Source organism: Prevotella koreensis (assembly GCF_003977605.1).
In the GTDB taxonomy this organism is placed as follows: domain Bacteria; phylum Bacteroidota; class Bacteroidia; order Bacteroidales; family Bacteroidaceae; genus Prevotella; species Prevotella koreensis.
In genome coordinates this window covers 880,205-937,875 of the sequence record NZ_RYYU01000001.1, presented here as the reverse complement: position 1 = coordinate 937,875, position 57,671 = coordinate 880,205, and the positions used below count along the sequence as shown (strand labels likewise).

Sequence of the window (57,671 nt, the reverse complement as noted above, 5' to 3'; positions counted from 1 at the left end):
TCTTTTCCGGAATGGAGATAGCATTTGTTTCAAGTAATCGAATGCTTGCCGAAATGGAAAAAGACAAGTTCGGTATAGCGCGCTTGCCACTACAAGTGTTCTATAAACATCCGAACAATTTTGTCAGCACCATGCTCGTAGGAAATAATATCGTACTTGTTATTTATGGTATTCTTGTTGCAAAGTTATTCGACAACACAATCTTTTCCGGATTAGAACCGGGTATCACAGTTCCTGCCGATACGATACTTTCTACTATCATAGTACTTTTTACCGGAGAATTTCTTCCAAAGTCGATATTCAAAAGCAATGCGAATAGATTACTTACAGTATTTGCATTCCCTGCTTTCATATTCTATATTGTGTTATGGCCTATTTCAAGATTTTCAACAATGTTGTCGCATCTGTTAATGAGATTAGCAGGTATAAAGATTGAAAAAGAGAATGGGGATGAGGAGTTTTCAAAATTAGATCTTGACCACTTGGTCAATTCGAGTATTGCAAAGGCAAAAGACGAATCGGAGATAGATGAAGATGTCAGAATCTTCCAAAATGCTCTTGAATTTTCAGACACAAAGGTTCGTGATTGCATGATACCGCGTACAGAGATTTGTGCCGTGGAATATAATTCTTCTGTAGATGAATTAAAAAATATTTTTATAGAGAGCGGCAAGTCAAAAATCATTGTCTATAATGAAGATATAGATCATATCATAGGATATATACACTCGTCGGAAATGTTCCGAGATGCGAAGAATTGGCATAAAGGAATTCAGAATATGCCTTATGTGCCAGAGACGATGCCCGCACAGAAACTGATGCAGACCTTTATGCAACAGAAGAAGACCCTTGGAGTTGTAATTGATGAATTTGGCGGCACGAGTGGCATAGTGAGTCTTGAAGATATCGTAGAAGAAATTTTTGGTGACATAGAGGACGAACATGATAATTCAAATTATGTTGCGAAACAAATATCAGAAGACGAATATGTATTATCAGCACGTCTTGAAATAGACAAAGTCAACGATATGTTTGCTCTCAGCCTCCCGGAGAGTGAAGACTATATGACGATAGGTGGACTTATCTTGAATTATTATCAGAGTTTTCCAAAACTCAATGAAATTGTGACAGTGGGAGATTTTGAGTTTAAAATTATTAAGAATACAATGACAAAAATAGAGTTGGTAAGGATGAAAGTGTTGAAATAAATATTTTTTTCGCTTTTATATGCCGATAATTATCATATTTTTTGTAATTTTGCACCTTGAAATTTCTTTTTGCGGAAATTATGCTTGCACACTGTAAGATAGAAAACCCGCATAGATATTGACACCTAAATAATGAATAATAAAAACAATAAAATAAAATAAAAACAAAATGGCAGCAATTGGAAAAATCAGAAGCTGGGGACCTGCTCTTATCGTAGTGATTGGTTTGGGTCTTTTCGCATTCATTGCTGAAGATTGGAGCAAAATTGTTGATGCTCTCTTTGGCAAAAGGAATGAGGTTGGTACCGTGCTTGGAAAGACGGTGAATATCAACGATTTCAATGAAAAGGTTAACGAATTTACCGAGTATGTAAAGATTGCTCGCGGAATGGAAAACCTTACAGAGGAGCAAACATCCGCTATTCGTGATCAGGTTTGGCAAACAATGGTACAGAACAGCATCATTGAGAAAGAAGCAGGAGAACTTGGTCTTACGGTTACAGACGAAGAGTTGCAGAACATTATGAAAGAAGGTACTAACCCGATGCTTCTTCAGACTCCGTTCGTAAATCAACAGACAGGACGATTTGATTATACAATGGTTCAGAAATTCCTAAATGACAAATCGGCATTGAATAATCCTCAGTTGGCAGAACAGTATGAGGCCATTAGCAAATTCTGGTCATTTACAGAGAAAAATCTTCGCACCCAGCTTCTTGCACAAAAATACCAGACCCTCTTTGCCCGTTGTATGATGGTAACAAACAATATTTCGGCAAAGTCGGCATTTACTGCGGAGAATGAGGAAAGCACAATCGAACTTGCTGCAATTCCTTATTCTTCAATTAATGATAATAAAGTAAGTGTTACAGATGCAGATTTGAAGGCGAAATATGACGAACTCAAACCAATATTCCGTCAGTATCAAGAAACTCGCGACATAAAGTTTGTTAGTGTTAAGGTCACTGCTTCTAATGCTGATCGCAACACCCTAACAACTCAGATGAAGAAGTTTGCAGAAGAACTTCAAAGTGCTGAGAATCCCGGTAATGTCGTAGGTAGAAGTTCTTCTCTTGTACCTTTCAATGGAATCCCTGTAGGTAAGGATGCTTTCCCATTGACAATAGCCTCTAAACTTGACTCAATGTCTGTTGGCCAGACATTAGGTCCTGTGACAGGCGAAGATAACACAATGAATGTTATTCGTCTTATTGCAAAAGAACAAATACCAGACTCTGTTCAAATTCGTGTCATTCAGGTTTCTGATCCAAAAACAGACATTGCTTCAAAGCGTGCAGATAGCATTTACAATGCGCTGCAAGGTGGTGGAGACTTTGAGGCTATTGCAAAGAAATACGGACAGACAGGTGAGAAAACATGGGTGACAACACGCCAATACCAGAATGCTTCAGGCATTGATGCCGATTTCAGAACATACATCAAGTCTATAAATAATATGGCAGTTAATGAGACAAAGAATATCCAACTCACTGCCGGAAATATGATTGTTCAACTCACCGACCGCCGTTCAATCGTTACAAAGTACACGGCAGCAGTTATTTCCAAGTCTATAGATTTCTCAAAAGATACTTATAATGCAGCATATAATAAGTTTAGCCAGTATGTAAGCGAAAGCCAAAGTGTTGATGCATTGGAGAAGAATGCTGCTAAGTATGGATATAAAGTTGAAGAACGTAAGAATTTGTCAAATACAGAGCATTATGTTGCAAATGTTAGCAACACTCGTGATGTGATGAAATGGATTTATGGAGCAAAGAATAATGAAGTTTCCCCATTATACGAATGTGGTAATAATGATAACCTCCTCGTTGTGGCTTTGACAGGAGTTCATGAAGAAGGTTTCCGTTCTCTTGAAGATGCTGATATTAAAGAGTATGTAAAGAGTGCCGTACTCCGTGATAAGAAAGCAGAACAGATTATTGCCAATATAAAGGACGTAAAGTCGGTTGCTGCTGCAAAATCTAAGGGAGCACAAATAAGCGAAATTGCTCAGGTGACTTTTGCCGCTCCTGTATTTGTTCAAGCAACAGGTGCGAGTGAGCCCGCTCTTAGTGGTGCAGTTGCTGCTACAGGAAAAGGAAAGTTCTCTGCAACACCTGTAAAGGGTAATGCCGGAGTGTATCTTTTTTCTGTAAAAGACAAAGTAACACGTCCTGGAAAATATGATGAGTCAATATACGTTGCACGCGTTGCCCAGAAAGCATCACAAGCAGCCCAGCAAGCATTGCAAGAATATTTTATAAAAGCTGACGTAAAAGACAATAGATACCTTTTCTTCTAAGCCTGAAGACATATAATAAATACTTAAAATCAATGAGGGTTTGTCAAAATGTGATATGAACCCCGAAAGTTAGACAAAAAACTTTCGGGGTTTTATTATGAGTATTAAGAATAGAAAGAAACACGATTTGGAAGATTTGCAAAAGTATATGTATCTTCTTGATGACGGTCATTCATTTGAGAGTATCCATACTACATATGGTATAAATACGGAACATCTAAAAGTCTTACGTTCAAGATACCTCCAACAGGGTCCATGCGGATTGCAAAAAGGTAAAAATATCAAGGCTGATTTTGCATTAAAGAAACAAATTGTCCTTGAAATTGAGAAAAAGCACTTAACTTTGCACGCAGCCTCGTTAAAGTTTGGAGCGGCCCCTCAAACCATAAGTAGATGGTTAAAAGCATATCGTGAGGAAGGTTTGTCAGCTCTTTGCAAATTTAAAAGGCGAGGCAGACCACCAGGCATGGGCAGACCGAAAAAGAACAGCAAGCCTCTCAGCGAGTTGGAGAAACTTCAGAAAGAAAACCAGGAACTCAAGACAGAGAACGCTTTGCTAAAAAAAGTGAGAGCCTTAGTAGAGGAAAGGAATGCCCTTCTAAGAGAGATTGGGCACGTGCCATCGAAGAACTAAGACAAGAAGGACATTCTCTTGAGTATATGCTTGAGAGGATTGGAATGGCACGTTCTGTATTCTATTACCATCTAAAGCGTCTCAACAATACAGATGGATATGATGTTGTCAGAAGGAGGATAACCTCCGTGTATGACGAAAATAAGGGAAGATATGGCTACAGAAGAATCTGTTACGTATTGCGCAGTGAAGGAATGTTGATAAACCACAAGACTGTACAGAAACTTATGCGGCAACTGGATATGAAAGCAAAACGTAAAAAGCGTCACTATCACTCCTATAAAGGCGAAGTGGGTAAAATAGCTCCAAATGTGATTGTCGGAAACTTTAAGGCATCAGCTCCAAACCGGAAATGGACAACAGATGTCACCCAAGTATGCATACATGGGGTCAAGACGTATCTGTCTCCTATAATGGATATGTTTAACGGTGAAATCATTGCATACACCATATCAAGAAGTCCCAACTTGAAAATGACCATAGATATGCTGAAATCTGCATTTGGGAAACAGGCAAAATTTAATGGGCTAATTATGCACTCTGATCAGGGATGGCACTATCAGCACGGAATGTACCAGAAGATGCTTAAAGATAAAGGGATAGTACAGAGCATGTCTCGAAAGGGAAATTGCTTGGATAACTCCATGATGGAAAATTTCTTCGGATTAATGAAAAATGAACTTCTGTATGTGAATCATTTCGATTCTATTGAGGATTTTGAAAATGAACTAAAGAAATATATCTGGTGGTACAACAATAAAAGAATAAAACTTAGGTTAAAAGGAATGAGCCCGGCACAATACCGAGCTCACTACTATAAAAATTTTAATAATTAACGTTTAATTTAATGTCCAACTTTCGGGGGGCACTTCAAATGTAGACATGCCCTCTTTTTTTGCACAAAGCCTCTACTTTTTCTCAAGCCGTAGTTTGGGGCGTAATGGACATTTGATAGATTGAAACATCTATAATGTACTATTGCATCGGAAAAGTGTTATGTTGGCCATGAGAGTTAATATGAATTTAGCCATTTATGGCTAAGATTGTATTTTATACCTTAAATCTATTCTCGTTTTTATTTATTATTTCAAAATATTTTGAACACTATAGATTCTATAATAGTATTATGAATAAATAGTTTGTATTTTTATTGCGAACTTAAAAAAAATATATTAAATTTGCAAGCAAATCCTTAATTACAATAAACTTGAAATTATGAAAAGAATAATACTCCCGGTAGTTGTTATGACTCTTATGGTACTTTTCGGCAGTTGCGGAAGTACAAAAAATATTGTTTATTTCCAAGGTGCAGATACTACAGATTTATCAGGTTCACGTTGGTTATATGAGGCTCGTATCATGCCTAAGGACTTGATTAATATTCGTGTTAATACATCAGATCCTGATGCAGCAAAACCATTCAATCGTGATTCTGAAAATGGTAATGTATATGGAGTACCTAACGAGGCTCGCATTTATGGATATTTGGTAGATAACCAAGGAAACATAAATTTCCCAATGGTTGGCACTATACATGTAGAAGGCCTTACGACAAAAGAATGTGAGGATCTTATTCTTAGTCTTATCCGGCCATATATGGCAGTTAAAGAGAAACCTATCGTTACAGTACGAATGACGAGTTATCATGTAACAATTATTGGTGAAACTGGCTCACGGATTGTTCCTGTTACAACAGAGAAAATGAGTATAGTAGAGGCAATAGCATCCGCTGGTGACCTAACCCTTTATGGAAGGCGTGATAATATTCTGCTTGTAAGAGAAGATAAAAACGGACAGAAGAGCACTCACCGTCTTGATATTAGTAAGGCAGATATATTCAATTCTCCTTATTATTATCTTCAGCAGAATGACATTATTTACATTGAACCTAACAAGTCAAAGATTAATCGTCAAGCAATTAATAACAATAGTATTTGGCTTACTACTGCTACCATGCTTGTTTCTTTAAGTTCTGTGATTATTACTTTGATAAAAAAATAAAGATTAGCGAAAACATTCAAGAATATTAGGGGCGTGTATCTATTTACATGTCCCTTTTTTAATAACATAATAATATATATTCCATGCTTGTAAAGACATATTCTGCCGAACTGATGGGATTAGGTGTAGTTACCGTTACCATTGAGACCAATATAAATCCCGGTGTATTATTACGTGTTTCAGGACTTGCAGATGCGGCAGTAAAAGAAAGTTTCGACCGAATAAAGGCAGCATTTATAAATATCGGTAAGAAGATGCCTGTGGCAGAAATTACAGTCAATCTTTCTCCTGCAGACATGAAGAAAGAGGGTAGTGGATACGACCTTTCCATGGCTATCGGCATATTAGGAGCAAGTGGTAAGATCAAGACCGATATGCTCGGTGAATATATGATGATTGGCGAGTTGGGGCTTGATGGTATGTTACGTCCGGTAAGAGGTGTTTTGCCATTGTCCATAAAGGCACGTTCAGATAAGTTCAAAGGACTTATCGTACCAAAAGAAAATGCACGTGAGGCAGCAGTGGTAAATAATCTTGATGTCTATGGCATGGAATCACTTGGTGATGTTATTAGGTTTTTTAATGGTGAAAAATTTGAACCCACTATTGTTGATACGCGCAAGGAGTTTTATGAGAACCAATCACACTTCGATCTTGACTTTGCCGATGTTCGTGGTCAGGAAAATGTAAAACGTGCGCTTGAAGTGGCTGCTGCGGGTGGTCATAACCTGATAATGGTAGGTCCTCCCGGTTCCGGTAAATCTATGATGGCTAAACGCCTACCTTCTATATTGCCACCTCTTACGTTGGCAGAAAGTTTGGAGACGACCCAGGTGTATTCTGTAGCAGGAAAAATGCAGCGTAATTCTTCACTGATATGTCAACGTCCTTTCCGCAGCCCTCACCATAGTATATCACAAGTTGCCCTCGTTGGCGGTGGAACTACTCCCAAACCGGGCGAAATATCACTTGCACATAATGGAGTCTTGTTCTGTGACGAACTTCCCGAATTCTCGAGAGTTGCACTTGAGGTTATGCGTCAACCTCTTGAAGATCGTACCATCACAATCAGTCGTGCAAAATACACTATAGAGTTCCCATGCTCATTTATGTTCGTGGCTTCCATGAATCCATGTCCATGTGGTTATTATGGAGATACTACTCATAATTGTGTTTGTACTCCGGGACAGATACAAAGGTATATGAATAAGATTTCAGGCCCTTTGCTTGACCGTATTGATATTCAATGCGAAATAACTCCCGTACCATTTAAAGATATTTCTATGGTACAACAAGGAGAAGCAAGCGAGAAAATACGCGAGAGAGTGATAAGAGCAAGAGATATTCAAGAAGCAAGGTATAAGGATATAAAAGGTATGCATTGCAATGCGCAGATGAATGAGCGAATGATTTACCAATATGCAGAACCTGATACTGCAGGCCTTAACATGCTTCGCTATGCTATGGAAAAACTTAACTTGTCTGCTCGTGCATATAGTCGAATTTTAAAGGTTGCGCGAACAATAGCCGATCTTGAAGCTTCGGAAAACATCACTACATCACATCTTGCGGAAGCAATTTCCTATCGTAGTCTTGATCGTGGAGACTGGGCGGAAAGAGGATTATGAATCAATTATTTTTTATACGTTTTCTCTTTCAAGTAACGAGACAATCGTTTGCATCTGCTTTTTGTTAAATTATGATAATTGTGTAGGTGCACGGAAGTTTTTCATATAAAAATAAGTGGAAATAATTTGGCGTGTTAAAAGAAAATAATTACCTTTGCAACCGTTATCCTGAAAACAATCTTTTTACCTTAAAAAAACTAATACCTATTGGAGATATGGAGCGATCAGCTGTGAAGCCTATCGCTTTTTTTATGTTTTATTTTTTACTATTACCGTCACTTGGCAAATAATTTTGTTTGCATAGAACGATAATCAAAAATAAAAAATGCGTTAATCAAAGGTTTTGTTTCGCAGCATTTTCTCCTGCAACATATCCCATTGTCCATGCTGCTTGTAGATTGAAACCGCCAGTGACGGCATCTACATCTGTTACCTCTCCGGCGAAATATAATCCGGGTACATATTTGCTTTCGAGCGTATTTGGGTTTATTGATGACAGGGATACACCACCGCAGGTTACAAATTCATCCCTCCATTTGCTTTTCCCATCAACATGATAAACATCATTTGTAAGTATCTCAACAATCTTGTTTTGCCATTTCTTACCGGTTTCATCCCATCTTTTTTCAGTTGCGATACCGATTTTCTCAATAAGATAATCCCATAGTCGGGTAGGGAGGTCGTATGGCCTTGCATTGCTTATCTTTTTTGCGGCATTATCTTTTGCCGTTTTCGCAATATTTTCTGCGACAACAGATGTGTTGCTTTGTCCAATCCAGTTCACTGATATATCAAAACTATATTTCCGTTCGTATGCAAGGCGTGCAGCATATGACGAGAGTCTTAACACTGCCGGACCACTAATACCCCAATGAGTGATTAGAAGAGGGCCTTCTCCACGCATTTTCTCACCAACAATTCCTATCGAAGCATTTTTCATTACTGTGCCCATAAGAGTGCGTAGAGACTTGTCTGTTATATTGAATGTGAATAGTGATGGCATGGGTTCTACTATTGAATGTCCTAAACTTGCTATATAATTAAATGAAGGAAGATTAGAATGTCCGCCGGTAGTTATTATAATCTTTTCTGTTACAATATATTTTTCTTCGTTATTGAAGAACATGAACAACATATCATCTTTCCTTTCAATACGTGAAAGTGCATGCTTCGTTTTTATTCTTACTCCAAGTCTGTGTGCCTCATCTATAAGACATCTGACAATTGATTGGGCATCTTGTGAACGTGGGAATACACATTCATCGTCTTGCGTAACTAATGGAACACCACGCTTCTCAAACCAACGAAATGTGTCTTGGTTGTTGAATGTCTTGAATAGGCGTTTCATCAGTTTGTCACCTCGTGGATAAACCTTTTTCAAATCGCTCACACAAGCAAAACTGTTAGTCAGATTACATCTCCCACCTCCTGTTATAGCAACCTTTGCCAAAGGCATATTACCTCTTTCAAAGATTGTAACAATAGCATCAGAAATAGTCTCCTTTGCCTTTATTGCGGCAAAGAAACCTGCCGCTCCACCACCGATGACTGCTATTCTTATAGACATAATTGCTTATTATTTTATCAAAAAGAGTTTAGGAGTTGGGGAGTATCTGGAGTTTGGACAACACCTTTGTTTACAAATGTTATTTTATGGAATCCATAAAATATAGTGTTGCCTAAACTCCAGATACTCCCCAACTCCTAAATTCTTTTAATATTTCTCCTCCTCGCCAATGTTTTTTACTTCAAATAATCTTCGAAATACTGCGTGATGCGTTCGTGAAGATGCACGCTCTGGTGTCCTCTCATATTGTGAGGTTCACCCGGATATACGAAGAAATCAGGTTGTGTACCAACCTTTATACATTCCTTTATGAATGACAAGCAGTGCTGGGGGACCACGGTCGGATCGTTGTATCCTGTTATGATTTGCAACTTTCCTTTCAAGTCTTTTGCTCTTGGTAGTAGCGATGTTTTAGCATATCCTTCCGGATTGGTCTGTGGAGTATCCATATAACGTTCACCATACATCACCTCATACCATTTCCAGTCTATTACAGGACCACCGGCAACACCCACTTTGAACACATCAGGATAGTTTACCATTAGAGAAATGGTCATATAACCACCATAACTCCAACCATGAACACCAATCCTATCCTGATCAACATAAGGCAAAGATTTTAGGAACTCAATGCCTTTCATCTGGTCTGCCATTTCCACTTGTCCTAATTGACGGAATGTAGCCTGCTCGAAGTCACGTCCTCTGTTCTCGCTGCCTCGATTGTCAACAATTAAAAGAACATAACCTTTCTGTGCCATATATGTCTCCCAAGAACGACTGCTCCAGTGCCAGCGTGCGTCAACGTTGTGCGCATGTGGTCCGCCATATACATATATAACGGTTGGGTATTTCTTTGATTCATCGAAGTTGGTGGGGCGAACCATGCGGTAATAAAGATCTGTTTTACCATCAGCAGCCTTAATTTTACCGGTAGAAAATTCAGGTATCTGATAACCTTTCCAAGGATCTGCTGCTTTAAGATACGGTTTCTCGGCAGCCGCCATTGCACGTTTAGCATCGGTAGGTGCTATCGTTATAACGCGTGGAACGTCCGGCTCCGAATAGTTATCGTAGAACCAGGCACCTGATTCCGATATGTTTGCGTAGTGCCATCCACGTCCATTATCAAGACGTGCCAACTTACCGGTGTTTACATTCACAGTGTATGTGTTCTGCTGAATGTCGTTTGCTTCGTTTGCAGCAATTATAACAGACTTGTTTTTACTATCAAATCCATATACGTCCATTACAATCCATTTCCCTTTTGTCAGTTGTCGGAGTTCTTTTCCAGATTTGTCAAAGAGATAAAGGTGATTGTATCCATCTTTCTGACTTTGTAAAATGAATTTTGAATTGTCCCAAGGCAGGAAATGTATCGGGTGCAATGGCTCAACATATTTGTCTGATGTCTCGCGGTAAAGTTCGGCAATGCGTTCGCCGGTAGATGCGTTGTAACTTACAAGTTTACAATCGTTTTGGTCGCGATTCAATTCAAACATATATATAGTTTTGTTGTCCGGCGACCATGCAATGTTTGTGAAATAACGGTCTGTTGGGTCTCCTGCTTGTAGATATACAATGTTTTTTGTTTTAATATCATACACGCCAACCGTAACCTTATGCGATGTCTCTCCCGCCATTGGGTATTTGTCGGGCTCGCATTCCGCGATGCGTGGGTCGATGTTCACTTGCGGGTAGTCAGCAACCATAGATTGATCCATGCGATAGAACGCCAGTTTCATGCCGTCGTTGCTCCAGTAAGTTCCTTTTGTTATACCGAACTCGTCACGATGCACGGTGCTTCCATACACTATTTCGCGGCAGCCATCGGTTGTCAGTCTGTGTTCGTTATTATCAGCATCTCTCACGAATAACTGATGATTTTTTAAGTATGCGATAGCGCGACTGTTCTTGTTCCAGTCTTCTTTTTCCTCATCACGGCACGACTGTCGCCACACCACCTTATGTGCTTTGAAGTCAATGAGCATACGCTCGTTGATATTCTGCATCATGATGTACGGTTTGTCTGCGTAAGGAAAACTTGCATGGTAAAAATGTCTAAACATCAGAGAGTCTGTTGTTCCTGCCCATGCGTTTATCTCATCAATGCCAATGAGCATTTTTTCCTTGTTTGTTCTCTTGTCAACAATGTGGCATCCCTCTACGTCAAGCCTTACAAGTTCGTCTCCCCACCATGCAAACCACCTGTTTTCAGGTACCATGTTGCGATAGTTATTACCACCATAGTTGATGTCTTCAAGTGTGAATAGTTTGTCCTGAGCCATTCCTGTCATCGGTGTTATTGCAATTACGATAAGCAATAAAGCATTTTTAATCTTCATATCTACGCCTTTCTTTATTTTTAAAATCACGTTTATTATCACTTTTAAATTGTCTTTCTCCTCCACGATTTGGTCGCTCTCCTCTTTTGTGGTCGTCTCTGCCACGGCGGAAATCGTCTCCTTTGCGTTTGAAATCATTGCCATCACGTCGTTTCTCACGGTCTTCGCGACGGAAATCCCAATCACGTCTGCCTTCACGCCTCTGTCCTTCACGTTGACTATCGTCTCTTCTCGGTCGGCGTTCTCGTCCATCACGACCATTTTCTTTGTCATCATATTGACGCAATCTCTTTCTTCTCTCAATTCGCTGCTGTGCAATTTCGTATGAGGGATGATGCTTGAATGTGAACGAACGTATGTCTCCGGCTGCCATTTCCGCATCTTCATCGAGTCTCTTTTTGAACTCACGATGTTCTTTGAAACGTCGTTTCTCGGCCATTGCCGCTTTCTCTTCGTCAGTCTTTATTTCGTTTCCTTCGCTGCGGAAGTCGCGGAACTTACCTTCAAACATCTGATATTTGCGGAGTTCACATTCCAAAGAACCGTTGAACACGGGAATCTTTATTGATGGTTTCAGTCCTATCTGATCGAAACATTCCTCACGATATGACAGTACCCATGCCGTGTTCCCTTTAAACTCATTCTTCAGTCGTTCGCCAATCATTTTATATGTCGCGAGCAAGTTTGGCGTGCTGATGCGTTCTCCATAAGGTGGGTTTGTCACTATTATTGCTTTCTCTTTCGGTTGTGAGAAGTCTTTGAAATCTTGTGGCTCAATCGTTATGTCCTTTATAAGTCCTGCCGCCTTTACGTTCAGGCGTGCTTTCCCAACGGCTTTCGGGTCAACGTCGTAGCCATAGATGTGATGCTTGAATTCACGTTCTTCCGAATCATCATTATAGATACTATCGAATAGTTCCTTGTCAAAGTCTGCCCATTTCTCGAAAGCATATTCCTTGCGGAACACGCCCGGAGATATGTTGCGTGCTATGAGTGCCGCTTCGATAAGCAGAGTACCCGAGCCGCACATCGGGTCGATGAAATCAGTATCTCCGTTCCAGCCCGTCATAAGTATCATTCCGGCAGCAAGCACTTCATTTAGCGGTGCTTCTACGGAATCTTGACGATAGCCGCGACGATGCAGGCTTTCGCCTGATGAGTCGAGACATAGCGTGGCATCTTCGTCTGCAATGTGAATGTGAAGACGCAGATCTGGATTTGTCACTGACACATTAGGACGTTCGCCCGTGTTCTCACGAAATCTGTCAACGATTGCATCTTTAACCTTATAGGCAACAAACTTTGAGTGTCGGAACTCCTCAGAGAAAACAACAGAATCTACGGCGAATGTTGTTTTGTTGTCCATGTATTTATTCCAATCAATCTCTTTAATCTGCTCGTAAACATCTTCGGCACTGCATGCCTTGAATTTTTTGATTGGTTTGAGAATACGTATTGCGGTATGTAACTGGAAATTCGCGCGGTACATCAGTTCCTTATCACCGGTGAATGATACCATGCGGCGACCGATTTTCACATTGTTTGCCCCCAATTTAGAGAGTTCTTCTGCCAAAACAGGCTCTAAACCCATAAAGGTCTTGGCAATGAGTTCAAATTCTTCGTTCATTAAATTTGCTGTATGTTGTTATTTTTGTTTTTCCCATTTGACATATATCCGGCAAAGTTTTCTGCGGCAGTTCGTTTGCCGACATTTCTTTCCTTGCCTGCTTTAGAGTCTGATAAAGATTTTCAGTGCTCATTTCTTTGGTGTGTCAATAAAAATAAAAAAACCGCTGCAAAGATACCTTTTTTATTCTACATTGCAAAGAAAAAGTAATTAAATTCCACCTTGTTTCATTTTTACTGCATTTCAATTTCGCCTGTTTTGGTCAACAATTTCGCCCATTTTGATTTTCAATTTCGCCTAAATTGCCTACCAAAACAGGCGAAATTGCTGTTACAATCATCTATGAACATATTGCTATTATTGCTTTAGTGGAAATAAAACCCTGTCCCTTTGCAATTTATGTTTATTCCGCTTGTCGTAATAAAAATGACGAAAAATAAAAATATATTAAATAGTTTTATCCTTAAACATATTATTAATAACTTTGCAATTCTTAAATTGTAGATAGGAAACAATAGGTTATGAGATATGCGATAATTGCTGCCGGCGAAGGTTCCAGGCTTGCAGAGGAAGGCGTGAAAGAACCTAAACCGCTTGTCAGAATAGGCGCAGAACGGCTTATCGACCGCCTTATAAGGATTTTCATGGATAATAATGCCAAAGAGATTGTCGTTATCTGTAATGATAAAAACAGTTTGGTAAGCATGCATCTTGACGAGATTTGTATGTCCGGACTTTACGGACGAGAAGTGCCTTTGAAATATATAGTGAAATCAACACCGAGCAGTCTTCATAGTTTTCATGAACTTTGTTCGATTTTGGGAGATGGAAAATTTGTGCTGACTACGGTAGATACCATTTTCCGTGAGGTGGAATTTGCACAATTCATCAGTGCTTTCGAACAAAGCAATGCCGATGGCTGTTTCCCTGTCACTGACTATATTGATGACGAGACACCACTTTACGTAGGTGTTGATGACACAATGTGTATCAATGGGTTTTATGATGAAAATAACGGTTGCAAATTTGTCAGTGCCGGCATATACGGTCTTGACAGCAAGGCCAAGACCGTTGCGCAGGATTGTATTGAACGTGGCATAAGTCGTATGCGTAATTTTCAACGTGCTCTTATTGCCGAAGGATTAAATATAAAGGCTCACCCTTTTACAAAAGTGCTTGACATAGACCATGTTGGAGATATTCGCAAAGCCGAAGATTTCTTACGATTAAATAGTTGAGATGAGAGTTCTGATGATATATCGATCCACTCGTTTCTCGCCTAACAGTATTGAGAAAGATAGGAAAATACTTGAGGAGGTGGGTAATGTACTGTTGAAAGATGGTGCGGAGGTGGAGTATGTCAAAGAGGAAAAACTTCCAACGGATACAGATGCTGAGATAATCTTCTCTATGGGACGTTTGCCATCTACGGTAGAATGGATTGAGAAAAAAGAAAAAGAAGGTATAAGAGTGGTGAACAGTAGTATAGGAATGAGGAACTCCGGACGCTCCACTATAGAACGAATGATGCGTGAGAACGCCATTCCGGCCGCCCCTTTTGAAGGAAAATACGGATATTGGTTGAAACGTGGTGATGTTGCGGCACAAAATGAAGAAGATGTGGTGTATGCTAAAAATGAGACAGAACGTAATCGTGTTCTTCTTGATTTCAAGGCAAGGGGCATTGTTGACGTTGTGGTTACGGCTCATGTAAATGGAGATTTGGTAAAATTCTACGGTGTTTCGGGAATAGGTTTCTTCCGTTGTTTCTATCCCACAGATTGCGGAGACAGCAAATTCGGGAACGAACTGCATAACGGAACGGCATTGCATCATGACTTTGACCGACGATTACTAATGACAAATGCAGAAAGGCTTGCCGACATCTCCGGACTTCAAGTATATGGAGGCGATTGTATAATACGCAGTGACGGCACTTTTGCAATAATAGATTTCAACGATTGGCCAAGTTTTTCGCGTTGCCGTGAAGAGGCTGCCGTGGCTATTGCTTCGCTCGGTAAGAGGGCAAATGTTGAGTTGTTGGGTGTATAAATAAATGTTTTTTAATGGAACAATCATTCAAAGAGATGCTGCAAGCATCATTCAAAAGCAAAGATACGGAGGAATGGATAGATGTCTATTTCACTCGTCCCATAGGACTGGTGTTCGCGATATTATGGAACAAACTTGGCATTCACCCGAACATAATCACAATTTTTTCGATATTCCTCGGCATTGCTGCCGGTGTGATGTTTTCCTATTCCGACTTATTGCACAATGTCCTTGGTGTTGTCTTACTGATGTTTGCTAATTTCTGTGACAGTACCGATGGTCAAATGGCGCGGCTTACCGGTAAGAAAACTCTTGTCGGCAGAGTGCTTGATGGGTTCTCTGGTGACATTTGGTTCTTTTTTATTTATGCTGCAATCTGTATACGTTTGTTTCATAAAAGTATCCCGGGTACTGATATTCAATGGCATATATGGATATGGTTACTTGCCGTGGTTTCCGGCATAATGAGCCATTCGCCTCAGAGTTCTCTTGCCGACTATTATCGTCAGATACATCTTTTCTTCATTAAAGGAAAGGCAGGCAGCGAACTTGATAATTACAAACAACAGCGTGCCATATATGAAGAGCAACCAAAGAACAAACTGTTTACCCGCCTTTTCTATTACAACTATTCCAACTATTGTAAGAGCCAGGAGAAACGTACACCGGCTTTTCAGAAAATGATAGAAAAGATAGTCGATAAGTATGGTGGTGTGGAGAACATGCCGAAGGAAACGAAAGAGAAATTTATAAACGGCAGTCGTCCGTTGATGAAATACACAAACATACTGACATTCAATGCACGTGCGATAATACTTTATGCCACCTGTATGCTTGATTGTCCGTGGATTTATCTTCTTGTGGAGATTACAGTGTTCAATATATTATATATATACATGCACAAACGTCATGAGGTGCTATGTGCAGAAATTACCGAACAACTATGACAAAAGGAATTATTTTTGACTATGGAGGCACCATAGATACTAATGGAGATCATTGGGGAAAGGTGCTTTGGAAAGGTTATGAACGCTGTGGAGTACCTGTTACGGAGTTGCAGTTTCGTGAAGCATACGTATATGCGGAACGTACTTTGGGAAGTAAATCTATTATACGCCCTTCTTACACGTTTCATAAGACACTTGAAATAAAACTCCGTTTGGAAATGGAGCATCTTATGACCGAGGGATATTGGGATGTCTCGGAAGAAGAATATACGAATAAGCATGCTGAATTGCTTGAATTATTATATCGTGAGGTGTGTGATGTTGTTGCAGAAAGCAGGCGCGTTCTGGGTGTTCTGAAGAATGATCATCCTATGGCCTTGGTAAGTAATTTTTATGGAAACATATCTTCTGTGCTTAAAGAATTTGACTTAGAGCAATACTTTAATTCAGTTATAGAAAGTGCAGCAGTCGGTATTCGTAAGCCTGATTCACGTATATTCACTCTCGGTGTTGAAGCGTTGGGGCTTCAGGCTGCAGACGTGACGGTTATTGGAGATAGTTTCTATAAAGACATTTTGCCCGCGAAAAAGGCGGGGTGTCATGCAATATGGATTAAGGGAATGGGGTGGACAGACGAAAAATATGATGATAATGTCCCAGATATGATAATCACAAGACTATGTGAACTGTTGGATTTGTAAAAAAGGATAACAATAATAAGATAATGAAGAAATGGTTAATGTTACTCATGATGACTTTTGTCTTCATGGTATCTAATGCACAGAATATCTCCGGTAGGATAGTTGATGCCTCTACAGGTGACAGCATACCGTATGCAAGTGCTATTTATAAAGGTCATAATGTCATGGTGTCGAGCGATGCCGGCGGATGTTTCAATATCTCAAGGCATAATGGTTGGTATCTGACATTCAGTGCTGTTGGTTACAAACCAAAGAAAATATTTATTAAGAATAATCTGGTTGGGTTTCTCATGATAGAACTTGAGCCTTCTGAGGCTAATGCATTGGAGGGTGTTACGGTGAGATCGAAGCGCAATAGGTATTCACGAAAGAACAATCCTGCTGTGGAACTGATGAAGAGAGTGATAGAGGCAAAGAAACGGACAGACCTTAACAATCATGATTTCTATCAGTTTAATAAATATCAGAAAATAACGCTTGCATTCAATGATATAAAACCAAGCGAACTGGAAAGTGACTTTTTCCAAAAAAAGAAATGGATGTTAAACCATGTTGAACCAAGTCCTTATACGGGGAAACTGATACTGCCTATAAGTGTTGATGAGACCGTGACGAAGAGGGTTTACCGTAAATCACCACGTTCTGAAAAAGATATTATTATAGGACAGAGCACAACAGGAATAAGCGAACTTATAGAAACAGGAGATATTCTGAACTCCGTATTGAAGGATATATTCACTGATGTGGATATTTACGATGACCAAGTGAGATTGTTGCAGCACCCTTTCACTTCGCCGATAGGCAAGAATGCAATAGGATTCTATCGCTTCTATATTGAAGATACTGTCTATGTGGCAAACGATTTGTGCTATCATCTGCAGTTTTTGCCCAACAATCAGCAAGATTTTGGTTTCCGTGGAGAACTTTATATCATAGCCGATTCGACATTGCACGTAAAAAGATGCAATCTCACAATCCCCATACAGAGCGATGTTAACTTTGTGGACAATCTACAGATAATGCAGGAATACACAAAACTTCCAAATGGTGAATGGGCATTGTCGGTTGATGATATGTTTGTAGAGTTGTCCCTTACGAGTTTCCTTTCAAAGGCTGTGGTGATGAGAACAACACGGCTTAACGACTATGCTTTCGACGAAATACCGAAAAAACTGTTCAAAGGGAAAGGTAAGGAGAGGCGTGAAGCCGATGCCATGATGCGTAACAAGGATTTCTGGGCACAATATAGGGCCGTAGATTTGACAAAAAGCGAAGGCTCGATGGATGATTTTGTGAGAGGTTTGGAGAATATGAAAGGGTTTAAATATATCATATTCGGTGCCAAGGCATTAATAGAGAACTTCGTAGAGACCGGCAACAAGGAGCATCCGAGCAAGGTGGATATAGGTCCTATCAATACCATGATAACGAGAAATTTTGTTGATGGAATGCGAACACGTGCCAGTGCGCAGACTACGGCAAATACAAGTAAGCACTGGTTTTTGTCGGGATATTATGCACATGGTTGGCAAAGCAAGAAAAACTATTATAAAGGTGAACTGACATATAGTTTCAACAAGAAAGAATATCTGCCACGAGAATATCCTCGTCGTACACTGTCTTTTTCAAGCACTTACGATGTTTGTACGCCGAGCGATAAATTCATAAAGACCGATAAGGATAATGTTTTCACGGCATTCAAGTGGGGAAACATGGATAAGATGATGTTCTATAATCGTCAACAACTGGCTTTTGAGTATGAAATAGAAGGTGGTTTGAAACTTGATGCAAGTCTGAAAGCAGAAGAGAACGAGGCTACTGCAAACTTGTTTTTCACGCCGATGAACCTTGAAAAACAAATGCCTGATCCGAATGTTACAGAGTTTTTTCATGGTCATGGCAAACTGCGTACTACCGAATTGAGTTTTGGAGTGAGGTTTGCACCTGGCGAAACTTTCATCAATACAAAACAACGTCGCGTCCCGATCAATCTTGATGCACCAATATTCACCCTGTCACACACAATAGGTATCAAAGGATTTCTTGGCGGAGATTATACATATCATTTTTCTGAGGCTACAATATTCAAACGTTTTTGGTTGAATAGTTGGGGAAAAATGGACATTCGTTTGAAAGGTGGAATACAATGGAGTAAAGTGCCTTTTCCTCTGCTTATCGTACCGGCAGCGAATTTATCCTATATCGTTCAGAAAGAAACCTTCAACCTTATTAACAATATGGAGTTTCTGAATGACCGCTATGCTTCGCTAAGCATGTCATGGGATATGAATGGAAAGATTTTTAACCGTATTCCATTGATTCACAAACTGAAGTGGAGAGAGTACATCGGCGTGAAGTGTCTATGGGGATATCTGTCTGAAAAAAACAACCCATTGCTTGAACAAAATGCCGGAGACCCTAACCTAATGTATTTCCCGGAGGGTGTTTCTGTTATGGATATGAATCGTCCTTATGTAGAGTTGGTGGCCGGAATACACAACATATTCAAGTTACTACATGTGGAATATGTTCGCAGATTGACATATCTCGACCCGCCAACGGCACATAAGCACGGCATAAGGTTCATGCTACAAATGACGTTCTGATGCTAATTAGTATAGTGAAAGTCTTTTGGTTATGAATTGATTTTTATTGTGAGAAAATCAATTTTGCAGGAATCTTTTGCCATTTGTTGTTCACAGGGAACTTAAAAGTGCTACCACTTATATGATGAAACTCGTATGTTCCGTCATCTTTTAAGGATATTGTGGCGGTGAAATCTTCACTGCCATAATTGTTTATTGCTTCGATGGTCGCTGTATTCCCATTAATTTCTGATGATGTGATAGGCCATATATGACCGGTTTTCGTAGAACCAAAATATCCATCAAGTTCCCCGAGTATCTCTTGGCCGTAAACAATAACATCTTTGTCTTTAAAACTCATGACAACGAATATTTGATATTCCTCATTATAGAACTTACCTTTGAATGGTGTCATATTTTTACAATCAACATCATCTTGGGCATTTATCGAACAGCATATAAAACTGAAAATAAGTATCAATAATATGTTTTTCATAAATGTAATTTATTATGTTTTCGCAAAGTTAAATAACTTTAGTCAAGAAATCAAGCATTTTATTGATTTTGTATGTGTTAAAATTTGGAGGACATTTTTTTTATACTATCTTTGCACCTCGTTTTATTTTAAACAATAATGAATAATAGGTTAATGATTCCTGACTATATTTTTGAGTCAAGTTGGGAAGTTTGTAATAAGGTAGGAGGGATATATACAGTACTTTCAACGCGTGCAAGGACTTTACAGAACATGATGAAAGATAAAATTATTTTTATTGGTCCTGATTGCTGGAAAGATAACACATGCCCTTATTTTATTGAAGATGAAAGTTTGTTCAGCGATTGGCGTAGAGACATTATCAAAGACGGACTTAATATTAAAATAGGCAGATGGGCTATTCCAGGTAATCCTATAGCCATGCTGATTGATTTCTCACCCTTTTTTGAGAGGAAGAATGAGATTTATGCAAAATCATGGGAGGATTTCAAGGTAGATTCAATCCATGCTTATGGTGATTATGATGAAGCCTCTATGTTTTCTTATTCGGCAGGTGTATTGGTCGAAAGTTTCTATAAAAGGTATCTGAGCAGTTCGCATAATGTTATCTATCATGGAAATGAATGGATGACAGGGTTGGGTGTATTATATATTAATAAGGTATTACCAGAAATCGGAACAGTTTTCACAACGCATGCAACAAGCATAGGAAGAAGTATAGCCGGCAATAACAAACCTCTTTATGAGTATCTTTTTGCATATAATGGCGATGGCATGGCTTCTGAATTGAACATGCAGAGTAAGCATTCTGTTGAGAAACAAACTGCGAAGTACGTAGATTGTTTTACTACCGTGAGTGAAATTACGGCAAATGAATGTAAGGAACTTCTTGATAAACCTGTTGATGCTGTTCTTCCAAATGGCTTTGATAACAGTTTTGTACCAACCGGAAATACATTTGCAAAAAAGAGAAAGGCAGCAAGAAAACGGTTGCTTGAAGTTGCAAATGCATTGCTTGGAACAAATCTTGATGATGATACTCTTATTGTATCTACAAGTGGAAGATATGAGTTCAGAAACAAGGGAATTGATGTATATATAGAAGCAATGAACAGATTGCGCCACGAAAAGGGACTTGATAAAACCGTTCTTGCACTGATTGAGGTTCCTGGATGGGTTGGTGAACCACGTAAGGATTTGGCTTCAGTATTAAATTCCGGAAAGAAGAACGAAACACCTCTTGATATTCCGGAAATAACTCATTGGCTTCATAATATGAGTCATGATAACGTGCTAGGTATGATGAAATACCTTGATATGAACAATCGGTCAAATGATAAGGTCAAGTTGATTTTCATTCCATGTTATCTTACAGGTGATGATGGTATTTTAAACCAGTCTTATTATGACCTTGTGCTTGGCAACGATATATGTGTTTATCCGTCTTATTATGAGCCGTGGGGATATACACCATTGGAAGCGATTGCATTTAAAGTTCCATGTATAACCACAGATTTGGCAGGATTTGGAATGTGGGCTAATTCAGAAAAGGGGATTTATAGCGAAATTGAAGATGGAGTTAAGGTTATAAGTCGCACAGACTATAACTATTCTGAAGTTGCAGATACAATTAAAGATACAGTATTGAAGTTCTCTAAGATGACAACTAAAGAAATAGACGAATGCCGTTCCAATGCATGGAAACTATCAGAGAAAGCACTTTGGAGCAATTTTATTAAATATTACGAAGAAGCGTATGACATTGCTCTTCGTAAAGCAGAAGGCAGGAAATAAACAATAATAAACCAAATAATAATTAAACATAAGATTATGAAGATAAAAGCAGATTATTCCAATGCTCCACGTTGGAAAGAACTTTCAGTGAAATCGAGACTCCCTGAGGGTTTGAAGTGTCTTGATGAATTGGCACATAATTTGTGGTGGGCATGGAACTACGAGGCTCGCGACCTTTGGAGAAGTCTTGACGAGGAACTATACGAAGAAGTTAATCACAATCCTGTATTATTGCTTGAGCGTCTCAGTTATGAACGCAAGGAAGAAATTGTAAATGATAAGGAAATAATGAAGAACGTTAACAACGTTTACAAACTCTTCCGTAAATACATGGATGTTAAGCCCAACGACAAGCGTGCCTCTGTTGCATATTTCTGTATGGAGTTCGGTTTGAATCAGGTGTTGAAAATTTATTCGGGTGGTCTTGGTATGCTTGCCGGTGATTATCTTAAAGAAGCATCTGATTCTAATGTGGATATGTGTGCCATAGGTTTCCTTTATCGTTTTGGATATTTCACACAGAGTTTGAGCATTGACGGACAACAAATAGCAAACTACGAGGCACAGAATTTCAATTCTTTGCCCATAGAACGCCAAATGAATGAGGACGGAACACCGATGGTAATAGATGTTCCTTACATGAACTATCATGTTCATGCGTATGTGTGGCGTGTCAATGTCGGCAGAATATCATTATATCTGCTTGATACGGATAACGATATGAACTCTGAGTTTGACAGACCGATTACCCATTCGCTTTATGGGGGTGACTGGGAGAACCGCTTGAAGCAAGAGATATTGCTCGGTATAGGCGGTATTTTGACATTAAAGAAACTCGGAATAAAAAAAGAAATTTATCATTGTAACGAAGGTCATGCCGCTCTGTGCAATCTACAGAGACTTGTTGATTACATAAAAGATGATAGTCTTACATTCAATCAAGCCTTGGAACTTGTACGAGCAAGTGGTCTTTATACTTGTCATACACCGGTTCCTGCTGGTCACGACTACTTTGATGAAAGCCTTTTCGGAAAATATCTTGGAGGTTATCCAGATATGCTTGGTATTTCGTGGGATGATTTCATCGGTATGGGACGCACCAATCCCGATGACAAGAACGAGAAGTTCTCAATGAGTACATTTGCCATTAACACTTGTCAGGAGGTTAATGGTGTAAGTAAACTTCATGGCTGGGTAAGTCAGAAAATGTTTGCTCCTATATGGAAAGGCTATTTCCCTGAAGAGAATCACGTTGGTTATGTAACTAATGGAGTTCATTTCCCATCATGGTGTGCAACAGAATGGAGACAACTATACGCCAAGTATTTCGACAAGAAACACATCGGAGACCAGAGCAACGAGAAAATATGGCATGCCATATACAATGTTCCGAATTCGGAAATTTGGGAAACACGCATGGCTCTTAAGAATAAATTGACTGACTATATACGCACAAAGTTCAGAGAGAACTGGCTAAAGAACCAAGGCGACCCATCGCGTGTGCTCTCATTGCTTGACAAAATCAATCCTAATGCATTGATGATAGGCTTCTGTCGTCGTTTCGCAACTTATAAGCGTGCGCATCTTTTATTCACAGATCTCGATAGACTCTCGGCCATTGTAAACAACCCTGAGCGTCCGGTACAGTTCCTTTTCTCAGGGAAAGCACATCCCGCAGATGGAGCAGGGCAGGGATTGATAAAGAAAATATATGAGATAAGCCAACGCCCAGAGTTCCTCGGTAAAATCATATTCCTTGAGGATTATGATTTCCGTCTTGCTCGTCGTCTTGTATCGGGAGTAGATATTTGGATGAACACACCAACACGTCCACTCGAGGCTTCAGGTACATCAGGAGAGAAGGCGGAAATGAATGGTGTTGTAAACCTGTCGGTACTTGACGGTTGGTGGCTTGAAGGCTATCGCGAAGGGGCAGGCTGGGCTCTTACCGAGAAGCGCACTTATAAGAATCAGACTTACCAAGATCAACTCGATGCTGCAACCATATACGGTTTGCTTGAGAATGAAATAGTTCCTCTGTATTACAACAAGAACAGTGAAGGATATAGTGATGGTTGGATAAATGTCATCAAGAACTCTATTGCAACAATTGCACCTCACTATACTATGAAGCGTCAACTTGACGATTACTACGACAAGTTCTATACAAAAGAAGCTCTGCATTTCAAGGAGTTGAGTGCCAACAATAATCAAGTTGCCAAGGAATTGGCTCAATGGAAAGAAACCGTAGCAGAGCGTTGGGACGCAATACACGTTGTTTCTTCAGAGAATAATATTCCGGAGGAAGGACCGCTTAGCGGAATGAAATATACATTCAGAGTGGTGATTGACGAGCAAGGACTTGATGATGCTATCGGACTTGAATATGTTTCAGTAAAGACTGATGCCAATGGCGAAGAACATATAAATGCCGTACATCCGTTCAGCGTCGTTTCCAAAGATGGAAACCTATACACATTCGAGGCTACTTTCGAATCAGATAATGCCGGAAGTTACAAAACAGCAATACGAATGTTCCCTAAGAATGAAAAACTTCCTCATCGTCAGGATTTTGCCTATGTGAGATGGCTTGAATATTAAATATAATATATTCAGTAATTTTTATATCGTCCAAGCGATAATTATATCATCGCTTGGACGATATTTATTATTTATTTGACTTACTTTTAAGTTCTTTCATCATATTCTGATGATGTTTCTTTAACTTAAACTTATCAAATCCTTTTCCATAAACACCCATTACTGCACTTTGCGTAACGAATGCGTTAGGGTCTATATCGTCAATAATACGGTAGAGCATACTAGCCTCTCTTTGTTTTGCCACCACAAGCAACAGTCTGATATTGCTACCAGTATAGAAACCATGTGCTTCTATAATGGTACATCCACGATATGGTGGCTCTGTTGTTATACGCTCACATATTTCATCGTATTTTTCAGACATTATTAATAGTTGCACAGAACGTCTTCCCGAATTTACTACTTGATCTACCACGAATGCAGTTATAATAAGTACAACATATCCGTAGATTACCTGTTCCCAACTCTTCAAAACAATGTAACTCAACGTTACAATAATCATATCCACCAACATAATAACACGTCCGAGAGATATGTCACGATATTTATTTATTATCGCAGCCACAATATCCGAACCTCCAGCACTACCATTGAATGACAGACCGAATCCTACGCCCACGCCACAGAACACACCTCCGATGATACATGCCATGAAAGGTTCGTTTTCCAATATCGTTGGATTGGGGAATAAATTACGGAATATTGTTGTGAAAGCAGTAAGCATAAGTACACCAAATATTGTCTTGATAAAGAATTTAGCACCTAATGCTTTCAGTGCTATTGTAAGCAATATGAGGTTTACAAAAAAGAAAGTTATGTATACCGGAATTTCTGTACCCCAGAAAACTATAGATGACAATCCAGATAGACCTCCTGTTGTAATATTGTTTGGTAACAAGAATATTGTCCAACCAATACAATAAGAAAGCATACCTACTGCAATCATTATATAATCCAATATCTCTCTGTACAGAACCTTATTATTTATTTTTCTTTCATTCATATCATAAATTCTATTTGGGTATTAGGTGGTATCCGATGTCTAACTTCGTTTTAATAAAGAAAATGCAACATAAGAATTGGTAGGAACACCAATTCTTATGTAAAACTCTCTTTATGCTTTTTTATCTGTTATTCGGCTTTGATAGCAGCGACACCAGGCAATTCTTTTCCTTCGATTGCCTCAAGTAGTGCACCTCCGCCGGTGGAGATATAACTTACTTGGTCTGACATTCCGAACTTGTTAATACAAGCAACAGAGTCTCCTCCGCCAATCAACGAGAACGCACCATTGGCAGTTGCCTTTGCAATAGAGTCTGCAATGGCCTTTGAACCTCCTATAAAGTTGTCAAACTCAAACACTCCGGCCGGTCCGTTCCAAAGAATTGTCTTCGCATTTTCTATTGCTTCGGCAAAAGCCTTTCGTGTTTCAGGGCCTGCGTCAAGCCCCATCCAGCCTTCAGGTATGGCATTTGACGGAACCACCTGTGTCTTTGCATCGTTAGAGAAGCCGTCTGCGGCAATGCAGTCAGTCCCAAGCACGAGTTTAACTCCGTTCTCTTCAGCCTTTTTAATAACTTCGAGAGCGACATCGAGTTTGTCGAGTTCCACTATAGAGTTTCCTATTTCACCACCTTGCGCCTTGGCAAAAGTGTATGTCATACCTCCGCAAAGAATGAGGTTATCGACCTTGCCGAGTAAGTTCTCGATAATTCCAATCTTCGTTGAAACCTTAGAACCACCCATTATTGCAGTGAAAGGTCGTTTTATATTGCCAAGAACGGCATCAACAGCCTTAACTTCTTTTTCCATGAGATAGCCTAACATGCGGCTTTCTTTGTCGAAATATGTGTCTATAACAGCAGTCGAAGCATGTTTGCGATGAGCCGTACCGAAAGCATCCATCACATAAACATCGGCGTATGATGCAAGTTTCTTTGCGAAATCCTTCTGTGAAACTTTCATTGCTTTCTTTGCTTGCTCATACTCCGGAGACGTTTTGTCTATATCTACCGGTTTCCCTTCTTCTTCAGCATAGAAGCGCAGGTTCTCAAGCAACAATGCTTCGCCCATTTTCAAATCAGATGATTCAGCAGATGCGTTGGCACAGTCGGCAGCAAATTTCACATTTACACCAAGCGCATTGCTTACGGCAGGGACAATCTGTTTCAAAGAGAATTTCGGATTGACTTTACCCTTAGGCTTGCCCATGTGCGACATCATGATTACGGCACCTCCGTCTGCGAGAATTTTCTTCAGCGTTGGAAGTGCGCCACGGATACGTGTATCATCAGTTACATTACCATTCTCATCGAGTGGAACATTAAAGTCCACACGAACGATTGCCTTCTTACCGGCAAAATTAAATTTATCAATTGTCATAGTGCTTAATTAAGTTATATTCGTGATAACAATCTCTTCGATATGTGCAAAAATAATCATTTAAATCGAAACCTCATACCCATATCTGATTATTTTTATCTTTTTTATAATAATATCCATGACAGGTGGCAAAACAATGGTGGAATAATCGTTTTTTTCATGAGAAAATAATACCTTTGCAAATATTAAATATATTTCTTCAATGATTAAGGATAGCATAATAATAGTGAGTGGGGGAATGGATAGCGTAACTCTGCTTTGTGAATATAAAGACCGCATTGCGGTAGGTGTGTCGTTCGATTACGGCAGCAATCATAATGCCCGTGAGATTCCTTTTGCTTGTCAACATTGCGAAATGCTTGGCATTGAGCACATTGTTATTGACCTCGCTTTTATGCCGAAATATTTCAAGAGTTCGCTGCTTGATGGCGCAGGTGCGATTCCGGAAGGACATTATGCTGACGACAACATGAAATCAACAGTGGTTCCGTTCCGCAACGGTATAATGTTGTCAATTGCTGCCGGTATTGCCGAAAGTATGGGACTGAAATATGTAATGATGGCAAATCACGGTGGCGATCACACCATCTATCCCGATTGTCGTCAAGAGTTTGTCAATGCAATGAGTGAGGCAACAAAAGCAGGAACTTTCCCAGGCATTGAGATTCTTGCCCCATACACCGGCATTACTAAGGCCGACATCGCACGCCGTGGCAAGGCTTTGGGTATAGACTATTCAAAAACATGGAGTTGCTATAAGGGCGGGGAGCACCATTGTGGCAAGTGTGGCACATGCATGGAGCGGAAAGAGGCTATGCGTGATGCTTCTATCGTGGACACTACAATCTATGATGAGTCTTACTGACAGGGACTTATATTACTCCTCTTGAATCATCACTTTATCCTTTTCTTTTGTCCTCGCAGTTATTGAACCATACTGATAATACAGACAGAAGAACTGCCATAACCATATAGGCGAACAAGCCATAGCAGCCACGAAAGCACCTAAGAATATAAGTATAGGTGCTGTTGTCGGCATCCCTGACGCGTCACCGAGATATATACCGAGCGCATCTTGCAGACTTGCCACTGCGACCACACACAATGGGGAGGCAAGCAGCATGGCAAGCATTGTGCCGATAAGCATAGTTACGAAAAATGTAAGAAACAGCCTGCCATAGTATCGCAGCCCAACGAGATAGTTACGCCCAATGACACTGAGAATTCCGAGATTGTCGTCAGTCATATATTTCATTCCGCTGTAACCTGTCGGAATAAGTAGCAATGCCGTAATGAGTACTATAACTAATGCGATAAAGACATGTAGTAGAAGCATTCCTTGATGCCACACCAATACAAGTGGTATGCTGATAAGGTAGAAAACTGCAACGTCGGCAATGAAAACAATAGACGTTAATACAGAGAGTTTTAGTGCTCTCTTTATGTTCTGTTTTGCCTTTTGTTCCTTTAAGGTGGCCATTATACTGCCCGAAACGCATGCCATGAGTTCCAACGTGGCGAGTGATGCCGTCGCCCAAACACACCATAGTAAAAACGTTGTATTGGCATCTGTGGTAGATATTAATGTAAATGCAGCAGAACAGGCTATACCAATAATTGCAGACACGCCAATTAGCCATGCCCACAATCGTTTTGCCCAAAATGTTATGTTCTGTGACATCAGTCGGTATGATGTTGCCGTTATCGCTAAGATACTTCTGCTTTTAATCGCATTTTCTATTTTCAGTGTATTCATTTTTATATACTTTTCATTTTTTTAATCCAAATATCATTTATTTTCGGCATGCCGTTATAAACGTCAGAACTTACCAATACACCTTGTTCGCTTTTATGATATTCCATCAGAAGCCCAAGGCATGTCCCGTTTGATAGACTATTGCCGAGACAATCCATGCCAACGCCGTAGTGTAAAATGCTGCAAACAGTGCCCATTTCCAAGAGCCGGTCTCACTTTTTATTGCTGCTATCGTGGCTATACATGGGAAATAGATAAGTACGAACATAAGGTATGCGAATGCTATCAGCGGTGTGATGCCGTCAGCGGTCATCTTCTTGTGCAGATTGACGTATCTTGCACCCAAGTTCTCACTGCTGTCGTCGGCCACTTCCTCATCATTGGCATATAGCACTCCCATTGTCGATGCAACTATTTCCTTCGCCCCCACACCGGCAATAAGCGAAACATCGAGTTTCCAATCGAATCCTTGTGGGTAGAACAACGGTTCTATTGTCTTGCCCATTCTTCCTATGTAACTCTGCTCTTGTTGTTCCTGTTGTTCGAGTGAGTCGTCGTGAGGGAAGTATCCAAGTGCCCATACAATAATACTTGCCACGAGGATTATACCTCCCATTTTCTTCAGATACTGCTTTCCTTTCTCCCATGTATGTCGCGTGATGGCCTTGGCGGTTGGGAAGCGATAAGGGGGCAGTTCCATAACGAACGGCGTATCTTCACCTTTCACGATGAACTTACTGAACACCCTACTCATCAGTACTGCCAATGCAATCCCTATTGCATAGAGCAATATCATTATGTATGTTTGGTATTCCACTGCAAAGAATGTCCCAACAATCATTATATATATAGGCAGGCGAGCCGAGCAACTCATCAATGGCAGCACAAGCATTGTGACAAGTCGAGAGCGGTGGCTCTCTATTGTTCTTGTTGCCATTACTGCCGGCACGTTGCACCCAAACCCCATGATGAGCGGAATGAATGATTTTCCATGCACGCCCATGCCGTGCATCATCTTGTCCATTATGAATGCGGCTCTCGACATATAGCCAGAGTCTTCCATAAACGATATGAACGTGTATAATATCAATATCTGTGGCAAGAATACTATAACAGAACCTACTCCTGCTATCGCACCATCAACCACCATGGCACGCAACGGGCCATCGGGCATTGTGCCGTTGAGCCACGCCGAAAGTGCTGTAACGCCGCTCTCTATCCAGTCCATCGGATATTGGCCTACCTTGAATGTGGTGAAGAACATCAAATAGATAAACAGGAAAAACAATGGGAATCCAAGCCATTTATGCGTTATCAGCGCATCTAACTTGTGTGTAATTCTGTAGTTGTCGGTCTTAGTACCTTCCGTATATCCGATCTCTTTTAGTGCACCATATATGAATCCGTATTTAGCATCCATAACAGATGTTTCCGAGTCTTCGTGAACTTCCTTTTTCAAACGTTCCGCAGTATCATCTCTGTGCGCAATTATTTCATTGAAATCGGGCAGAGTACTTATCGATTTCTCCACCTGTTTGTCATTTTCAAGCAGTTTTATTGCAAGATAGCGCGTAGAGAATTGGCGCCTCACTTCATCGTACGCCTTCAAATGTTCCTGTATCTCACCGATGGCTTTCTCTATGTATTCTCCGTGGTTTATGTGTATATGTCTTACGGTAGTTTTCTTATATCTCCCCTCATATACTTGAATGATTGTTTTGAAAAGTTCATCTACACCTTCTCCATTCTTGAATACCGTAGGCACGAGAGGGAAACCCAACAACTCGCTAAGTTTCGTATAATCAAGTTGGTCACCACGTTTCTCTATTTCGTCGTACATGTTTAATGCTCCTACCATACATAGGTTCATATCAATGAGTTGTGTCGTAAGATACAAGTTGCGCTCGAGATTACTTGTGTCGATTACATTAAGTACCACGTCGGGAGTTTTCTCAACAACCTGTTTCCTTACATAGAGTTCTTCTGGCGAGTATGCCGAGAGTGAATAAGTGCCGGGAAGGTCAACTATATTGAACTTGTAACCTTTAAATTCCGCCACACCTTCTTTCGCATCTACTGTCACTCCTGAATAGTTACCAACTCTCTCGTGAGCACCGCTTGCAAAATTAAATAGTGAAGTTTTACCACAGTTTGGGTTACCTACGAGTGCCACGTTTATCTCACGATGCTTTTCCAGCGCCTTCGAGTGCGTATTTACGGCTTCGCTGCCAATGGTGAGTTTTTCATCGTTTCCCGAAATATTGTCTTTGACAGGCATCTCACTTGTTTTCCTTACAATCTCTATCTGTGCAGCCTCGCTGTGTCTCAAGGAAATCTCATACCCCATTATTTTATATTTCACAGGATCTTTCAATGGGGCATTAAGCAAGACCTCAACAGTTTTGCCATTTATAAATCCCATTTCAATTATGCGTTTTCGAAATCCACCGTGGCCATAAACCTTAACGATAATCCCGCTTTCGCCAGTCTTTAATTCTGATAATTGCATATTCCAACATGGTTTAATCCATGTAAAATTACGTATAAATACTGAGGTAACACAAACTTTTTAGTAAAAATACCTACAAATGATTACTCTCAAGAAACTCTTCTGCCCGCTTCAAATCATCCGGAGTATCTATGCCTATTGTTTCAACATTCGTTATTCCCACTTTAATTTTATATCCGTTTTGAAGCCACCTCAATTGCTCAAGACTTTCTGCTATCTCAAGCGACGACTGCTGAAGGGTGGTTATTTCTTTAAGAACATCGGTTCGGTAGGCATACAATCCTATATGTTTTATGAATGGAAAAGAGGTGAGCCATTCTGCCTCTTCCTTCCCTCTCACAAATGGTATTATGCTTCTGCTGAAATACATTGCATAGCCGTTGTTGTCAACCACAATTTTCGGAGAATTGGGATTATGTAGCATATCTAATCCATGCTCTTTATCAAAAGGCTTACCAAGCGTAGCAATTTGCGTGTCCGAATCGTTGAAACATTTACAAACCGTAACGATTTGCTCCGTCTGTATGAACGGCTCATCACCTTGAACATTAATGATAACATCGGCATCCACGCCTAATATTTCTGCCGCTTCCTTTATTCTGTCAGTGCCGCTCCTGTGCTCTGATGATGTCATTACGGCCTTTCCTCCGAAACTTTCAACAGCATTTAAAATCTTTTCATCGTCAGTGGCAACATAAACATCCTCTATGGCTTTCCTTACTTGCTCATAGACTCTCTGTATTATTGGTTTTCCTCCGAGCATTGCCAGTGGCTTTCCGGGAAATCTTGTAGATGCGAAGCGGGCTGGTATTATAGCAATAAATTTCATATTTACTGTTTTGATTTATGCCTTGATATTAATGGTGCAAATTTATATATTTTTTCCGAGATTATATTCCGATAGGTGTAAAAAAACTTATTTGATGGTCATTTCAAATCGCTTGACTATCAATTTCGCCCAATTTGCTTTGTAAATTCGCCTAATTTACAGAGTAAATTCGCCCAAATTGCAAACCAATTTCGCCTAAATTACTTTCCGTTAAATATGCTTATAATATATATCAAAGGTTCTTTTTCATGTATAACGAATGTCTTTTTGAGTTATATCGCATCCTTTTTGCATTACCAGATGAAATATAATTAAAAAAACGAAATAAGAAAAAAGTAATCTGAATTTAAGTCGTTTTCTTTTGCCATGTTATTACATTTTTATAAATTTGCGTCTTGGAACATTAAAATTATATTATAATGAAGAAAATATTGTTGGCAATGATGCTTGCTTTGCCGCTTGTTTCAAGTGCTCAAAAGATAACTCTCGGTTCTTGTGTTACAAAAGAAGGCGCCAATTACAAAGGCGAAATGTCGGGTGGGAAACCGCATGGAAAGGGTAGTGCCACATACAAAAACGGCGACATATATGAGGGAGAATTTGTGAAAGGGAAACGACAGGGTGAAGGTACTTACACCTTTTCTGACGGCGGAAAATATGAGGGGCAATGGTTTCAGGATCAACAGCACGGTCATGGTACGCTCTATGACCCGGACAACAATAAATATGTAGGTCTTTGGTATCGTGACTATCAGGAAGGACATGGCGTGAAATACTACTATAACGGTGATGTATATGATGGAGAATGGTATCATGACAACCGGCAGGGATATGGTAAATACACCTTTGCCGGAGGTGCTTATTATGTTGGTCAATGGAATAATGACAAACGTAACGGAAAAGGGTTGTTTGATTGGGGAGACGGTTCATCATACAATGGTGACTGGGTTGACAATCAGATGAATGGCAAGGGCACTTATAAGTATGCTTCGGGTGACTCATATACCGGTGATTTCAAGGATGGTGTGATGAATGGCAAAGGCATTTATAAATTTCAGAATGGCGATGTTTATGAGGGGACGTATTTTAAAGGAGAACGCACTGGAGAGGGTATTTTCCGTTATTCAAGCGGTGATGTTTATACAGGTCATTTCGTTAACGGAGAAAAGGATGGTGTAGGTACATTGAAATGGAAGAACGGTGACGTTTATACCGGCCAATGGAAAAACGATAAGCAGAACGGTAAAGGCAAACTGACAAAAAAAGAAGGAGATGTATTTGAAGGTAACTTCAAAAACGGAAATGTTGAAGGAGAAATCATTATACACTATGCCGATGGTAGTAAGTTCCGTGGTACATATAAAGACGGAAAGCGCAACGGCAAGGCTATAGAGGTGGATAAGGCAGGAAACCGCTTCGAAGGGATATACAAGGATGACCGACGAGACGGTGAATACATTGAGAAAGACCGTAACGGCAACATCACTTCACAAGGTACGTATGTGAGAGGGAGAAAGCAGTAGTACGTCAATTATAATGAATATATCGGAGGAAAGGAAATAAATATGGCAAAAAAAGTAACAAGGCGAACCAAACATATAGGACTCGTAAAGAACGACATTTATCTTGAACCGTTTGAGGACGCTATACGTGGAAGACACGATCATGCAGTTTGGAAAATTAACCAACTGACAAATAATGGCAAACAGACACTTAACGACTTTGCCAATGGTTATGCCTATTATGGCCTTCATCGCAATGCACGCGGAGGTTGGGTGTTTCGTGAGTGGGCACCAAACGCTACAGAAATATATCTTATTGGCGATTTCAACAACTGGAAGCCGGAAGAGAAATATCGTGCAAAGAGAATTGAAGGCACCGGTAAATGGGAACTGAAACTGCCTAAGAAAGCAATAAAGCATGGAGACTTGTTCAAAATGCTCGTCAGATGGAATGGTGGTGAGGGAGAACGTATTCCGGCATGGGCCAATAGGGTGGTGCAGGATGAGGAAACGAAGATTTTTTCGGCTCAGGTCTGGGCTCCGGAAAAGGAATATGAGTGGCAACGTTCTTTCCGTATGAATAAGAATAAGCCTCTGTTCATATATGAGTGCCATATCGGAATGGGAGAGGATGCTGAGAAAGTGGGCACTTATAATGAGTTCCGTGAAAACGTTTTGCCAAGGATTGTAAAAGCCGGTTATAACTGCATACAGATAATGGCCATTCAGGAGCATCCGTATTATGGTTCTTTCGGCTACCACGTAAGTTCGTTCTTTGCTCCTTCAAGCCGTTTCGGAACACCTGAAGAACTGAAATTACTTATTGATACGGCTCATAAGAACGGAATAGCGGTTATTATGGACATTGTTCATTCGCATGCAGTTAAAAACGAAATGGAGGGTCTCGGAAATATTGCCGGCGACCCAAACCAGTATTTCTGCTCTGGTGATAGGCATGAGCACCCGGCTTGGGACTCGCTATGCTTTGACTATGGGAAAGATGAGGTGATTCATTTCTTGCTTTCCAACTGTAAGTATTGGCTGTCTGAGTTCCGTTTTGACGGTTTCCGTTTCGATGGAGTGACATCAATGTTATATTATAGTCACGGACTTGGAGAATCGTTCACCAACTATTCTGACTATTTCAACGGACATCAAGATGATAACGCGATATGTTATCTCACTCTTGCAAACAAACTTATACATGAAATAAACCCCAATGCCATTACTATTGCAGAAGAGGTTAGTGGCATGCCGGGGCTTGCAGCAAAATTCGATGATGGAGGTTTCGGGTTTGATTACCGAATGGCAATGAACATACCCGACTATTGGATAAAGACTATAAAGGAACTTCCTGATGAGAACTGGAAACCGAGTTCTATCTTCTGGGAAATAAAAAACAGACGACCCGACGAGAAAACGATTTCCTATTGTGAAAGTCATGATCAGGCACTTGTGGGTGATAAAACAATCATTTTCCGCCTGATAGATGCCGATATGTATTGGCATTTCCGTAAAGGAGACGAAAATGAGACCGCACGACGCGGCATTGCTCTGCATAAGATGATACGCCTTGCCACGGTCTCGGCAATCAATGGTGGCTATCTTAACTTCATGGGCAACGAGTTCGGACATCCGGAATGGATTGATTTCCCACGTGAGGGAAACGGTTGGAGCCATAAATATGCACGCCGTCAGTGGAATCTTGTGGATAATAAAGATTTATGCTATCATTGGTTGGGTGATTTTGACAGAGAGATGTTGCGTGTCATAAAGGATGAAAAGAACTTCCATAAAACGCAGGTACAGGAAATTTGGCATAATGATGGTGACCAAATACTGGCCTTTATGAGGGGTGACTTGTTGTTTGTCTTCAATTTTTCTCCTTCTCATTCGTTCACAGATTATGGTTTCCTTGTGCCTACCGGCTCTTATGACGTTCTCCTTAATACTGACTCCAAGGATTTCGGAGGCAATGGTTTTGCTGATGACAGCATGACACATTTTACAAACTACGACCCGCTTTACGTAAAAGAACACAAGGAATGGTTGAAGTTATATCTCCCTGCTCGTAGTGCGGTTGTATTAAAGAAGAATTAATAAGGCACTATGACATTTAATAACAAGAGTGGCAACAGTGTTGCGATGCGTGTGGTTTGTGCCATTGCCTTTTTGGTTTTCACCTTTAGTTATCTGTATTTCTATCAGTGCGATTTGATAGGAGCGGTGCAACATGTGCTTTCCGGAGGACAAACCTCGTATTCGAGACTTATAGGTGCGATAATACTTACGGTCTGTTTATATCTTTTACAGATAGGTATATATGCCCTGACCAAACTCAATAGGCATGCACATGCCCTGACTTATTTCCCATCGTTGTTATTGCTATGTCTGTTGACAAGTGTCGATGATACTTTCGACCAGCATTTCTCTCTCAGCACATGGACATGGATTTCGCCCTTATTGCTCATATTGTTTGTTTTCATTGTTCATTTATCAATGAAATATCAGCCATATTTGTCTAAGAAATCCTCCGCCGGTATCTTCTCGGAAATATCATGGGTAAATCTTCTTACAATGGTATTGATGTTCTTTTTCGTAGGCATTTTCAGTAATGGAAATGATATTCTGCACTATCGTTTACGAATAGAGAGGTATTTAAGTGAGAAAGATTATACTGCAGCCTTATCCGTAGGAGAGTATTCCTTAGAAACCGATAGTTCGCTATTTATGCTTCGGGCGAGTGCATTGGCACGCTCAAAACAAATGGGAGAACGTCTTTTCGAATATCCGATAATAGGTGGTTCTACATCATTGCTGCCAAATCAAGGTAGCGTTAGGTGCGTGGTATATGATACCGGTGATATATATAAAATTGTTGGTGCAATTCCCAAAACCAAGATGACCGTAGAAGATTACCTCAAGACAATAAAGATGACAAAACAGACAAGAGCCGCATACGGCGATTATGTTTTGTGTTCATATCTTCTTGATAGGAAATTAGATAAGTTTGCGAGTGAATTGAGAGAGTATTATGTTGTTGATTCTGCATCGGTATTGCCGAAACACTATCGTGAAGCACTTACATTATACGAACGCCAACGTTCAATTAAATATGAAGGATTTCATGATGAAGTTTGTGAAGCTGATTATGAGGATATGATGGAGATTAGAAAAAAATACCACAGTAAGCCTGAATACATGGCTACTTTGCGTGATGCCTACGGAAAGACGTATTGGTATTATTATTTCAAAGAATAAAAGAAAATAGGACATGTTTGATTAAAAACACGTCCTGTTTTTTGTTTTTAAGAAGTTTATTAGTAACTTTGTTGCAAACAAATATTATTTAGTCATGGAGAATGTAAGTAAAATAACCCAGGAAAACTTTGAAGATGTTTATGTGGACAGAATCGAAGTGAAACAGATAGATAAGTTCGTTTGTGCAGAGATGGGACGTCAGATTCACCGTTATATAAAAGGAATGAGAGGTAGTAAGACGATGATGGAAAACTTCGAGAAGGCCATTTCTCATCTTACAGTCGAAGAAAAAGAGGTTGCTATTGCACGTTATATCGACCTTAATCGCAAAGCCATTAGCGGGCTTGATTTCAAGGTTGTGCTGGCTCGTGCCGTGGCAAACTATTGCGACACGTTCGATTATATGCTCACTATTATAAACGACAAGAAACGCATGTCATTCTATCTCGACCGTATCCGTTCAAAATATATCAGATTCCATGAGGTTTTTGAAGAGCAAGGAAATTTCGGAATAAAGAACTATGACGGAACTATTATTGTAAAACCGGAATATGATTTCCTGCGTACATGTTATATCTATGTTGACGATTTCATTATAATCCCTATCATTGCGGGTAAAAATGGCAAGTTGGGATTGATTCTTCCGGACGAGAATAACACTGTAGTTGCCGACTTTATATATGATGACATTTCTCTTAGAGACGAATATCCATATTTTGAAGCGAAGAAAGGGCGAAAAAAAATATTGTTGAATGAAAAAGGCGAAGAGTGTTCCAAGTGAACAACTCTTCGCTTTCTTTATTATTAACCGTTATAATAGGGTGTTATTTCTTATAAATAGTGCGCGCTTTTTCATACGCTTTCACCCAGTCGGTATTTAAGTTGAATGGAGTAATATAGTTCTCATTATAGTAAGCCTCAGTAAGAGTGGTGTCGCTATCGTCATAACGTGGGAACTCTATACAGAATTGTTTGAAGTCCTGCATCACCTTATATTGCTGCTTCTTGCCGGCTTTTTCAAAGTTTGAGAGGTACAAATCAAGGAACTCGAACAAAGCAAGTGCTTGGTCATCGAGTTCTGCTGACTTATCAGGCATCTGCTCCATTGTGCGCTGTCCGATATAGCACAACTCGTCATACTTAAATGTTGCAATCTTTCGAAGTCCAATTTCTTTCTTCTCATCTTCAGCAACTTCACGTGCCATTTGCAAGGCCGCTTTGTATCTTTCTTGGGCATTAACACTAACAAATGCCACACAGGCAAGTGCCATCGTAATTAAAATTCTTCTCATCTTGAATAATATTTATTGTCTGTTTAACGTTATATCTTCTGTTTTGTTTAATAAACGGCATCTTTATTATGCTTTTTTAACTGCATGCGCTTAACCGTTTGTGTTTTTATACAATCACTTTCACTTTCTATTCCTTTACTCGTTTTTGATTTTTTACTGCGAAATCTTTCCAACTATTATAGTGGGTTGCATTAGTTTCCGGCTTCGACATCTGCATATAATGGCAATATGCAGCGGCAAGAGCATCTGTGGCATCCATGAACTTTGGCATTTCTTCGCTGTCAAGTTTCAGTAGTTTATGTAGCATTCCTGCAACCTGTTCTTTTGAAGCGGAACCATTACCCGTAAGCGCCAGTTTTATTTTCATCGGAGCATATTCATGAATTGGCACGCTATGATTGATTGCCGCTGCGATTGCAACGCCTTGTGCCCTTCCAAGTTTCAGCATAGACTGAACATTTTTTCCGAAGAAAGGAGCCTCAATAGCCATTTCGTCGGGTAGGAATTCATCTATAATACCTGTCACTCTTTCAAAAATTTTGCCAAGTTTCAAGTATGGGTCTTTCTCATTTCGCATGTCGATTACACCCATAGCGACCATTTTTGCTTTCTTTTCCTCCACACTTATTATGCCATATCCCATGACATTAGTTCCGGGGTCTATGCCTATTATAACTTTTTCCATTCACCTTAAATAAGGATTCATTTCAAGTTCGTTGCCGATAGTGGTATTACCACCATGTCCGCTTAGTACGGTTGTGCTTTTAGGAAGTTTTGCAAGCACATTTCTAAGGCTGTTCATCATGTCAGTTATCGAACTGCCTTCAAAGTCTGTTCGGCCTATACTCATTTGGAAAAGCGTGTCACCGGTGAAGGCCACGCCCTCTTCTTCACAATAGAAAGTGACACTTCCCGGTGTATGTCCCGGTGTCTCAAGTATGCTGAAAGAGTGTGATCCGAATGAAATTTTATCTTCTCCTGTAAAATACTTGCCAACAACCGACGAATCGGTTTCATATTTCATTCCGAGGAAAAGCATGGCCTGTTGAGGTAAAGCATTTATAAGAAACTTGTCTTTTATGCTTACATCTGCATTTATACCATATTGCTTTTTTATAAAATCATTACCGGCACAATGGTCAAAATGTCCATGGGTGCATATCAACCTCACCGGTTTCAGAGTGTTAGTGGCAATATAATCAATAATCTCTTTGCGTTCATTATCATTGAATGCGCCACAATCTATTATTACACATTCTCCGGTTTCATCACTTACAATATATGTATTTTCCTGAAAAGGATTGAAAACGAATTTCTTTATGTTCAACATTTTACTGATGTTTAGTATATTATTATATCATGGTTAGACAGGAAGATAGATTATATTTTTTTCTTTAAACCATTCTTCTTCAAAGAAACTGCTTATTTCCAATGTATCTATCAAGTGTTTGAATGGGCATATCTCGTTTTCTATGTTTCCGCCTTTTAGGACAATAACACCATTTGGTAGCGAATTTTGTTGTTTCCCACCGATATTCTTTCTTACTATTTTCATGAGATCGGGCAATGGCATCACCGCTCTGCTTACTACGAATTGATACAGCCCCTTTTCCTCTTCTCCGCGCCGATGTACTATTTCTGTGTTTTTTAGTCCTATTGCATTGGCAACCTCTTGTGCCACACGTATCTTCTTACCAGTACCATCAATCATCGTGAAATGGCAATCCGGAAAGGCAATGGCTAACGGAATTCCCGGGAATCCACCACCTGTACCAAAGTCCAATATCTTTGTTCCTTCCCTGAATCTGATAACATTGGCAATCGCCAAAGAATGAAGTACATGGTGTTCATACAGCATGTCAATGTCTTTTCTGGAAATCACATTTATCTTAGAGTTCCAATCGCGATACAGTTCATCCAAAGCTGCGAACTGTTCCAACTGTTCCTCGGTGAATTTCTTTCCAAAATATTTTCTTATCAGTTCCATAATGTTCTTTTTAATATTTAATAGGAGGTTGTTAACTCCTTATTTTCAAATACTTGTTTATGTCAGAATAGTCTATTCTTACCAATATCCTACCAATATCATGCGTGGCAATTTCATCTGCATTATATATAAACACTATACCGTCTTCTTCAAGCATGAAGTTTGAAGAAGGGTAGGGAGTTATTCCTTTGAAAATAGATTGTTCTTGCAGTTGTTCGAGATTGTCAACATTCCTATTATCACACAGTTCTTCAATTATAAGTTCCGATATGAATTGATTTGAGCCTTCAACTATCAAATCTTCGAGATTGAGAATCTTCTTATTATAGATGTCTATGTTTTTTGCTATCATTATATTCGTATTATGTAGTGCTCCCGAGCCATAGTCAGCCTCAGCCATATACACGACAATTCCTTTTTTACCATGCTTTACCGAAGTTTTTACACTATAAACGATGTCATAACTTTTCGCATTTTCCTTATCCACGTTATAAAGACTTGCATAGTCACGTTTATATTCATCTGTATATTTACAAATAAAGGAGTCAATAGCCTCTTTCATATTCGTTATGCCGTCACCGATTGAGAAATAGTCCGGGGTAAGAATGCCAGAAGTTAACAATTCATAGTTTATGTTTTTCAAACTGTCAGACTGTGAGAAGATTATATCAAGATGTAATTTACATGTAGGAGAAAGCGAGTCGTGCGTAAGTCTTACGATAGTATCTTTCTTTATCGAGTAAGCACGGAAAAGCGCCAACTCATTCCCATCAGCACGTGATTTACTGTCGCATGACGAGAGAGATAACAAATGGGCTAAAGTTATGAATGTCATAAGAAGACATTCTGTTTTGCTTTTTGTCATATATACATATCATTTTGCTTGCAAAGTTACTACTTTTTTCATAAAACACGGATGCCCTATTGCTAAAATTGTTTTTTTTGTATTTATATTTCGCTATAATCTAATAAATGATTAATTTTGCAGCCCGAAACAGAAAAATGGATATGGAGAAATCATATAAGGCGGCATTATTCGATTTGGACGGTGTCGTTTTTGATACAGAGTCACAATACTCTATTTTTTGGGGTAGCGAATGTAGGCGGTATCTCCCTGAAGAAGATGGACTTGAGCACAAAATCAAAGGACAGACTCTTGTGCAAGTTTACGAAAAATACTTCTCAGGAGAGTTGGAAAAGGAGCGTGAGAATATAACAAAAAGGCTGTATGAGTTTGAGGCTCAGATGAGTTTTGAATATGTTCCCGGATTCGAGCAATTCATATCTTCACTGCGCCAACAAGGTTTGAAGACTGCTCTCGTAACAAGTTCGAACAAGATGAAAATGGAAGCAGTATATAGAAAACATCCCGAATTCACTACTTTTTTCGATGCTATACTCACATCAGAGGATTTTTCAGAAAGCAAACCATCGCCCGATTGTTATTTTCGTGCAGCTGAAAGGCTCTCTCTCGACAATGGCGATTGTGTGGTTTTTGAAGACAGTTTCAATGGTCTGCGTTCGGGACGTGCTGCGGGAATGACCGTTGTGGGACTCTCAACAACAAACAGCAAAGAAGATATTGCTCCGTTGTGCGACATCGTAATAAATGATTATATCGGTTTCAATATTTAATCAATAACTTATTCTAACAAAATGGCAGGATATTTAGTCAGCGACACGCGTAAAGTTACTACGCATCGCTTTATTGAAATGAAACAGCGAGGGGAGAAGATTTCAATGCTCACCTCATACGATTATACTATGGCAGGCATTGTTGACGGAGCAGGCATAGACGGTATTCTCGTTGGCGACTCCGCTTCTAATGTCATGGCAGGCAATGGTACCACGCTTCCTATGACCGTGGAGCAAATGATATATCATGCACGTTCGGTGGTGCGTGGAGTAAACAGGGCACTTGTAGTATGCGACATGCCGTTCGGCTCTTATCAGATAGATCGTCACGAAGGAGTGAAAAATGCGATACATATAATGAAAGAGAGTGGTTGCGATGCATTAAAACTGGAAGGTGGAGAAGAAATAATAGATACCGTGAAGGGTATTCTTGATGCCGGTATTCCCGTAATGGGACATCTCGGACTGACCCCACAGAGCATAAATAAGTTTGGAACTTATGCCGTTAGAGCAAAGGACGAAGCAGAGGCAGAGAAATTAAGACGTGACGCAGTATTGCTTCAGGAGGCCGGTTGTTTCTCAATAGTTCTTGAGAAAGTTCCGTCAAACCTTGCCGGTGAAGTGTCAGCCAATCTTACCATTCCCACCATAGGAATAGGTGCCGGAGGCAATACTGACGGACAGATTCTCGTAGTTACAGATATGCTCGGTATGACAAAGGGATTCAGCCCGCGTTTCTTGCGCCGCTACGCCGACCTAAACAGTGTGATTAACAATGCTATCGGGCAATATGTTGCAGATGTGAAAGCCTGCGATTTCCCCAACGAACAGGAAAGTTATTGATAGATATGCATACCCAGAATACACCGGTTCATTTCAGACTTTGGCACAAAGGTTTTTGGGCACTTGCGTGCGCCAATCTTCTTTTGTCAATGTCTATGTTTGTGTTCCTACCGGTGACACCTTACTGGTTGGCCGAACGATTCGGCTTTGATGCGCTCCATGTAGCCATGTTATTCGCATTGCATGGCATTGGAATCTATCTTTTGGGGCCTTTATGCTCAATGCTCGTAGAGCGTTACAGACGTAATAAAGTTTGTGCTTTCTCCATAACGTTATCGGCATTGGCAAGTCTGTCTATATTCTATTTCTGTAAAGTTCATCCGGAATTCCTGTCTTTATTCGATACTTCAACAATTTTTATTATAATGTCTGTTATACAGACAATTGGCTCTGCATTATATGGACTGTCAGAGATGAGTCTTTCCGGCATTCTTATCATTGACGTGTGTGAGTCATTCCGTCGTACTGAGGCTAACCATTCTGCGGCATGGTTCGGTAGGTTTGGGCTTGCTTTGGGACCGATTATCGGTATAATGGTCTATAAATTATTGGGTGGCGAAACGGTATTTCTTGCCTCTTCGATATTCTCTATTATAGCAGTAATGTTGGTACTATTGACCGATTTCCCGTTTCGTGCCCCTGATGAAAACATTCGTACATTCAGTACCGACCGTTTCTTTCTGACAAACGGGAAATGGCTCTTTGTGAATTTTCTTCTCATAATGATTGCCGTAGGATGCGTTATTGTCCACTATCATAACATTGCTTTTTATCTGCTTATGCTCGGAGGATTTTTTGTTGCTCTACTGTCACAGAAGTTTGTTTTTGCGAATGCCGAACTTAAAAGCGAGATATTATCAGCATTGGTGCTTATCATTGCCGCATTGCTTATAATGATATTCCGTGGAATGGAAGTTGCTTTGTTTTCTGCAGCCTTTCTTATTGGTGTCGGAGTGGGAGTGTCTGGTGCCCGTTTCCTTTTGTTTTTCATTAAGTTGAGCCGCCATTGCCAACGAGGAACGTCACAGTCTTCATTTTTCCTTACCTGGCAATCAGGTATTGCATTAGGTGCAGCATTGGGCATTGCGCTTGGTGAGGATACGGTAGGATATGTTGTTGCGCTTGGTCTTGCTGTCACGGCATTAATTATGTATCATGTCTTTACACACACATGGTATATGAAAAACAAGAGCAGATAATAAGCGTTAAACATCTGAATAATAATCTGTTATTGTGAATATAACAGATACTTGTTGTTAACTCTATTACCAATTTAGGCGAAATTACAAAACAATTTGGGCGAAATTGAAAAGTAAAATGGGCGAATTTGCTTTTCAATTTCGCCCATTTTACAAATTGTAATATTGTGCGCCATAAAATCTTTGATTAAAGATTGAGTGGTAATAAGCGCTAATTTTATTGAGAAAATAGAAAATTACAGAGTGATTCTTGAGTTATTTCTTTTTTCCCTTTTTCCTTCTAATTCCAAACAAATCATTGAGAGTTGTGAAATCTTTTTTCATTATCAGCCCTACACCTTGGGTTGTCAGACTGTTGCGTGTAAAATACCTGTCGTTCGTCTGATTGTAAACACGGATAGCAAGGTTGCCATTAGGGAACAACAGATAGTTTATATCAAAGTCGCCAATGAAAGATGTTGTGGCGTTGTTGTTGTCCCTATAGCCGAATTGTCCGTTTATCTGCAATCGGTTATTTAGCAATCTTCCGGAAAGTATTCCTTCGTATTCTGCATTGTTGAAGCCCTCATCTCCGGTGCTTATGTTGGCTCCGAAATTCCAGTTAGAGTTATTTATAACGTTGCTGAGAACAGTGTTTATTTGTTGTGTGATAGTTCCACTGAGCAAACTCTGCATTGCAAGCGATGTCTGACTCTGCTGAGCATTAATAGAATTAGAATTTTCTTGTGAATAAAAACGGCCTATAGATAGGAGGTATATTACTTGCTGATTGAGTTCTTCTTCACTGTTTATTATCGAACGAGCCATTTGTTTTGCATCATCATTCACTGTCGGCATGTCGAAATCAAAATCAAGATGTGGGGCATTCGGCGTTCCGGTAATATTCATTATACAATCCACACGCACATTATTATTTGAGAAACTGCGACCGATATGCAAGTCGGAAAGCGACACACCATTGACAGTATATATAGCTTTCATGTTAAGGATTGCATTGTATGGATTTCCACCAAAGACAATGGAGCCACCGCTCTTGAATGTAAAATCTTTCTTTATAACATTCTGTATTGTCATGTCGTATTTACCATGACTAATCTCATAGTTACCATACATGTTCAGTCCTTGTTTATTATGGTATATCGCTCGCAAGTTACCATTTCCGTATAACGTTATCATGTCACCGGTAGTTTTATCCATAAGCAGTTTTATGGCAGCATCCGGTGTCGCATTTATTCTGAAATTCATTTTCATATCAGCACGGAAATTACCGTTGCTTTTCTGCATTTTGTTCTGGTCATTATCTTCGTTAATGTCTGCTGCATGATTGGTCCATTCTATAAAGTCGGTATTTGAAATTGTTTCAGGGGCAGCAGCGTTATATTCAAAGAATGTACCGCGTTGGGGTGTAATGTCTATATCGAATATTATTTCACCGCTTTTCCCACGTATGTCACAAGTGCCTGTGGCATATACTTTTCCGAAAAACGTGTTATCTCCGAAATCCTGAAAATCGTATGAAAGAAGATTTTTGGCCTTAATGCCAATGTCGTATGTCCATCGTGAAAGATTATGATGATTTATAACACCGTTAAGCACGGCAGTATTGCCATCTCTGTCTGCCACTGTATCAGCTCTTAAAATAATAATATTCGGACGCAGGGTGATAGGGCAGTTAAGCATGGTATAGACCGTATTTAATGCCGGGAGTTTTGCTTCTCCATCAACATTGACATCCCCTTCAATATTTATTGCGTTTAGTGGGCCGAACAAGCGTAAATCGCCATGCACGGATGCCCTTACATTATCGAGGAAACTGCTGCAAAGTCCCTCCATAAATTCTGCACTTGTACCTATTGCTTTAATTTTAAGGTCGAGTTCTTTTCTTGCAGGAGATACATAGCCACCAATAAGAGTTTGGCATAGCGGTCCATCGTCTGCTCGTGCATTTATATTTATCCGCTTTGTTTTATTGTCATAGTTTACGTATGCTTTCAATGTGCCCATATGTCCTGTTTCAAAAATAAAGTTTCTCACCGTGATGTCTCCATTTATTTCCGGCTGACTGAAAAGTGATGATAGAACTGCCTTTCCGGAAACATATCCGTCAAAACCTACGGAATGGAAATTAACCATATCAAGTACATACTTTGCATTAACATCATGCAAGTTTATCGTAATGGAGTCAGTGCTTGACCGCGTTGCCTTTCCGTTAATGATAATATGTTGATTATCGTGACTTACCGAGAAGTTGTTTACATTAAGATGGCTGTTTGAAAAATTAATATTGGCATTGGCAACGTTCCAAACGGTATCACCAACAAAAATCAATGATGGAAGAACATTTACATCGGCATAGGCCTTACCTGTTTCGTCTTCAGCGAATGAAGCCTCGGTGTTCAAACTTCCTGAAAAAGTCTTTTCTCCATGATTATCCCATTCGATAGATGAGACCATACGGTCGTTTATGGCAGATGATACGAAACCAAATGACATAACTTCTCCGTTTGCCATAACTTTGTCAATGGAGAGATTGGTTTCAAGTGGTTTATCTTTATCTCCGAATAGGCGTACATTGATATTCTTGTAAGAAGAATCACTATATTTAATATCAGGAGCCACCAATGTAACATTGACATAATCCTGAATTTGATTGACATCGCCCTTAATTATCAGTGGTTGTTGAGTTTCGAGTGGGATATTCATAAACTGTCTCAATATTGAGGCATCATATAAAATGGCATCAATAGAGAATTTATCAATGTTTTTTGCACTCGCTCTCTTTGACAATCCTGGTATTGATGGCAATCTTGAGGCAACAATTCTTGACAAAGTATAAGGAAGTTCTGATACCCGATATTGCCCATCCAATATAACATGGCCGAAATCACCAGACAACTTCAAATTCCTGTTGTTTGCCGAACCATTACATATAAGGTTTACATTATTCAATACGAATACACTGTCTGGACTTGTTGACATTCTGAAATCATGTAGATTCAAATTGCCCACAGCATTGTCAAGCGAGTTTCCATGAAAATCACCTTTTAATTTTCCGCTGAAAGTTGTATTTTTCCATTTGTCGGTAAGCCCCAATACATTTGGGTTTAGGTGATTTACATTAAGCATAAAGCCTGATATGTGGTCTTTTGCCAATTCCCCTTCTGCTGTCAGAGAAGCGTTGGGGTCATCTATTTTCAATTTTCCATTGAAAACATTGGCCATCATTGAGCCGTTTATTTCAATATCTCGATAAGTGTATCCATTGAAAAAGAAACGATTTACGTTACCATTTAATTTCAGGTATGTGGCCTTTCCTTTTTCAAATTTTCCCTCCAGTTCTATTTTTGTAGCAATATTCCCCAATCGCTCGTCAGCAAGCAGTTTACCGATGTCAATGCCATCTGTGTTTATGTTTGCCCCTAACATGTTGTTACCGTATGAACAGTTGATAGCAACATTACCCACATTGGATGTCAGTTTGCCATTGGCAGAAATTTTAGAGTTACGGCTTGATACAGACCCCACATACCCAAAGTCGCCTATTCGCTCGATTACATCAGGCATGGTTATATCTTCACCTTTCATTACTTTTGCTAAACGTTCGATGTAATTCTGATTTATTCTCAAATATTTGATGTCTGTTCTCCAGTCTTTCAGTAATGACATATCATATATATAACCACTTGCAAAGATGCTCATCTCGCCACCTTGGTCTTTTACCACGAGGTCTTTTATATTTATATTCTCACCATGCCCATTGGCTTTTAAGGATATGTCAATCGGCCGACTTATGAGACGCAGATCAGGAGAGAATGATGCCAAGTCGGCCAGTGAAATATACGATTTATTAATTGATGTACTGAAATCTAAAGAACTCATTACAAGTTTGCCTTCATCTATTCTGTATTTTGCTTTCGTATCTCCTAAAAATACATGAGAATTGGGGAGCTTTAATTCAAAATCAGAAACAGATGCACTGTTTTTGGTAACAACAGCCTTGAATGACAATAAAGATATTGCAAGTCCGGACTCTTCTTTTAGTGACAGGCTTTTAACATGTAGATTAATAGAGTCTTGTGTTATTTTGTTTAATATTATGTGCGAACTTATATCAGACACTTTAATATGCTTGGCAGAGAATTTGCCATGCTCTTTTGGATGGTCTTTTTGGTCGTAACATATGAGTCCGTTCCTTATAATAAGAGAACCTATATTCATATTTATTTTTGAAGGCTCTTCGCTATTTTTTGAGGCAAGCGAGTCTAATACGAATTGGAAATTGAATGGGACGTTGGCACTGTCTTTACTCAGGTATGCACGAAATCCGAAAAGTTGTGCCGACGAAATGGACACCTTTCCTTTAATAGCCTCCAATATATCGAGTTTTGCCGAGAGTCGCGTAGAAGCGAGCATGAGACTGTCTCTCTGATCGTATATTTTTACGTCATCAATAATAATCCTATTCAAAAAACCAAGATCAACGTTTCCTACTTCAACATTGGTGTTTATTTTTTCACTTACCACATGACTTACCCAACCTCCGATGCTCCTCTGTACGGGCGGAAGTTTAAGCATGACGATAATCGCAAAATATATTGCCACTAACGTCCATAATATTATATTTACCGATTTTCGGAGTTTCTTCATTACCAAACTTGTAAACCCTAAGTTGCAAAACGTAGAGTATCTTGTATATTTTAGGTGCAAAATTACAAGAAAAAGTCGGCATTTAGGCAATTTGTATCACTTTTTAATACATATATTAAAAAAAAACATTATTTTTGCAATCAATTTAGCGATAAATAAATTAAAATACAATCTAATATAATAAATCTTATGGCAAATGTAATTAAGTTACGAAAGGGCTTAGACATAAACCTTAAGGGGAAAGCAAAAGAAAAACTTGTAAAGGCAAGGCATGGTGAATACATAGCCCTTATACCGGACAGTTTTGTTGGTGTTACGCCCAAAGTTGTTGTGCGGGAAGGTGATATCGTGAAAGCCGGAGATGCCTTGTTTGTCAACAAGCATTATCCTGAGGTGAAGTTTGCTTCTCCTGTAAGCGGTTCTATTGAAGCCGTTGTGAGAGGAGAGCGAAGGAAAGTGCTTGCAATAAAAGTGAGATCAGACAAAGAACAGAATTATGTTGATTTCGGAAAACAAGATGTTTCAGGTCTTGATGGTGATACGGCCATCAATAAACTTCTTGAAGCAGGATTGTTCGGATATATAAATCAACTTCCTTATGCGGTTTCTACGAATCCATCTGAAAAACCGAAAGCAATATTTGTTAGTGCATTGCGAGATAAACCCTTAGCCTCTGATTTTGAATTTGAACTTCAAGGTAACGAGAAAGATTTTCAAACAGGACTTACGGTGTTGTCACGAATAGCAAAAACTTATCTCGGCATCGGAATGAGTCAATCTTCTACGGCACTTACTCAGGCAAATGATGTTGAGATAAATGTATTCGATGGTCCTTGCCCTGCAGGAAATGTAAGTGTGCAGGTAAATAATACCTGTAAGGTAAATAAAGGTGAGATTGTTTGGACAGTAGATCCGATGAACGTAATATTTTTCGGCCGTCTGTTCAATACCGGGCATGTTGACCTGAAGCGCAAGGTTGCTGTAGTTGGCAGTATGGTAAAAGAACCTCAATATGTAGATACCATCATTGGAGCAAATATTGCTGACATTATATCAGATAATATTTGTATGAACAAAAAAGTTCGTATAATCGGAGGGAATGTACTTACAGGTACCCCAATATCAACAAATGATTATATTGGTGCAAATGTTAGTGAAATAACGGCAATTCCGGAAGGTGATGATACAAACGAAATGTTTGGTTGGATAATGCCAAGAATTAAACAATTCTCTAAAAACAGAAGTTACTTCTCGTGGCTTCTTGGTAAAAGAGAATATGATATTGATTGCCGTGTCAAGGGTGGAGAACGCCGAATGATAATGAGCGGAGAGTATGATTCGGTACTTCCAATGGATATCTACGGTGAGTTTCTTATAAAGGCGATACTTGCAGGTGACATTGACCGTATGGAACAATTAGGTATTTATGAGGTTGCTCCAGAAGATTTTGCATTGGCAGAATTTATCGACAGTTCAAAACTTGAGTTGCAGAAGATAGTTCGCGAAGGACTTGATATGTTACGTAAAGAGAACGGCTGATAACATAGTGAATTATGAATATTAAATAGTGATTATCGTTATGGGTTTACGAAATTATCTAAATAAGATAAAGCCGAATTTCGAGAAAGAGGGAAAGTTGCATGCTTTCAAAAGCGTTTATGACGGAATGGAATCTTTCTTGTACGTGCCTAACACTACTTCGAAAAGCGGTTGTAACATTCATGATACCATTGACTCTAAGCGTATCATGAGTATAGTGGTGATAGCCTTGCTGCCGGCATTGTTGTTCGGAATGTATAACATTGGCTATCAAAATTATTTTGTGTCAGGAAAAATTGCCGATGCAACATTCTTTGCAATGTTCTTCTATGGCTTTCTCGCTGTTCTCCCCAAGTTGCTTGTCAGTTATATAGTTGGATTAGGCATAGAATTCATTTGGGCACAGTGGAAAGGAGAGGAAGTACAAGAAGGCTATCTCGTTAGTGGTATCATAATACCTCTTATTCTTCCGGTGAATTGTCCACTATGGATACTTGCACTCGCAGTAGCATTTTCTGTTATTTTTGTTAAAGAAATATTTGGTGGCACGGGAATGAATATATTCAATGTCGCTGTTGCTGCGCGAATGTTTCTATTCTTCTCTTACCCATCACAAATGACCGGTGATAAGGTTTGGATAGCCAATGACACGATACTCGGATTTGGAAACAAACTTGCCGATGGTGTTTCCGGCGCTACTCCTCTTGCAGAAGTTGGGCAGGGAGTAATTCCGAATGCAAGCATAGCGGATATGATTATCGGATTCATTCCGGGAAGTATTGGTGAAACAAGTGTAATCGCTATCGCGATAGGAGCATTGATACTTCTTTGGACAGGTATAGCATCATGGAAGACCATGTTCAGTGTATTTGCCGGCGGAATAATAATGGCATTGATTTTTTCATGGCTCGACATGACTCCGGTTAAATGGTATGAGCATATTATTCTTGGTGGTTTCTGTTTCGGGGCAGTATTCATGGCCACCGATCCGGTAACTTCTGCTCGTACAGAAGGCGGCAAATACATATACGGTTTCCTTATTGGTTCTATGGCTATCATAGTACGTGTGATGAATCCGGGCTACCCTGAAGGAATGATGCTTGCCATATTCTTCGGCAATATGTTTGCTCCGCTGATAGACTATTGTGTAGTGCAGAGAAACATTTCAAGACGACTGAAACGTGCAAAATAAAACATGGAGGATTAAGAAATGAATACAAACTCAAACACATATACCATTATCTATTCTGCGATAATCGTTGTTATAGTTGCTTTCTTGTTGGCTTTTGTTAGCACGTCGCTAAAAGATAAGCAAGAAGCGAACGTGCAACTTGACAAGAAAAAACAGATACTGAACTCGTTAAATCTTCGTGACCTTGATGATAATACCGCCGAAAATAAATTTAAGGAGGTAATGAAATGTGAAACGGAAGTTGACGGAAATAAGGTTTATACTTGCGAGGTTGACGGAAAAACGAAATATGTGATACCAATGAAAGGAATGGGTCTATGGGGGCCTATATATTGTTATCTTGCTATCAATGACGACAAGAACACTGTTTTCGGAGTATATTTCAATCATGATAGCGAAACTGCAGGCCTCGGGGCTGAAATAAAAGATTCGCGTGCATGGCAGGAAAAATTTTGTGGAAAGAAAATTTTTAAGGATAATTCCACAGACATTGCACTCTGTGTGAATAAGAAGATTAAAGATACTTCTACACAGGTAGATGCCATAACAGGTGCTACACTGACAAGTGACGGTGTGTCTTTGATGTTCAAGGAAGGACTTAAACCATATATAAAATTCTTAACCGATAAGTAAAAATATGAGTAAGTTATTTAGTAAAGAAAACAAGGAGGTTTTCTATAACCCATTAAATATGGACAACCCGGTACTTATTCAAGTACTTGGAATATGTTCGGCACTTGCGGTTACTGCTCAGTTGAAACCTGCAATAGTAATGGGACTTGCAGTGACAATAATCACCGCATTTGCAAATGTAATTATTTCTATTATTCGAAAGACAATACCACAACGCATACGTATCATTGTTCAACTTGTGGTTGTTGCTGCACTTGTAACAATAGTAAGCCAGGTTCTTAAGGCAGTTGCTTATGATGTTAGTGTGGAACTATCAGTATATGTTGGTCTTATCATTACAAACTGTATTCTTATGGGACGCCTTGAAGCATTTGCCATGATGAACAAACCTTGGCCATCGTTTCTTGATGGTGTTGCCAACGGACTTGGTTATGCAATAATACTTGTTGTTGTTGGTGGCATACGCGAACTTCTTGGCCGTGGCACTTTGCTTGGTTTAACCATAATACCACAAGGAGCATACGACGCAGGGTATCTTAACAACGGTATGATGACCATGCCTGCAATGGCTCTTATTCTCGTTGGTTGTGTGATTTGGATACATAGGGCTTACTTTTATAAGGAGAAATAAATTATGGAGCATATTATAAATTTATTTTTTAGATCGATATTTGTCGATAATATGATTTTCGCGTTCTTCCTCGGTATGTGCTCTTATCTAGCCGTATCGAAGAATGTGAAGACATCTTTAGGACTGGGTCTTGCGGTGACATTCGTGCTTTTCGTTACGGTTCCCGTAGATTATATTTTACAGACGAAAGTACTCGGACCTGACTGTATATTTGAAGGAATAGACCTATCTTATCTGAGTTTCATCCTTTTTATTGCTGTGATAGCAGCAATGGTGCAACTTGTAGAGATGGTGGTTGAGAAATATTCCCCATCGCTTTATGCCTCTCTTGGAATATTCCTTCCGCTTATAGCAGTAAACTGCGCTATCATGGGAGCATCGCTATTCATGCAACAACGCATTTCACTCGACCCAAGCAATTCACAATTCATAGGTAATGTTTGGGACGCTTTGGCTTATGCTATAGGTAGTGGTATTGGATGGACATTGGCAATCGTATCTCTCGGTGCGATACGTGAGAAAATGGCATATACAGATGTGCCGAAACCTTTACAAGGCTTGGGCATAACGTTCATAACCGTTGGCCTAATGGCTATGGCAATGATGTGCTTCAGTGGTTTGAAAATATAAAAGCAAGGTTTTATAGATATGGGACAATTTATAGGCATCAGCATAGGAGTCTTTCTTTTTATAATACTCCTTTTAGTCATTCTGCTGCTTGTGGCGAAGAAATATCTTTCGCCGAGTGGCAACGTGAATATAACAATAAATGGTGAAAAGACTATAAGCGTGGAACAAGGAACAAGTCTTATGACTACGCTGAATAATAATGGAATACTCCTACCATCGGCATGTGGTGGAAAGGCTTCATGCGGACAATGTAAGGTACAAGTACTTGAGGGCGGTGGTGAAATTCTTGATTCGGAACGTTCACATTTCACTCGCAAAGAAATAAATGACCATTGGCGACTTGGATGCCAGTGTAAAGTAAAAGGCGATTTCAAGATACATGTTCCTGAAAGTGTGCTTGGAGTTAAAGAATGGGAATGTACGGTAATCTCAAACAAGAATGTATCAAGTTTTATAAAAGAGTTCATCGTAGCACTGCCACCGGGAGAGCACATGGATTTTATCCCTGGTTCTTATGCCCAGATAAAGATTCCTGCATACGACTGCATTGATTACGATAAGGATTTCGATAAGGAAGATATTGGTCCGGACTATATATCTTCATGGGAGAAGTTCAATATATTCTCTTTAAAAGCAAATAATCCCGAAGAGACAATCCGCGCTTATTCTATGGCAAACTATCCTGCCGAGGGAGATAGAATCACTCTTACCGTACGTATTGCAACCACACCGTTCAAACCACGTCCTGAAGTCGGATTCCAGAATGTACCTACAGGAATTGCTTCTAGTTATATATTCTCACGCAAACCTGGAGACAAGGTTATAATGAGCGGACCTTTCGGTGATTTCCATCCGATATTTGATTCTAAGCGTGAAATGATTTGGGTCGGAGGCGGTGCCGGTATGGCTCCACTTAGAGCCCAGATAATGCACATGACGAAGACTCTCAACACACGCGACCGCGAGATGCACTATTTCTATGGAGCACGTGCCCTTGTGGAGGCATTCTTCGTTGAGGATTTCCTCGAACTCGAAAAGGAATTCCCGAATTTCCACTTTCACCTTGCTCTCGACCGTCCAGATCCGGAAGCAGATAAGGCAGGAGTGAAATATACGGCAGGTTTTGTCCATCAGGTTATGTACGAGACTTATCTTAAAGACCATGAAGCACCGGAGGATATTGAGTACTACATGTGTGGTCCCGGCCCGATGTCTAAGGCAGTTCAAGATATGCTCGACTCAATCGGCGTAGATCCGGAATCTATAATGTTTGACGACTTCGGATAATTTTATAAAATAATAGTGTTAAATAGGTGTTCATAAATTGATATGGACACCTATTTAACACAATAGTTATAAGAGCAAAACATTTCAAGGTTTTATATTCTCCATACTAATTGTTTTTTAATTTACCCCCCATATATAATATATGAAAAAAGAACTCCTTCTACGTCTTCCGCCGCGCGAGGCAGCATCACTTTCTGCAATTAAGGAAGCATGTGCAAGAGAAATGACTATTAATGTTGGAAGCATAAGTTCAGTGAGAATATTGAAGCGCAGCATAGATGCCCGGCAGCGTAATATATTCGTAAACTTGAAAATTTGTATTTACATAAACGAAGAACCTGAAACACTACAATATACAGTAGTGGAATACCGAGATGTAAGTAATTGTCAGCAGGTAATAGTTGTTGGTGCCGGTCCCGGAGGATTGTTTGCAGCATTACGACTCATTGAGCACGGATTACGTCCTATTGTCGTTGAACGCGGAAAGAACGTTCGCGACAGGAAGGTTGACCTTGCCAACATAACCAAAACCCATAAAGTAAATCCAGAAAGTAATTATTGCTTTGGCGAGGGTGGAGCCGGAGCATATTCAGACGGGAAATTATATACTCGCTCCAAGAAGCGTGGCTCTGTTGATAAGATTCTCAATGTACTATGTCAACATGGAGCATCAACCGATATTCTCATAGATGCTCATCCTCATATCGGAACCGACCGACTGCCACGTGTTATCGAAGCGATGCGTAACACTATTATAAACTCTGGAGGAGAAGTGCATTTCAAAACCAAGATGACTTCACTGATAATTCAGGGAGATGAGGTGAAAGGAATAAACGCTATTAATTTATCAACAAATGAGGAGACAGAATTTCATGGTTCGGTAATCCTTGCCACCGGACATTCTGCACGTGATGTCTATCAACATTTATACAACTCCGGCATCGAAATAGAGCCAAAAGGACTTGCTGTTGGTGTTCGTCTTGAACATCCGTCACGTCTCATCGACCAAATTCAATATCATAACCGTGAGGGTAGGGGTGAATACTTGCCGGCAGCAGAATACAGTTTTGTTACACAGGTTGACGGACGTGGAGTTTACAGTTTCTGTATGTGCCCCGGAGGATTCGTTATTCCTGCAGCAACCGGGGACCGTCAAATCGTAGTAAATGGAATGTCGCCGGCAAACCGTGGCACACGTTGGAGCAATAGTGGAATGGTAGTGGAATTACGCCCGGAAGATGTGGAAGGAACCAATACTTTGCGCATGATGCACTATCAGGAACGACTTGAGGAATTGTGTTGGCAACAAGGGAATATGCGACAGACTGCTCCGGCTCAAAGAATGATCGATTTCGTGGATAAGCGTGTGTCTTACGATCTTCCGGAAAGTAGCTACGCACCAGGAATTATTTCTTCACCGATACACTTTTGGCTTCCTGACTTTATCAGTAACAGATTGCGTGAAGGTTTCAGAAAGTTCGGTCAGCAGAGTCGTGGTTTCCTGACCAATGAGGCATGTATTATTGCTGTGGAATCAAGGACGTCATCCCCAATACGTATTCTACGTGACCATGACACAATGATGCATATCCGCCTGCATGGCCTTTTCCCTTGTGGTGAAGGAGCAGGTTATGCAGGCGGTATTGTTTCTGCCGCAATTGACGGCGAACGATGTGCTGATATGCTTGCAGCAACGATAGAATGAGATTTATTCTAAACTCATAACAATTGAAATAATATCACATTTATCTTTATTCTATGGTTATGGTGTCCCCTGGTTTCAACTCGCCTGATAGAATCTTCTCGCATACAATGTCCTCGATGTGATTCTGTATGGCACGTTTCAGAGGGCGAGCACCGAACTGTACATCATAACCCTTTATAGCCACAGCTTCTTTCTTTTCGTCAGAGATTACGAGGTGGTATCCAAGATTCTCAATGCGCTTGTATAGACTGCGCAATTCTATTTCTATAATTTTCTTTATTGCTTCGAGATCAAGTTGATCAAATGTTACTATCTCGTCAAGACGATTCAAGAACTCCGGCGAGAACTGCTTGGAGAGACTTTTCTGTATTATGCTGCGTGCATATTCTTTATCTCGCTCATCCATAGAAAGCCCCATGCCTCCGGCATTGAAGCCGACACCACGACCAAACTCTTTAAGTTGTCTCGTTCCGGCATTGCTCGTCATTATTATAATAGTATTACGAAAATCTATAAGACGACCATTTCCATCGGTTAGTCTTCCTTCGTCAAGCACTTGTAGAAGCATATTGAACACATTGCCGTGAGCCTTTTCTATCTCGTCAAGCAGAACAATAGAGTAGGGCTTGCGGCGTACTTTTTCAGTAAGTTGCCCACCTTCTTCATATCCCACATATCCCGGAGGAGCACCAACCAATCTTGAAGTATTGAAACTCTCGGAAAATTCGCTCATATCAATACGTATCAATGCATCTTCAGAACCGAACATTTTCTCTGCAAGTTTCTTTGCAAGATATGTTTTTCCGACACCGGTAGGACCAAGAAACATGAAAGCACCGATAGGGTGTCCCGGCTCTTTCAATCCAACGCGGTTACGTTGTATCGCCTTTACAATCTTTTCTATGGCTTTGTCTTGTGCGATGACATTCGCCTTTAGTTCGTCAGACATTCTACTAAGTCGCGCACCTTCCGACTCTGCCATTCGTTGCACAGGAATGCCGGAAGTCATTGCCACTACATCAGCGACATTTTCCTCCGTAACGATTTCACGTGTCTCATTACTTCCTTCTGCCCAAATTTTATTTTGTCTATCCAATTCCTGCTCAAGCCGCAACTGCTCATCACGGCAACTTATGGCCTGTTCAAAATTCTGTTCTTTAACAGCCATTTGCTTTTTCAGATTAATCTCTTCTATCTGTTTCTGCAAATTTGTAATTTCTTCAGGAATTTCTGCATGTTGCAAGTGAACCCGTGCACCCACTTCATCCATTGCATCTATAGCCTTGTCAGGGAACGCCCTGTCTGTTATATATCGTTCTGTCAGTTTGACACACGCATTCAGCGCATCATCTGTGTATGTTACATGATGATGATCCTCATATCTGTTTTTTATATTATGCAAAATTTCGAGAGTTTCTTCTGTCGTAGTAGGCTCAACCAACACTTTCTGAAAGCGTCGTTCCAATGCACCATCTTTTTCGATGGAGTTACGATATTCATCGAGTGTCGTTGCACCAATACATTGTATAGTACCTCTTGCTAATGCCGGCTTCATTATATTTGCGGCATCCATTGCCCCCGGAGCACCTCCAGCACCTATAATGGTATGTATCTCGTCTATGAAAACAATTATATCCGGATTTTGTTCAAGTTCTTTAAGCAAAGCCTTGATGCGTTCCTCAAATTGTCCTCTATACTTTGTCCCGGCCACCATTCCTGTCATATCA

General features: G+C 39.9%; 43 protein-coding genes and 1 pseudogene (2 of these 44 running past the window's edge). 28 read left to right on the top strand and 16 right to left on the bottom strand.

Annotation, left to right across the window (positions count from 1 at the left end; genetic code table 11):
- The 6 genes and pseudogenes from EHV08_RS04065 to EHV08_RS04040 all read left to right on the top strand — a co-directional run.
- Positions 1-1,208, top strand: partial view of a hemolysin family protein gene (locus tag EHV08_RS04065; RefSeq protein WP_126678190.1) — the 3' portion only. The gene continues 61 nt to the left of window position 1, outside the view; 1,208 of the gene's 1,269 nt are visible here — the last part of the coding sequence; its start codon lies off the left edge, out of view; the stop codon is at positions 1,206-1,208.
- 169 nt (positions 1,209-1,377) lie between these two features.
- Positions 1,378-3,510, top strand: coding sequence for a peptidylprolyl isomerase (locus tag EHV08_RS04060; RefSeq protein WP_126678188.1), 2,133 nt, complete (start codon positions 1,378-1,380; stop codon positions 3,508-3,510).
- Positions 3,511-3,607: 97 nt separating this feature from the next.
- A complete protein-coding gene (locus tag EHV08_RS04055) occupies positions 3,608-4,144 on the top strand; it encodes a helix-turn-helix domain-containing protein (protein ID WP_126677643.1) in 537 nt (178 codons plus the stop codon).
- Positions 4,105-4,980: pseudogene (locus EHV08_RS04050) on the top strand (IS3 family transposase); the annotation flags it as partial. The gene EHV08_RS04055 and the pseudogene EHV08_RS04050, both read left to right, overlap by 40 nt.
- 379 nt (positions 4,981-5,359) lie before the next feature.
- Positions 5,360-6,145, top strand: coding sequence for a polysaccharide biosynthesis/export family protein (locus tag EHV08_RS04045; protein ID WP_126678186.1), 786 nt, complete (start codon positions 5,360-5,362; stop codon positions 6,143-6,145).
- An 83-nt stretch (positions 6,146-6,228) separates the two neighbouring features.
- Positions 6,229-7,773 carry a YifB family Mg chelatase-like AAA ATPase gene (locus tag EHV08_RS04040; RefSeq protein ID WP_126678184.1) on the top strand — a complete coding sequence of 515 codons (1,545 nt, stop codon included), beginning with the start codon at positions 6,229-6,231 and terminating at the stop codon, positions 7,771-7,773.
- 334 nt (positions 7,774-8,107) lie between these two features.
- On the opposite strand, the gene EHV08_RS04035 is transcribed toward EHV08_RS04040, so the two are convergent.
- From EHV08_RS04035 to EHV08_RS04025, 3 genes are all read right to left on the bottom strand, one after another.
- On the bottom strand, positions 8,108-9,340 hold the full coding sequence (locus EHV08_RS04035) for a BaiN/RdsA family NAD(P)/FAD-dependent oxidoreductase (RefSeq protein ID WP_126678182.1): 1,233 nt from the start codon (positions 9,338-9,340) through the stop codon (positions 8,108-8,110).
- 176 nt (positions 9,341-9,516) lie between these two features.
- Positions 9,517-11,682, bottom strand: coding sequence for a S9 family peptidase (locus EHV08_RS04030; protein ID WP_126679410.1), 2,166 nt, complete (start codon positions 11,680-11,682; stop codon positions 9,517-9,519).
- The gene (locus EHV08_RS04025; protein WP_126678180.1) at positions 11,672-13,309 is read right to left on the bottom strand and encodes a THUMP domain-containing class I SAM-dependent RNA methyltransferase; all 1,638 of its coding nucleotides are present in this window, start codon (positions 13,307-13,309) and stop codon (positions 11,672-11,674) included. The genes EHV08_RS04030 and EHV08_RS04025 overlap by 11 nt, the downstream gene beginning before the upstream one ends.
- A 521-nt stretch (positions 13,310-13,830) precedes the next feature.
- On the opposite strand from EHV08_RS04025, the gene EHV08_RS04020 reads away from it, so the two are divergent.
- Genes EHV08_RS04020 through EHV08_RS04000 form a run of 5 tightly spaced genes read left to right on the top strand, consistent with a single transcriptional unit; the run spans position 13,831 to position 19,615 of the window.
- Positions 13,831-14,547 (top strand): nucleotidyltransferase family protein, encoded by a 717-nt coding sequence (locus tag EHV08_RS04020; protein WP_126678178.1) that lies wholly within the window; start codon positions 13,831-13,833, stop codon positions 14,545-14,547.
- Positions 14,548-14,560: 13 nt separating this feature from the next.
- On the top strand, positions 14,561-15,361 hold the full coding sequence (locus tag EHV08_RS04015; protein ID WP_238988000.1) for a hypothetical protein: 801 nt from the start codon (positions 14,561-14,563) through the stop codon (positions 15,359-15,361).
- A 14-nt stretch (positions 15,362-15,375) separates the two neighbouring features.
- Positions 15,376-16,308: a CDP-alcohol phosphatidyltransferase family protein gene (locus tag EHV08_RS04010; protein WP_126678174.1), complete on the top strand. Its 933-nt coding sequence runs from the start codon at positions 15,376-15,378 to the stop codon at positions 16,306-16,308.
- Positions 16,305-17,009 carry an HAD family hydrolase gene (locus EHV08_RS04005; protein ID WP_126678172.1) on the top strand — a complete coding sequence of 235 codons (705 nt, stop codon included), beginning with the start codon at positions 16,305-16,307 and terminating at the stop codon, positions 17,007-17,009. Before EHV08_RS04010 ends, EHV08_RS04005 begins: the two co-directional genes overlap by 4 nt.
- Positions 17,010-17,032: 23 nt before the next feature.
- A complete protein-coding gene (locus tag EHV08_RS04000; protein ID WP_126678170.1) occupies positions 17,033-19,615 on the top strand; it encodes a DUF5686 and carboxypeptidase-like regulatory domain-containing protein in 2,583 nt (860 codons plus the stop codon).
- A gap of 43 nt (positions 19,616-19,658) precedes the next feature.
- Here EHV08_RS04000 and EHV08_RS03995 read toward each other — a convergent pair whose 3' ends face one another.
- Positions 19,659-20,009, bottom strand: a complete 351-nt coding sequence (locus tag EHV08_RS03995; protein WP_126678169.1) for a hypothetical protein — start codon at positions 20,007-20,009, stop codon at positions 19,659-19,661.
- A 219-nt stretch (positions 20,010-20,228) separates the two neighbouring features.
- Here EHV08_RS03995 and EHV08_RS03990 point away from each other — a divergent pair, with 219 nt between their 5' ends.
- The gene (locus EHV08_RS03990) at positions 20,229-21,884 is read left to right on the top strand and encodes a glycosyltransferase (protein WP_126678168.1); all 1,656 of its coding nucleotides are present in this window, start codon (positions 20,229-20,231) and stop codon (positions 21,882-21,884) included.
- A 36-nt stretch (positions 21,885-21,920) separates the two neighbouring features.
- On the top strand, positions 21,921-24,485 hold the full coding sequence (gene glgP / locus EHV08_RS03985; RefSeq protein ID WP_126678167.1) for an alpha-glucan family phosphorylase: 2,565 nt from the start codon (positions 21,921-21,923) through the stop codon (positions 24,483-24,485).
- Positions 24,486-24,552: 67 nt separating this feature from the next.
- Here glgP and EHV08_RS03980 read toward each other — a convergent pair whose 3' ends face one another.
- Together EHV08_RS03980 and EHV08_RS03975 are read right to left on the bottom strand one after the other, a co-directional pair.
- Positions 24,553-25,488 carry a YitT family protein gene (locus EHV08_RS03980; RefSeq protein ID WP_126678166.1) on the bottom strand — a complete coding sequence of 312 codons (936 nt, stop codon included), beginning with the start codon at positions 25,486-25,488 and terminating at the stop codon, positions 24,553-24,555.
- Between the two features lie 128 nt (positions 25,489-25,616).
- Positions 25,617-26,867, bottom strand: a complete 1,251-nt coding sequence (locus EHV08_RS03975; RefSeq protein ID WP_126678165.1) for a phosphoglycerate kinase — start codon at positions 26,865-26,867, stop codon at positions 25,617-25,619.
- Positions 26,868-27,072: 205 nt separating this feature from the next.
- On the opposite strand from EHV08_RS03975, the gene queC reads away from it, so the two are divergent.
- Complete coding sequence (queC, locus tag EHV08_RS03970; RefSeq protein WP_126679409.1) at positions 27,073-27,732, top strand: 7-cyano-7-deazaguanine synthase QueC; 660 nt, start codon at positions 27,073-27,075, stop codon at positions 27,730-27,732.
- Between the two features lie 12 nt (positions 27,733-27,744).
- Here queC and EHV08_RS03965 read toward each other — a convergent pair whose 3' ends face one another.
- The 3 genes from EHV08_RS03965 to kdsB all read right to left on the bottom strand — a co-directional run bounded on the left by EHV08_RS03965 (position 27,745) and on the right by kdsB (position 31,961).
- Positions 27,745-28,623 (bottom strand): hypothetical protein, encoded by an 879-nt coding sequence (locus tag EHV08_RS03965; protein ID WP_126678164.1) that lies wholly within the window; start codon positions 28,621-28,623, stop codon positions 27,745-27,747.
- A gap of 106 nt (positions 28,624-28,729) precedes the next feature.
- Complete coding sequence (feoB, locus tag EHV08_RS03960; RefSeq protein WP_126678163.1) at positions 28,730-31,132, bottom strand: ferrous iron transport protein B; 2,403 nt, start codon at positions 31,130-31,132, stop codon at positions 28,730-28,732.
- A gap of 73 nt (positions 31,133-31,205) precedes the next feature.
- Positions 31,206-31,961: a 3-deoxy-manno-octulosonate cytidylyltransferase gene (kdsB, locus tag EHV08_RS03955; RefSeq protein ID WP_126678162.1), complete on the bottom strand. Its 756-nt coding sequence runs from the start codon at positions 31,959-31,961 to the stop codon at positions 31,206-31,208.
- A 419-nt stretch (positions 31,962-32,380) separates the two neighbouring features.
- On the opposite strand from kdsB, the gene EHV08_RS03950 reads away from it, so the two are divergent.
- The 4 genes from EHV08_RS03950 to EHV08_RS03935 all read left to right on the top strand — a co-directional run bounded on the left by EHV08_RS03950 (position 32,381) and on the right by EHV08_RS03935 (position 37,505).
- Positions 32,381-33,484, top strand: a complete 1,104-nt coding sequence (locus EHV08_RS03950) for a phosphatidylinositol-4-phosphate 5-kinase (RefSeq protein ID WP_126678161.1) — start codon at positions 32,381-32,383, stop codon at positions 33,482-33,484.
- A gap of 42 nt (positions 33,485-33,526) precedes the next feature.
- Positions 33,527-35,563: an alpha amylase C-terminal domain-containing protein gene (locus tag EHV08_RS03945; protein WP_126678160.1), complete on the top strand. Its 2,037-nt coding sequence runs from the start codon at positions 33,527-33,529 to the stop codon at positions 35,561-35,563.
- Positions 35,564-35,572: 9 nt separating this feature from the next.
- Complete coding sequence (locus EHV08_RS03940; protein WP_126678159.1) at positions 35,573-36,724, top strand: DUF6057 family protein; 1,152 nt, start codon at positions 35,573-35,575, stop codon at positions 36,722-36,724.
- A gap of 94 nt (positions 36,725-36,818) precedes the next feature.
- On the top strand, positions 36,819-37,505 hold the full coding sequence (locus EHV08_RS03935) for a hypothetical protein (RefSeq protein WP_126678158.1): 687 nt from the start codon (positions 36,819-36,821) through the stop codon (positions 37,503-37,505).
- Positions 37,506-37,548: 43 nt separating this feature from the next.
- Here EHV08_RS03935 and EHV08_RS03930 read toward each other — a convergent pair whose 3' ends face one another.
- The 5 genes from EHV08_RS03930 to EHV08_RS03910 form a co-directional block, all read right to left on the bottom strand.
- Positions 37,549-38,016, bottom strand: a complete 468-nt coding sequence (locus EHV08_RS03930) for a hypothetical protein (RefSeq protein WP_126678157.1) — start codon at positions 38,014-38,016, stop codon at positions 37,549-37,551.
- Between the two features lie 127 nt (positions 38,017-38,143).
- Positions 38,144-38,701, bottom strand: a complete 558-nt coding sequence (ruvC, locus tag EHV08_RS03925) for a crossover junction endodeoxyribonuclease RuvC (protein ID WP_126678156.1) — start codon at positions 38,699-38,701, stop codon at positions 38,144-38,146.
- Complete coding sequence (locus EHV08_RS03920) at positions 38,702-39,346, bottom strand: MBL fold metallo-hydrolase (RefSeq protein WP_126678155.1); 645 nt, start codon at positions 39,344-39,346, stop codon at positions 38,702-38,704.
- A 33-nt stretch (positions 39,347-39,379) separates the two neighbouring features.
- Positions 39,380-40,006, bottom strand: a complete 627-nt coding sequence (gene rsmG, locus EHV08_RS03915) for a 16S rRNA (guanine(527)-N(7))-methyltransferase RsmG (protein ID WP_203227074.1) — start codon at positions 40,004-40,006, stop codon at positions 39,380-39,382.
- 28 nt (positions 40,007-40,034) lie between these two features.
- A complete protein-coding gene (locus EHV08_RS03910; protein ID WP_126678153.1) occupies positions 40,035-40,868 on the bottom strand; it encodes an RsiV family protein in 834 nt (277 codons plus the stop codon).
- Positions 40,869-41,011: 143 nt separating this feature from the next.
- Between EHV08_RS03910 and EHV08_RS03905 the strand changes: the two genes are divergently transcribed.
- The 3 genes from EHV08_RS03905 to EHV08_RS03895 are packed head-to-tail and all read left to right on the top strand — an operon-like array spanning position 41,012 to position 43,680.
- Positions 41,012-41,638, top strand: a complete 627-nt coding sequence (locus EHV08_RS03905) for an HAD family hydrolase (RefSeq protein WP_126678152.1) — start codon at positions 41,012-41,014, stop codon at positions 41,636-41,638.
- Between the two features lie 21 nt (positions 41,639-41,659).
- A complete protein-coding gene (gene panB, locus EHV08_RS03900) occupies positions 41,660-42,481 on the top strand; it encodes a 3-methyl-2-oxobutanoate hydroxymethyltransferase (RefSeq protein WP_126678151.1) in 822 nt (273 codons plus the stop codon).
- 5 nt (positions 42,482-42,486) lie between these two features.
- Positions 42,487-43,680 carry an MFS transporter gene (locus EHV08_RS03895; protein WP_126678150.1) on the top strand — a complete coding sequence of 398 codons (1,194 nt, stop codon included), beginning with the start codon at positions 42,487-42,489 and terminating at the stop codon, positions 43,678-43,680.
- A 255-nt stretch (positions 43,681-43,935) separates the two neighbouring features.
- Here the strand turns inward: EHV08_RS03895 and EHV08_RS03890 are convergent, their stop codons facing one another.
- Complete coding sequence (locus EHV08_RS03890; RefSeq protein WP_126678149.1) at positions 43,936-48,327, bottom strand: translocation/assembly module TamB domain-containing protein; 4,392 nt, start codon at positions 48,325-48,327, stop codon at positions 43,936-43,938.
- Between the two features lie 189 nt (positions 48,328-48,516).
- On the opposite strand from EHV08_RS03890, the gene EHV08_RS03885 reads away from it, so the two are divergent.
- From EHV08_RS03885 to EHV08_RS03855, 7 genes are all read left to right on the top strand, one after another.
- Complete coding sequence (locus tag EHV08_RS03885) at positions 48,517-49,866, top strand: Na(+)-translocating NADH-quinone reductase subunit A (protein WP_126678148.1); 1,350 nt, start codon at positions 48,517-48,519, stop codon at positions 49,864-49,866.
- Positions 49,867-49,906: 40 nt separating this feature from the next.
- Positions 49,907-51,058, top strand: a complete 1,152-nt coding sequence (locus EHV08_RS03880; protein WP_126678146.1) for an NADH:ubiquinone reductase (Na(+)-transporting) subunit B — start codon at positions 49,907-49,909, stop codon at positions 51,056-51,058.
- Positions 51,059-51,076: 18 nt separating this feature from the next.
- Positions 51,077-51,691, top strand: a complete 615-nt coding sequence (gene nqrC / locus EHV08_RS03875) for an NADH:ubiquinone reductase (Na(+)-transporting) subunit C (protein WP_126678144.1) — start codon at positions 51,077-51,079, stop codon at positions 51,689-51,691.
- 4 nt (positions 51,692-51,695) lie between these two features.
- Entirely contained in the window at positions 51,696-52,322 is a 627-nt protein-coding gene (locus tag EHV08_RS03870; RefSeq protein ID WP_126678142.1) for an NADH:ubiquinone reductase (Na(+)-transporting) subunit D, read from the top strand.
- 3 nt (positions 52,323-52,325) lie between these two features.
- Positions 52,326-52,952 (top strand): NADH:ubiquinone reductase (Na(+)-transporting) subunit E, encoded by a 627-nt coding sequence (gene nqrE, locus EHV08_RS03865; protein WP_126678141.1) that lies wholly within the window; start codon positions 52,326-52,328, stop codon positions 52,950-52,952.
- A gap of 18 nt (positions 52,953-52,970) precedes the next feature.
- Complete coding sequence (gene nqrF / locus EHV08_RS03860; RefSeq protein ID WP_126678139.1) at positions 52,971-54,239, top strand: NADH:ubiquinone reductase (Na(+)-transporting) subunit F; 1,269 nt, start codon at positions 52,971-52,973, stop codon at positions 54,237-54,239.
- 142 nt (positions 54,240-54,381) lie between these two features.
- Positions 54,382-55,944 carry an NAD(P)/FAD-dependent oxidoreductase gene (locus EHV08_RS03855; protein ID WP_126678137.1) on the top strand — a complete coding sequence of 521 codons (1,563 nt, stop codon included), beginning with the start codon at positions 54,382-54,384 and terminating at the stop codon, positions 55,942-55,944.
- Positions 55,945-55,990: 46 nt separating this feature from the next.
- On the opposite strand, the gene EHV08_RS03850 is transcribed toward EHV08_RS03855, so the two are convergent.
- Positions 55,991-57,671: the 3' portion of an ATP-dependent Clp protease ATP-binding subunit gene (locus EHV08_RS03850; protein ID WP_126678135.1), read on the bottom strand. It continues 818 nt past the right edge of the window; the window shows 1,681 of its 2,499 coding nt (coding positions 819-2,499); the start codon falls outside the window, past its right edge; the stop codon is at positions 55,991-55,993.

What these genes read in the sequence shown, in the direction of transcription:
- EHV08_RS04060 (WP_126678188.1), top strand. Translation starts at nt 1,378, where the DNA reads ATGGCAGCAATTGGAAAAATCAGAAGCTGGGGACCTGCTCTTATCGTA.
- EHV08_RS04055 (WP_126677643.1), top strand. Translation starts at nt 3,608, where the DNA reads ATGAGTATTAAGAATAGAAAGAAACACGATTTGGAAGATTTGCAAAAG.
- EHV08_RS04045 (WP_126678186.1), top strand. Translation starts at nt 5,360, where the DNA reads ATGAAAAGAATAATACTCCCGGTAGTTGTTATGACTCTTATGGTACTT.
- EHV08_RS04040 (WP_126678184.1), top strand. Translation starts at nt 6,229, where the DNA reads ATGCTTGTAAAGACATATTCTGCCGAACTGATGGGATTAGGTGTAGTT.
- EHV08_RS04035 (WP_126678182.1), bottom strand. Translation starts at nt 9,340, where the DNA reads ATGTCTATAAGAATAGCAGTCATCGGTGGTGGAGCGGCAGGTTTCTTT.
- EHV08_RS04030 (WP_126679410.1), bottom strand. Translation starts at nt 11,682, where the DNA reads ATGAAGATTAAAAATGCTTTATTGCTTATCGTAATTGCAATAACACCG.
- EHV08_RS04025 (WP_126678180.1), bottom strand. Translation starts at nt 13,309, where the DNA reads ATGAACGAAGAATTTGAACTCATTGCCAAGACCTTTATGGGTTTAGAG.
- EHV08_RS04020 (WP_126678178.1), top strand. Translation starts at nt 13,831, where the DNA reads ATGAGATATGCGATAATTGCTGCCGGCGAAGGTTCCAGGCTTGCAGAG.
- EHV08_RS04015 (WP_238988000.1), top strand. Translation starts at nt 14,561, where the DNA reads ATGATATATCGATCCACTCGTTTCTCGCCTAACAGTATTGAGAAAGAT.
- EHV08_RS04010 (WP_126678174.1), top strand. Translation starts at nt 15,376, where the DNA reads ATGGAACAATCATTCAAAGAGATGCTGCAAGCATCATTCAAAAGCAAA.
- EHV08_RS04005 (WP_126678172.1), top strand. Translation starts at nt 16,305, where the DNA reads ATGACAAAAGGAATTATTTTTGACTATGGAGGCACCATAGATACTAAT.
- EHV08_RS04000 (WP_126678170.1), top strand. Translation starts at nt 17,033, where the DNA reads ATGAAGAAATGGTTAATGTTACTCATGATGACTTTTGTCTTCATGGTA.
- EHV08_RS03995 (WP_126678169.1), bottom strand. Translation starts at nt 20,009, where the DNA reads ATGACACCATTCAAAGGTAAGTTCTATAATGAGGAATATCAAATATTC.
- EHV08_RS03990 (WP_126678168.1), top strand. Translation starts at nt 20,229, where the DNA reads ATGAATAATAGGTTAATGATTCCTGACTATATTTTTGAGTCAAGTTGG.
- glgP (WP_126678167.1), top strand. Translation starts at nt 21,921, where the DNA reads ATGAAGATAAAAGCAGATTATTCCAATGCTCCACGTTGGAAAGAACTT.
- EHV08_RS03980 (WP_126678166.1), bottom strand. Translation starts at nt 25,488, where the DNA reads ATGAATGAAAGAAAAATAAATAATAAGGTTCTGTACAGAGAGATATTG.
- EHV08_RS03975 (WP_126678165.1), bottom strand. Translation starts at nt 26,867, where the DNA reads ATGACAATTGATAAATTTAATTTTGCCGGTAAGAAGGCAATCGTTCGT.
- EHV08_RS03965 (WP_126678164.1), bottom strand. Translation starts at nt 28,623, where the DNA reads ATGAATACACTGAAAATAGAAAATGCGATTAAAAGCAGAAGTATCTTA.
- feoB (WP_126678163.1), bottom strand. Translation starts at nt 31,132, where the DNA reads ATGCAATTATCAGAATTAAAGACTGGCGAAAGCGGGATTATCGTTAAG.
- kdsB (WP_126678162.1), bottom strand. Translation starts at nt 31,961, where the DNA reads ATGAAATTTATTGCTATAATACCAGCCCGCTTCGCATCTACAAGATTT.
- EHV08_RS03950 (WP_126678161.1), top strand. Translation starts at nt 32,381, where the DNA reads ATGAAGAAAATATTGTTGGCAATGATGCTTGCTTTGCCGCTTGTTTCA.
- EHV08_RS03945 (WP_126678160.1), top strand. Translation starts at nt 33,527, where the DNA reads ATGGCAAAAAAAGTAACAAGGCGAACCAAACATATAGGACTCGTAAAG.
- EHV08_RS03940 (WP_126678159.1), top strand. Translation starts at nt 35,573, where the DNA reads ATGACATTTAATAACAAGAGTGGCAACAGTGTTGCGATGCGTGTGGTT.
- EHV08_RS03935 (WP_126678158.1), top strand. Translation starts at nt 36,819, where the DNA reads ATGGAGAATGTAAGTAAAATAACCCAGGAAAACTTTGAAGATGTTTAT.
- EHV08_RS03930 (WP_126678157.1), bottom strand. Translation starts at nt 38,016, where the DNA reads ATGAGAAGAATTTTAATTACGATGGCACTTGCCTGTGTGGCATTTGTT.
- ruvC (WP_126678156.1), bottom strand. Translation starts at nt 38,701, where the DNA reads ATGGAAAAAGTTATAATAGGCATAGACCCCGGAACTAATGTCATGGGA.
- EHV08_RS03920 (WP_126678155.1), bottom strand. Translation starts at nt 39,346, where the DNA reads ATGTTGAACATAAAGAAATTCGTTTTCAATCCTTTTCAGGAAAATACA.
- EHV08_RS03910 (WP_126678153.1), bottom strand. Translation starts at nt 40,868, where the DNA reads ATGACAAAAAGCAAAACAGAATGTCTTCTTATGACATTCATAACTTTA.
- EHV08_RS03905 (WP_126678152.1), top strand. Translation starts at nt 41,012, where the DNA reads ATGGAGAAATCATATAAGGCGGCATTATTCGATTTGGACGGTGTCGTT.
- panB (WP_126678151.1), top strand. Translation starts at nt 41,660, where the DNA reads ATGGCAGGATATTTAGTCAGCGACACGCGTAAAGTTACTACGCATCGC.
- EHV08_RS03895 (WP_126678150.1), top strand. Translation starts at nt 42,487, where the DNA reads ATGCATACCCAGAATACACCGGTTCATTTCAGACTTTGGCACAAAGGT.
- EHV08_RS03890 (WP_126678149.1), bottom strand. Translation starts at nt 48,327, where the DNA reads ATGAAGAAACTCCGAAAATCGGTAAATATAATATTATGGACGTTAGTG.
- EHV08_RS03885 (WP_126678148.1), top strand. Translation starts at nt 48,517, where the DNA reads ATGGCAAATGTAATTAAGTTACGAAAGGGCTTAGACATAAACCTTAAG.
- EHV08_RS03880 (WP_126678146.1), top strand. Translation starts at nt 49,907, where the DNA reads ATGGGTTTACGAAATTATCTAAATAAGATAAAGCCGAATTTCGAGAAA.
- nqrC (WP_126678144.1), top strand. Translation starts at nt 51,077, where the DNA reads ATGAATACAAACTCAAACACATATACCATTATCTATTCTGCGATAATC.
- EHV08_RS03870 (WP_126678142.1), top strand. Translation starts at nt 51,696, where the DNA reads ATGAGTAAGTTATTTAGTAAAGAAAACAAGGAGGTTTTCTATAACCCA.
- nqrE (WP_126678141.1), top strand. Translation starts at nt 52,326, where the DNA reads ATGGAGCATATTATAAATTTATTTTTTAGATCGATATTTGTCGATAAT.
- nqrF (WP_126678139.1), top strand. Translation starts at nt 52,971, where the DNA reads ATGGGACAATTTATAGGCATCAGCATAGGAGTCTTTCTTTTTATAATA.
- EHV08_RS03855 (WP_126678137.1), top strand. Translation starts at nt 54,382, where the DNA reads ATGAAAAAAGAACTCCTTCTACGTCTTCCGCCGCGCGAGGCAGCATCA.